Source organism: Georgenia daeguensis (assembly GCF_039537705.1).
Taxonomy (GTDB): Bacteria; Actinomycetota; Actinomycetes; order Actinomycetales; family Actinomycetaceae; genus Georgenia; species Georgenia daeguensis.
Genome location: NZ_BAABBA010000005.1, coordinates 172,185 through 227,109, shown reverse-complemented (window position 1 = coordinate 227,109; position 54,925 = coordinate 172,185). Strand labels below are relative to the sequence as shown.

At 74.6% G+C, this 54,925-nt stretch carries 56 protein-coding genes and 2 tRNA genes; 30 read left to right on the top strand and 28 right to left on the bottom strand.

Going from position 1 to position 54,925, the window contains the following annotated elements; genetic code table 11:
- Window positions 1-85: 85 nt before the first annotated feature.
- From ABD774_RS07185 to ABD774_RS07170, 4 genes are all read left to right on the top strand, one after another.
- Window positions 86-158, top strand: a tRNA-Thr gene (locus ABD774_RS07185).
- Between the two features lie 475 nt (window positions 159-633).
- Window positions 634-795, top strand: a complete 162-nt coding sequence (locus ABD774_RS07180; protein ID WP_345039276.1) for a hypothetical protein — start codon at window positions 634-636, stop codon at window positions 793-795.
- 143 nt (window positions 796-938) lie between these two features.
- Window positions 939-1,280 carry a histone-like nucleoid-structuring protein Lsr2 gene (locus ABD774_RS07175; protein ID WP_345039273.1) on the top strand — a complete coding sequence of 114 codons (342 nt, stop codon included), beginning with the start codon at window positions 939-941 and terminating at the stop codon, window positions 1,278-1,280.
- A gap of 111 nt (window positions 1,281-1,391) precedes the next feature.
- Entirely contained in the window at window positions 1,392-2,129 is a 738-nt protein-coding gene (locus ABD774_RS07170) for a phosphoglyceromutase (RefSeq protein ID WP_345039271.1), read from the top strand.
- A 93-nt stretch (window positions 2,130-2,222) separates the two neighbouring features.
- Here the strand turns inward: ABD774_RS07170 and phoU are convergent, their stop codons facing one another.
- Window positions 2,223-2,936, bottom strand: coding sequence for a phosphate signaling complex protein PhoU (phoU, locus tag ABD774_RS07165; RefSeq protein WP_345039269.1), 714 nt, complete (start codon window positions 2,934-2,936; stop codon window positions 2,223-2,225).
- A 163-nt stretch (window positions 2,937-3,099) separates the two neighbouring features.
- Here phoU and ABD774_RS07160 point away from each other — a divergent pair, with 163 nt between their 5' ends.
- Window positions 3,100-4,329 carry a sensor histidine kinase gene (locus ABD774_RS07160; RefSeq protein WP_345039267.1) on the top strand — a complete coding sequence of 410 codons (1,230 nt, stop codon included), beginning with the start codon at window positions 3,100-3,102 and terminating at the stop codon, window positions 4,327-4,329.
- Window positions 4,329-5,021 carry a response regulator gene (locus ABD774_RS07155; protein WP_345039265.1) on the top strand — a complete coding sequence of 231 codons (693 nt, stop codon included), beginning with the start codon at window positions 4,329-4,331 and terminating at the stop codon, window positions 5,019-5,021. Before ABD774_RS07160 ends, ABD774_RS07155 begins: the two co-directional genes overlap by 1 nt.
- An 85-nt stretch (window positions 5,022-5,106) precedes the next feature.
- Here the strand turns inward: ABD774_RS07155 and ABD774_RS07150 are convergent, their stop codons facing one another.
- Window positions 5,107-5,580: a hypothetical protein gene (locus ABD774_RS07150; RefSeq protein WP_345039263.1), complete on the bottom strand. Its 474-nt coding sequence runs from the start codon at window positions 5,578-5,580 to the stop codon at window positions 5,107-5,109.
- 209 nt (window positions 5,581-5,789) lie between these two features.
- Between ABD774_RS07150 and ABD774_RS07145 the strand changes: the two genes are divergently transcribed.
- From ABD774_RS07145 to ispF, 3 genes are read left to right on the top strand one after another with little or no spacing between them, the layout of a single operon-like run.
- On the top strand, window positions 5,790-6,272 hold the full coding sequence (locus ABD774_RS07145) for a CarD family transcriptional regulator (RefSeq protein ID WP_248259157.1): 483 nt from the start codon (window positions 5,790-5,792) through the stop codon (window positions 6,270-6,272).
- Between the two features lie 45 nt (window positions 6,273-6,317).
- Window positions 6,318-7,043, top strand: coding sequence for a 2-C-methyl-D-erythritol 4-phosphate cytidylyltransferase (ispD, locus tag ABD774_RS07140; protein ID WP_345039258.1), 726 nt, complete (start codon window positions 6,318-6,320; stop codon window positions 7,041-7,043).
- A gap of 10 nt (window positions 7,044-7,053) precedes the next feature.
- A complete protein-coding gene (ispF, locus tag ABD774_RS07135) occupies window positions 7,054-7,551 on the top strand; it encodes a 2-C-methyl-D-erythritol 2,4-cyclodiphosphate synthase (protein ID WP_345039256.1) in 498 nt (165 codons plus the stop codon).
- Window positions 7,552-7,583: 32 nt separating this feature from the next.
- Here the strand turns inward: ispF and ABD774_RS07130 are convergent, their stop codons facing one another.
- A complete protein-coding gene (locus tag ABD774_RS07130) occupies window positions 7,584-8,930 on the bottom strand; it encodes an MFS transporter (RefSeq protein WP_345039254.1) in 1,347 nt (448 codons plus the stop codon).
- Window positions 8,931-9,025: 95 nt separating this feature from the next.
- Here ABD774_RS07130 and cysS point away from each other — a divergent pair, with 95 nt between their 5' ends.
- The 3 genes from cysS to ABD774_RS07115 are packed head-to-tail and all read left to right on the top strand — an operon-like array spanning window position 9,026 to window position 12,616.
- Complete coding sequence (cysS, locus tag ABD774_RS07125; protein ID WP_345039251.1) at window positions 9,026-10,465, top strand: cysteine--tRNA ligase; 1,440 nt, start codon at window positions 9,026-9,028, stop codon at window positions 10,463-10,465.
- On the top strand, window positions 10,465-11,505 hold the full coding sequence (gene rlmB / locus ABD774_RS07120; protein ID WP_345039249.1) for a 23S rRNA (guanosine(2251)-2'-O)-methyltransferase RlmB: 1,041 nt from the start codon (window positions 10,465-10,467) through the stop codon (window positions 11,503-11,505). Before cysS ends, rlmB begins: the two co-directional genes overlap by 1 nt.
- A gap of 1 nt (window position 11,506) precedes the next feature.
- Window positions 11,507-12,616: a hypothetical protein gene (locus tag ABD774_RS07115; RefSeq protein WP_345039246.1), complete on the top strand. Its 1,110-nt coding sequence runs from the start codon at window positions 11,507-11,509 to the stop codon at window positions 12,614-12,616.
- Window position 12,617: 1 nt separating this feature from the next.
- On the opposite strand, the gene ABD774_RS07110 is transcribed toward ABD774_RS07115, so the two are convergent.
- The 4 genes from ABD774_RS07110 to ABD774_RS07095 all read right to left on the bottom strand — a co-directional run bounded on the left by ABD774_RS07110 (window position 12,618) and on the right by ABD774_RS07095 (window position 17,759).
- Complete coding sequence (locus tag ABD774_RS07110; RefSeq protein ID WP_345039244.1) at window positions 12,618-13,862, bottom strand: DUF4032 domain-containing protein; 1,245 nt, start codon at window positions 13,860-13,862, stop codon at window positions 12,618-12,620.
- Between the two features lie 230 nt (window positions 13,863-14,092).
- Window positions 14,093-15,217 (bottom strand): ABC transporter ATP-binding protein, encoded by a 1,125-nt coding sequence (locus tag ABD774_RS07105; RefSeq protein WP_345039324.1) that lies wholly within the window; start codon window positions 15,215-15,217, stop codon window positions 14,093-14,095.
- A gap of 143 nt (window positions 15,218-15,360) precedes the next feature.
- A complete protein-coding gene (gene otsB, locus ABD774_RS07100; RefSeq protein WP_345039242.1) occupies window positions 15,361-16,293 on the bottom strand; it encodes a trehalose-phosphatase in 933 nt (310 codons plus the stop codon).
- Window positions 16,290-17,759 (bottom strand): alpha,alpha-trehalose-phosphate synthase (UDP-forming), encoded by a 1,470-nt coding sequence (locus ABD774_RS07095; RefSeq protein WP_345039241.1) that lies wholly within the window; start codon window positions 17,757-17,759, stop codon window positions 16,290-16,292. The genes otsB and ABD774_RS07095 overlap by 4 nt, the downstream gene beginning before the upstream one ends.
- Before the next feature lie 129 nt (window positions 17,760-17,888).
- Here ABD774_RS07095 and ABD774_RS07090 point away from each other — a divergent pair, with 129 nt between their 5' ends.
- The 4 genes from ABD774_RS07090 to ABD774_RS07075 all read left to right on the top strand — a co-directional run bounded on the left by ABD774_RS07090 (window position 17,889) and on the right by ABD774_RS07075 (window position 21,371).
- Window positions 17,889-19,772, top strand: a complete 1,884-nt coding sequence (locus tag ABD774_RS07090; protein ID WP_345039239.1) for a serine/threonine-protein kinase — start codon at window positions 17,889-17,891, stop codon at window positions 19,770-19,772.
- A gap of 75 nt (window positions 19,773-19,847) precedes the next feature.
- Window positions 19,848-20,339: a hypothetical protein gene (locus tag ABD774_RS07085; protein WP_345039237.1), complete on the top strand. Its 492-nt coding sequence runs from the start codon at window positions 19,848-19,850 to the stop codon at window positions 20,337-20,339.
- Window positions 20,340-20,408: 69 nt separating this feature from the next.
- Window positions 20,409-21,203, top strand: coding sequence for a DsbA family protein (locus tag ABD774_RS07080; protein WP_345039235.1), 795 nt, complete (start codon window positions 20,409-20,411; stop codon window positions 21,201-21,203).
- 92 nt (window positions 21,204-21,295) lie between these two features.
- Window positions 21,296-21,371, top strand: a tRNA-Thr gene (locus tag ABD774_RS07075).
- An 18-nt stretch (window positions 21,372-21,389) separates the two neighbouring features.
- Here the strand turns inward: ABD774_RS07075 and ABD774_RS07070 are convergent.
- The 3 genes from ABD774_RS07070 to ABD774_RS07060 all read right to left on the bottom strand — a co-directional run bounded on the left by ABD774_RS07070 (window position 21,390) and on the right by ABD774_RS07060 (window position 23,161).
- On the bottom strand, window positions 21,390-22,070 hold the full coding sequence (locus ABD774_RS07070; RefSeq protein WP_345039233.1) for a Crp/Fnr family transcriptional regulator: 681 nt from the start codon (window positions 22,068-22,070) through the stop codon (window positions 21,390-21,392).
- Between the two features lie 74 nt (window positions 22,071-22,144).
- Window positions 22,145-22,405, bottom strand: coding sequence for a hypothetical protein (locus tag ABD774_RS07065; RefSeq protein ID WP_345039231.1), 261 nt, complete (start codon window positions 22,403-22,405; stop codon window positions 22,145-22,147).
- A gap of 66 nt (window positions 22,406-22,471) precedes the next feature.
- Window positions 22,472-23,161 (bottom strand): uracil-DNA glycosylase, encoded by a 690-nt coding sequence (locus ABD774_RS07060; RefSeq protein WP_345039322.1) that lies wholly within the window; start codon window positions 23,159-23,161, stop codon window positions 22,472-22,474.
- Window positions 23,162-23,318: 157 nt separating this feature from the next.
- Here ABD774_RS07060 and ABD774_RS07055 point away from each other — a divergent pair, with 157 nt between their 5' ends.
- From ABD774_RS07055 to ABD774_RS07045, 3 genes are read left to right on the top strand one after another with little or no spacing between them, the layout of a single operon-like run.
- A complete protein-coding gene (locus ABD774_RS07055; protein WP_345039229.1) occupies window positions 23,319-23,627 on the top strand; it encodes a DUF3263 domain-containing protein in 309 nt (102 codons plus the stop codon).
- 46 nt (window positions 23,628-23,673) lie between these two features.
- Window positions 23,674-24,306 (top strand): LytR C-terminal domain-containing protein, encoded by a 633-nt coding sequence (locus tag ABD774_RS07050; protein ID WP_345039226.1) that lies wholly within the window; start codon window positions 23,674-23,676, stop codon window positions 24,304-24,306.
- Window positions 24,307-24,310: 4 nt separating this feature from the next.
- On the top strand, window positions 24,311-25,795 hold the full coding sequence (locus tag ABD774_RS07045) for a phytoene desaturase family protein (RefSeq protein ID WP_345039224.1): 1,485 nt from the start codon (window positions 24,311-24,313) through the stop codon (window positions 25,793-25,795).
- Window positions 25,796-25,995: 200 nt separating this feature from the next.
- Here the strand turns inward: ABD774_RS07045 and ABD774_RS07040 are convergent, their stop codons facing one another.
- The 3 genes from ABD774_RS07040 to ABD774_RS07030 all read right to left on the bottom strand — a co-directional run bounded on the left by ABD774_RS07040 (window position 25,996) and on the right by ABD774_RS07030 (window position 28,928).
- Complete coding sequence (locus ABD774_RS07040; RefSeq protein ID WP_345039222.1) at window positions 25,996-26,802, bottom strand: SGNH/GDSL hydrolase family protein; 807 nt, start codon at window positions 26,800-26,802, stop codon at window positions 25,996-25,998.
- Window positions 26,803-26,851: 49 nt separating this feature from the next.
- On the bottom strand, window positions 26,852-28,303 hold the full coding sequence (locus tag ABD774_RS07035) for a glycoside hydrolase family 15 protein (protein ID WP_345039220.1): 1,452 nt from the start codon (window positions 28,301-28,303) through the stop codon (window positions 26,852-26,854).
- Between the two features lie 61 nt (window positions 28,304-28,364).
- Window positions 28,365-28,928, bottom strand: a complete 564-nt coding sequence (locus tag ABD774_RS07030) for a COG4315 family predicted lipoprotein (protein ID WP_345039218.1) — start codon at window positions 28,926-28,928, stop codon at window positions 28,365-28,367.
- 133 nt (window positions 28,929-29,061) lie between these two features.
- On the opposite strand from ABD774_RS07030, the gene ABD774_RS07025 reads away from it, so the two are divergent.
- The 3 genes from ABD774_RS07025 (at window position 29,062) to groL (ending at window position 32,238) form a co-directional block, all read left to right on the top strand.
- On the top strand, window positions 29,062-29,637 hold the full coding sequence (locus ABD774_RS07025) for an RNA polymerase sigma factor (protein WP_345039216.1): 576 nt from the start codon (window positions 29,062-29,064) through the stop codon (window positions 29,635-29,637).
- The gene (locus ABD774_RS07020) at window positions 29,630-30,403 is read left to right on the top strand and encodes a hypothetical protein (RefSeq protein ID WP_345039214.1); all 774 of its coding nucleotides are present in this window, start codon (window positions 29,630-29,632) and stop codon (window positions 30,401-30,403) included. The genes ABD774_RS07025 and ABD774_RS07020 overlap by 8 nt, the downstream gene beginning before the upstream one ends.
- Before the next feature lie 206 nt (window positions 30,404-30,609).
- A complete protein-coding gene (gene groL, locus ABD774_RS07015; RefSeq protein WP_345039212.1) occupies window positions 30,610-32,238 on the top strand; it encodes a chaperonin GroEL in 1,629 nt (542 codons plus the stop codon).
- 349 nt (window positions 32,239-32,587) lie between these two features.
- On the opposite strand, the gene ABD774_RS07010 is transcribed toward groL, so the two are convergent.
- On the bottom strand, window positions 32,588-32,788 hold the full coding sequence (locus ABD774_RS07010; protein ID WP_345039210.1) for a hypothetical protein: 201 nt from the start codon (window positions 32,786-32,788) through the stop codon (window positions 32,588-32,590).
- Window positions 32,785-33,309 carry a hypothetical protein gene (locus tag ABD774_RS07005; protein WP_345039208.1) on the bottom strand — a complete coding sequence of 175 codons (525 nt, stop codon included), beginning with the start codon at window positions 33,307-33,309 and terminating at the stop codon, window positions 32,785-32,787. Before ABD774_RS07005 ends, ABD774_RS07010 begins: the two co-directional genes overlap by 4 nt.
- Window positions 33,310-33,466: 157 nt before the next feature.
- On the opposite strand from ABD774_RS07005, the gene ABD774_RS07000 reads away from it, so the two are divergent.
- Together ABD774_RS07000 and ABD774_RS06995 are read left to right on the top strand one after the other, a co-directional pair.
- Window positions 33,467-34,681: a sensor histidine kinase gene (locus ABD774_RS07000; RefSeq protein WP_345039206.1), complete on the top strand. Its 1,215-nt coding sequence runs from the start codon at window positions 33,467-33,469 to the stop codon at window positions 34,679-34,681.
- Complete coding sequence (locus ABD774_RS06995; protein ID WP_345039203.1) at window positions 34,678-35,337, top strand: response regulator; 660 nt, start codon at window positions 34,678-34,680, stop codon at window positions 35,335-35,337. The genes ABD774_RS07000 and ABD774_RS06995 overlap by 4 nt, the downstream gene beginning before the upstream one ends.
- 28 nt (window positions 35,338-35,365) lie before the next feature.
- Here the strand turns inward: ABD774_RS06995 and ABD774_RS06990 are convergent, their stop codons facing one another.
- The 4 genes from ABD774_RS06990 to ABD774_RS06975 all read right to left on the bottom strand — a co-directional run bounded on the left by ABD774_RS06990 (window position 35,366) and on the right by ABD774_RS06975 (window position 38,744).
- Window positions 35,366-35,647 carry a dsRBD fold-containing protein gene (locus ABD774_RS06990; RefSeq protein WP_345039201.1) on the bottom strand — a complete coding sequence of 94 codons (282 nt, stop codon included), beginning with the start codon at window positions 35,645-35,647 and terminating at the stop codon, window positions 35,366-35,368.
- Window positions 35,648-35,734: 87 nt separating this feature from the next.
- Window positions 35,735-36,706, bottom strand: coding sequence for a DUF4031 domain-containing protein (locus ABD774_RS06985; RefSeq protein ID WP_345039198.1), 972 nt, complete (start codon window positions 36,704-36,706; stop codon window positions 35,735-35,737).
- 60 nt (window positions 36,707-36,766) lie between these two features.
- Window positions 36,767-37,057 carry a WXG100 family type VII secretion target gene (locus ABD774_RS06980; RefSeq protein ID WP_345039196.1) on the bottom strand — a complete coding sequence of 97 codons (291 nt, stop codon included), beginning with the start codon at window positions 37,055-37,057 and terminating at the stop codon, window positions 36,767-36,769.
- A 139-nt stretch (window positions 37,058-37,196) separates the two neighbouring features.
- Window positions 37,197-38,744 carry an HD domain-containing protein gene (locus ABD774_RS06975; protein ID WP_345039194.1) on the bottom strand — a complete coding sequence of 516 codons (1,548 nt, stop codon included), beginning with the start codon at window positions 38,742-38,744 and terminating at the stop codon, window positions 37,197-37,199.
- Between the two features lie 225 nt (window positions 38,745-38,969).
- Between ABD774_RS06975 and ABD774_RS06970 the strand changes: the two genes are divergently transcribed.
- From ABD774_RS06970 to ABD774_RS06955, 4 genes are read left to right on the top strand one after another with little or no spacing between them, the layout of a single operon-like run.
- The gene (locus ABD774_RS06970; RefSeq protein ID WP_345039193.1) at window positions 38,970-41,234 is read left to right on the top strand and encodes an HAD-IB family hydrolase; all 2,265 of its coding nucleotides are present in this window, start codon (window positions 38,970-38,972) and stop codon (window positions 41,232-41,234) included.
- Window positions 41,231-42,040, top strand: coding sequence for an SDR family NAD(P)-dependent oxidoreductase (locus tag ABD774_RS06965; protein WP_345039190.1), 810 nt, complete (start codon window positions 41,231-41,233; stop codon window positions 42,038-42,040). The genes ABD774_RS06970 and ABD774_RS06965 overlap by 4 nt, the downstream gene beginning before the upstream one ends.
- Window positions 42,037-42,831 carry a lysophospholipid acyltransferase family protein gene (locus ABD774_RS06960; protein WP_345039188.1) on the top strand — a complete coding sequence of 265 codons (795 nt, stop codon included), beginning with the start codon at window positions 42,037-42,039 and terminating at the stop codon, window positions 42,829-42,831. The genes ABD774_RS06965 and ABD774_RS06960 overlap by 4 nt, the downstream gene beginning before the upstream one ends.
- Window positions 42,828-44,516: an FAD-binding oxidoreductase gene (locus ABD774_RS06955; RefSeq protein WP_345039185.1), complete on the top strand. Its 1,689-nt coding sequence runs from the start codon at window positions 42,828-42,830 to the stop codon at window positions 44,514-44,516. Before ABD774_RS06960 ends, ABD774_RS06955 begins: the two co-directional genes overlap by 4 nt.
- Window positions 44,517-44,670: 154 nt before the next feature.
- On the opposite strand, the gene ABD774_RS06950 is transcribed toward ABD774_RS06955, so the two are convergent.
- The 8 genes from ABD774_RS06950 to ABD774_RS06915 form a co-directional block, all read right to left on the bottom strand.
- On the bottom strand, window positions 44,671-45,534 hold the full coding sequence (locus ABD774_RS06950; protein ID WP_345039182.1) for a CPBP family intramembrane glutamic endopeptidase: 864 nt from the start codon (window positions 45,532-45,534) through the stop codon (window positions 44,671-44,673).
- 45 nt (window positions 45,535-45,579) lie between these two features.
- The gene (locus tag ABD774_RS06945) at window positions 45,580-46,275 is read right to left on the bottom strand and encodes a hypothetical protein (protein WP_345039181.1); all 696 of its coding nucleotides are present in this window, start codon (window positions 46,273-46,275) and stop codon (window positions 45,580-45,582) included.
- A 594-nt stretch (window positions 46,276-46,869) separates the two neighbouring features.
- Entirely contained in the window at window positions 46,870-48,534 is a 1,665-nt protein-coding gene (locus ABD774_RS06940) for a sensor histidine kinase (RefSeq protein ID WP_345039179.1), read from the bottom strand.
- Complete coding sequence (locus ABD774_RS06935) at window positions 48,534-49,298, bottom strand: response regulator transcription factor (RefSeq protein WP_486327278.1); 765 nt, start codon at window positions 49,296-49,298, stop codon at window positions 48,534-48,536. Before ABD774_RS06935 ends, ABD774_RS06940 begins: the two co-directional genes overlap by 1 nt.
- A 73-nt stretch (window positions 49,299-49,371) precedes the next feature.
- Complete coding sequence (locus ABD774_RS06930) at window positions 49,372-49,524, bottom strand: hypothetical protein (RefSeq protein WP_345039177.1); 153 nt, start codon at window positions 49,522-49,524, stop codon at window positions 49,372-49,374.
- Window positions 49,521-50,372: a PhzF family phenazine biosynthesis protein gene (locus tag ABD774_RS06925; RefSeq protein ID WP_345039175.1), complete on the bottom strand. Its 852-nt coding sequence runs from the start codon at window positions 50,370-50,372 to the stop codon at window positions 49,521-49,523. The genes ABD774_RS06930 and ABD774_RS06925 overlap by 4 nt, the downstream gene beginning before the upstream one ends.
- A gap of 30 nt (window positions 50,373-50,402) precedes the next feature.
- Complete coding sequence (locus ABD774_RS06920; protein ID WP_345039172.1) at window positions 50,403-51,989, bottom strand: amidohydrolase; 1,587 nt, start codon at window positions 51,987-51,989, stop codon at window positions 50,403-50,405.
- Complete coding sequence (locus tag ABD774_RS06915) at window positions 51,989-52,555, bottom strand: NYN domain-containing protein (RefSeq protein ID WP_345039170.1); 567 nt, start codon at window positions 52,553-52,555, stop codon at window positions 51,989-51,991. Before ABD774_RS06915 ends, ABD774_RS06920 begins: the two co-directional genes overlap by 1 nt.
- 56 nt (window positions 52,556-52,611) lie before the next feature.
- Between ABD774_RS06915 and cofD the strand changes: the two genes are divergently transcribed.
- Window positions 52,612-53,535: a 2-phospho-L-lactate transferase gene (cofD, locus tag ABD774_RS06910; protein ID WP_345039169.1), complete on the top strand. Its 924-nt coding sequence runs from the start codon at window positions 52,612-52,614 to the stop codon at window positions 53,533-53,535.
- Window positions 53,535-54,221, top strand: a complete 687-nt coding sequence (gene cofC / locus ABD774_RS06905; protein WP_345039317.1) for a 2-phospho-L-lactate guanylyltransferase — start codon at window positions 53,535-53,537, stop codon at window positions 54,219-54,221. Before cofD ends, cofC begins: the two co-directional genes overlap by 1 nt.
- Window positions 54,222-54,258: 37 nt before the next feature.
- Here cofC and ABD774_RS06900 read toward each other — a convergent pair whose 3' ends face one another.
- Window positions 54,259-54,867 (bottom strand): nitroreductase family protein, encoded by a 609-nt coding sequence (locus ABD774_RS06900; RefSeq protein WP_345039166.1) that lies wholly within the window; start codon window positions 54,865-54,867, stop codon window positions 54,259-54,261.
- Between the last annotated feature and the right edge of the window lie 58 nt (window positions 54,868-54,925).

Genomic DNA, 54,925 nt, shown 5'->3' with positions numbered 1-54,925 from the left:
GCACACCTGGCCGGACCGTTTTGTTCCAGGCGCCACGCTCCCGGTACAGTGGTCCGCGCTGCGTCGGGCGATCCTCGACGCGCACGCCGCCTTAGCTCAGTCGGCAGAGCGATTCACTCGTAATGAATAGGTCGTGGGTTCGATTCCCACAGGCGGCTCCGCTCCGGCGGCCCGGTCATGACGCCCAGTCGGACCGGGCCGTCCGTCATTCCCGGCCGGGCGACGTTGCTCCCCGGGCCCGAGGTGCGGGGATTTACCGTCGCAAAATCTCCGGCCGTGCCGTGCGGGCGGCAATGTCGCCGTGCGGCTATGCCGTGACGGCACTTCCTGCGCCGGGAGTCCGCTCCAATTTCGGCCGCTACGGTGTGAAATTGTTCCCATACTCGGTCCCCGGATTGCGCCCACGGTGAATTCGTGCGGGTGTGCGCTTTCCGGGTCCGGGCGGGTGCGTGCCCCGGACCGCCGGACGATGGGCGGGCTTGTCGGCCGCGGGCGGCTCGTGCCGCGTCGGTGGGCCGGGCGGCGGCGCCGGTGCTTCGGCTCCCCGTGCCAGTGCGGCCTGGCGCGGATCCGGGTGCGATCGCTCCCGCGCGAGATTGCCGGGGTTCGGGGTGCTCGCCGTACACTCGAGAGGTGGACTATCTCGTCGCGCTCATCCCCTCGGTCGGTACCGGGCTGCTGTTCTACCTCGTGATCCGCGCCTTCGTGAACGCCGACCGTAACGAGCGCGAGGCGATCCGCAGGCTCGAGGACGAGTCGCTTCGGAAAGGCCCGGAACAGGCCCCGCGCGCCTGATTACATCTTCTTCCACAGCACGCGCCCGTTGGCGTGACATTCCTCGTCAAAAGAATTACGCTCGCGCATCAGGTGATCGACACGCGTATCACTCTCAGGGGTGTTCTCCTGTTCTCACGATTGACGACGAGAAAGAACCCGCCATGGTGCAGAAGATGCAAGTCCAGCTCATCGACGATATCGACGGCTCTCCCGCGGACGAGACCGTCACATTCGCAATTGACGGCGTGACCTACGAGATCGACCTCTCCGACGCCCACGCCAAGGCTCTGCGCGAGTCCTTCGCCGAGTGGAAGGGGCACGCGCGCCGGGCCGGCGGGCGGCGCGCGCCCGCGCGGCGCTCGACCGGCGGCACCGCCGCCCGTTCCTCCTCCTCGGACGCGGGCCGCATCCGCGACTGGGCCCGCGAGAACGGCTACGAGGTCTCCGAGCGCGGCCGGATCTCCGCGGAGATCCGCGAGGCCTACGAGAAGGCCACCAGCTGACCCGGTCCCTGCCGGACCGGCGGCCGGCCACCCGACGGGGTGGCCGGCCGCCTGCGTCGTGGGGCCGACGTCCCGCGTGTGCCCCGCCGCGATGATGGAACAATGAGGTCCATGACCTACACCCTGGTACTGCTCCGTCACGGCGAGAGCGACTGGAACGCCAAGAACCTCTTCACCGGCTGGGTCGACGTGCCCCTGTCGGAGAAGGGCGTCGAGGAGGCCAAGCGGGGCGGCGAGCTGCTCCGCGAGGCGGGGGTCTCCCCGGACATCCTCCACACCTCGCTCCTGCGCCGCGCCATCTCCACCGCGAACTACGCCCTCGACGTCGCCGACCTGCACTGGATCCCGGTCAAGCGCAGCTGGCGCCTCAACGAGCGCCACTACGGGGCGCTGCAGGGCAAGAACAAGAAGGAGATCCGCGACGAGTACGGCGAGGAGCAGTTCATGCTCTGGCGCCGCTCCTACGACGTGCCGCCGCCGGAGATCGAGCTGGGCTCGAAGTACTCCCAGGACTCCGAGCCGCGCTACGCCGGCGAGCCGATCCCGCGCGCCGAGTGCCTCAAGGACGTCCTCGAGCGTGCCCTGCCGTACTGGAACGCCGAGATCGTCCCGGACCTCAGGGCGGGCAGGACCGTGCTCGTCGCCGCCCACGGCAACTCCCTGCGCGCGATCATCAAGCACCTCGACGGCATCGATGACGAGACCATCTCGGGCCTGAACGTGCCCACCGGCATCCCGCTGCTCTACGAGCTCGACGAGAACCTGCGCCCGACCGTCAGCGGCGGCAAGTACCTCGACCCGAAGGCGGCCGAGGCCGCCATCGCCGCGGTCGCCAACCAGGGCAAGTAGCCGCGTCAGCACCCCCGACGAGGAAGGGTCCCGCACCGACGGTGCGGGACCCTTCCCGGTCCACGGGCCCCGCCTCCCGGCGGGACCGGCGGCTCAGTCCTGGCGCGCGGCCTGGTCGGTGACCTGCTCGTCCTTCAGGCCGAGCACCCCGGTGTTGACGACGGCGTTCTGCAGATCGCCGGTCACCAGGAACGACACGCGGCGCGCCACGGAGACGCCGTGGTCGCCGAAGCGCTCGAGGTAGCGGCCCAGCAGGACCGCGTCGACCAGCTGCTGGCGGGTGAGCTGCTCGTCATCGTCCAGGACCACCTGGAACGACTCGCGGTGGAGGCGGTCCAGGACGTCGTCGTCCGCCTCGATCCGCTCTGCCAGGTTCAGGTCCCGGCTCTCCAGCAGCTCGACCACCTGGCGTGCCACCTTGACGGCCTGCTCGCCCATCTGGTGCAGGATCTCGCGCGTGCGCCCGGTCGCCGCGACCTCCGGGTAGCGGCCGCGCGCGACGTAGGCGACGTGGCGGGCCAGGTCACCCATCCGCTCGATCGTGGCGGACAGGCGCATGGCGGAGACGACGACCCGCAGGTCCGTGGCCACCGGCTGCTGCCGCGCGAGCAGCGAGACGCCCTGCTCGTCCAGGCTCCGCTCGATCTCGTCGATCTGCCGGTCGGCGTCGATGACCTCCTCGGCCAGGGTGAGGTCCGCCGTCTCGAGCGCCTTGGTGGCCTTCTCGATCGCGGAGCTCATGTGCTTGGCCATGGTCAGCAGATCGCCGCCGAGCTGCTCCATCTCTTGCTTGAAGATCTCACGCATCGCAGGCTCCCTCGGTCGCTCTTCCCCCGCTGCGAGCGGGATATCTGTTCCCCTACCGTAGCCAAGCGGCCCGCAGTGTACGACCGATGGCCGCGCGATGAACGCGGGATGACGCCCCGGGGCCGTCTCGGTGAACTGGCGAACCGCGCCCTACCCTCGGGGCATGGAGTTCATGCAGATCCTCAGCGTCGTGCTGCTGGCTCTGCTCGTGGTCGCTGCCGGGATCATCGCGTTCCTCGTGAGTGAGCGTGAGCGGAGCGGCTACCGCGACACCGGTCGGGGGGACGGGCTGGACGACGTCATCTCGGTCCTCTCCGTGCTCCCGCAGGCGGTCCTCGTCCTCGAGCCCGACGGCGACGTCCAGCGGGCCAGCGCCGCCGCCTACGCCTTCGGCCTGGTCCGCAACGACGTCGTCGCCCACCCCGAGGTTCGCGACATGGTCGACGGCGTACGGCGGGACGGGCGCATCCGGGACGAGGAGCTCACCCTGTCCCGCGGCCCGGTGGAGGGTGCGGGCACGCTGCGGATGCAGGTGCGCGTCGCGCCGCTGCGCCACGGCCGGGTGCTCGTGCTCGCCGAGGACCGTACGGCCGCGCGCCGGCTCGAGGAGATGCGCCGGGACTTCACCGCCAACGTCTCGCACGAGCTCAAGACGCCCGTCGGCGCGCTCGGCCTCCTCGCCGAGACGGTCGCCGACGCCGCCGACGAGCCGGACACGGTGCGTCACTTCGCCGGGCAGATGCAGAAGGAGTCGGCGCGCCTGGCCTCCCTCGTCCAGGAGCTCATCGACCTCTCGCGCCTGCAGGAGCCGGACGCCCTCGTGGATCCCGAGCTGGTCGACCTCGACGCGGTGGTGGCCGAGGCGGTCGACCGGGTGCGCGTGGAGGCGATGTCCCGCAAGGTCACCCTGGTGCTCGGCGGCGAGAAGGGCGTGAAGGTCTACGGCGACGCGGCGCTGCTCACCACGGCCGTGCGCAACCTCCTCGACAACGCCGTCCGCTACTCCGCACCGACCGGCCGGGTCTCCGTGGGCGTCCAGCGCCGGGACGCGCTGGTGCGCATCGCCGTCGTCGACCAGGGCGCGGGCATCGGCCCCGAGCAGCGCGAGCGGGTCTTCGAGCGCTTCTACCGGGGCGACGAGGCCCGCTCGCGCGAGACGGGCGGCTCCGGCCTCGGGCTGAGCATCGTCAAGCACATCGCCAACGACCACGGCGGGCGCGTCGAGCTGTGGTCGACCGAGGGCAAGGGCTCGACGTTCACCCTCGTCCTGCCCGAGGCCTACGGCCCCGCCACCCCCGACGAGGCGGGCGCTCAGGCCGCCGCCGACGCAGCAGACGAAGCCGGGGGGCTCCCCGCCCCCCGGAGGACCGACGCCATGGAGGACACCCACTGATGACGACCATCCTGCTGGTGGAGGACGAGGCCTCCTACCGCGAGCCGCTCACCTTCAAGCTGGAGCGCGACGGTTACGAGGTCGTCGCGGTGGCCGACGGGCACGACGCCGTGGCCGCGTTCGACCGCGGCGGCGTGGACATCGTCCTTCTCGACCTGATGCTGCCGGGGCTCTCCGGCACCGAGGTGTGCCGGCAGCTGCGCCAGCGCAGCAACGTCCCCGTCATCATGCTCACCGCCAAGGACAGCGAGATCGACAAGGTGGTCGGGCTCGAGATCGGCGCCGACGACTACGTCACCAAGCCCTACTCGTACCGCGAGCTCGTCGCGCGCGTCCACGCCGTGCTGCGCCGCGGCGCGGGGCAGGACGACCTCTCCGAGCCGTCGGTGCTCGCCGTCGGACGGGTCCGCATGGACGTGGACCGCCACGAGCTCAGCGTCGACGACGAGCCGGTCGCCATGCCGCTGCGCGAGTTCGAGCTGCTCGAGCTCTTCCTGCGCAACCCGGACCGCGTGCTCACCCGGGGCCAGCTGATCGACCGCATCTGGGGCGCCAACTACGTCGGCGACACCAAGACGCTCGACGTCCACGTCAAGCGCGTGCGGGCCAAGATCGAGCAGGACCCGGCACGCCCCACCATGCTGCAGACCGTCCGCGGACTCGGCTACAAGCTCGTCACCCCGGAGGCCTGAGCGTCGACGACGGAGCCCCCGGGACGCTGGTGCGTCCCGGGGGCTCGTCGCCGGACCTGCGCGCCGCCGCGCGCGGCCGGGAGGGTCAGGCCTGGTCGAGGTACTCGTCGTAGGGCGGGATGGTGCCGTCGAGGACGGGAACCTCGACCTGGGCGTCGCCGGCCGACGGCATGGAGACGGTCGCCGGGATGGTGGCGCCCGGCTCGGCGTCGACGCTCTGGGTGGTGATGCCCGCGTCGGTGAAGTTCACGTGCTCGCCGGCGTCCACGCGCACGGGCACGGTGGCACCGCCCTCGCCGATGGTGAAGGAGACCTCGACGTCCTCCCCGGACCTGTTCACCACGGCGCCGAGCAGGTGGCCCGGCTGGCCCTCGCCCTCGGTGAGGATCATGAGGTTCTCGACGACGACCTCGTCGCTCACGGCGACCCGGATCCCGTCGCTGGGCGCGTACGGCTCGGCGGTGGTGATGGGGTTGGCGACGGCGCAGCCGGACAGGGTCAGCGTCCCGCCCAGTGCGGCGAGGGCGGCCAGTCGGGTGCGACGGGTGGTGCGGACCACGGGTTCTCCTTCGTCTAGATCGGGACAGCGCGCGGTCCCTCCCAGGGGGAGGTTACCCGAGGGATCCACGAGGCGGACGCAGCCGCCGGCGGGGGCGCCCCGGCCACCGGGTGTGCCCCCGTTTTGTCGCGTCCCTCACGAGCCGCAGAATCTCGCCACTTTTCCGTGTTAGACTAGGGACCCTTAGCGACTGAAGGAGCCTTACGACAATGACCTTCGCTGTCGGCGAGACCGTCGTCTACCCCCATCACGGGGCGGCACTCATCGAGGACATCTCCACCCGCGTCATCCGCGGCGAGGAGAAGCTGTACCTCCACCTCCGGGTCGCCCAGGGCGACCTGACCATCCAGGTCCCGGCCGAGAACGTGGACCTGGTCGGGGTGCGTGACGTCGTCGGTACCGAGGGCCTCGAGAAGGTCTTCGACGTGCTTCGTGCGCCCTACACCGAGGAGCCGACCAACTGGTCGCGCCGGTACAAGGCGAACGTCGAGAAGATCGCCTCCGGCGACATCATCAAGGTGGCCGAGGTGGTGCGCGACCTGTCCCGCCGCGACACCGACCGCGGGCTCTCCGCGGGCGAGAAGCGCATGCTCGCCAAGGCTCGTCAGATCCTCGTCTCCGAGCTCGCCCTGGCGGAGAAGACCGAGGAGGACAAGGCCGAGGCGATCCTGGACGACGTTCTCGCGTCCTGATCGCGCGGTGACCGGGGCGGACGTCCGCGTGGGCGTTCTTCGCGCATGAGCTCGGCCGCCGTCCTGACCGCGGCCGGCTCCGGCACCCGGCTCGGACGCGCGCTGCCCAAGGCGCTCGTCGAGCTCGGCGGGCAGCCTCTCGTCCTGCGGGCGGCCGTCGGGCTCGCCCGCGCCGGCTGCATCGGCGCCGTCGTCGTCACCGTCCCCGCGGCGGAGCGCGACGCCTTCGCCGCGCTCTTCCCGGGCGGCACCGTGCCCGGCACGGACGTTCCCGCGCGCGTCGTCGCCGGCGGGCCCACCCGCCAGGCGTCGGTCGCGGCGGGCCTGGCCGCGCTCGGTGACGACGTCGACGTGGTCCTCGTGCACGACGCCGCCCGCTGCCTGACCCCGCCCGCCCTCGTCCGCGCCGTCGAGGCCGCCGTGCGGGCCGGCCACCGCGCCGTCGTCCCCGCCGTGCCGGTCACCGATACCGTCAAGCGGGTCGGCGACGCCGGCCCCGACGGTGCCGCGCCGGTGGTGGCCACCGTCCCGCGCCTGGACCTCCGCGCGGTCCAGACGCCCCAGGGGTTCGACCGGGCGCTGCTCGACGCCGCGCACGCCGCCGGCGCGCACCGCGCCGGTGACGAGGCCGCGGCGGTCTCCGACGACGCCGGGCTCGTGGAGGCGCTGGGGGAGCGGGTGTGGGTCGTCCCGGGCGACGAGCGCGCCCTGAAGATCACCACGCCGCGCGACCTGGCGCTCGCGGAGCTCCTGCTCGCCGAGGACCACTAACCTGGCGCGCATGCAGCTGCCACGCACCGGGATCGGCACGGACGTGCACGCCTTCGCGCCCGCGGGCTCCGGCCGCCCGATGCGGCTGGCCTGCCTGGACTGGCCCGGCGAGACCGGCCTCGAGGGCCACTCCGACGCCGACGTCGCCGCCCACGCCGCCTGCGACGCCCTCTTCTCCGCCGCCGGGCTCGGGGACCTGGGCGGCCAGTTCGGCACCGCCGACCCAGAGTGGTCCGGCGCCTCCGGGGAGCGGATGCTGGCCGAGACCGCACGCCGGCTGGCCGAGGCGGGCTGGGAGATCGGCAACGTCGCGGTCCAGGTGATCGGGGTCCGCCCGCGGATCGGCCGCCGCCGGGCCGAGGCGGAGGAGGCGATGTCCGAGGCGCTCGGGGCGCCGGTCTCGCTCTCCGCCACCACCACCGACGGGCTCGGGTTCACCGGCCGCGGCGAGGGCGTGGCCGCCGTCGCCACCGCGCTCGTGGTGCGCAGGCCGCTCGAGGCGGCCTGAGGGCAGGACCGCGCACTGCCGGACCGTGCCGGTCAGCGCACCCGCGAGGTCACACCGGGGACCCGCAACCGCCAGAAGAGCGCCAGCCCGAGCGCAAGGGTCAGCACGATGCCCAGCATGCCCGTCCGGGCGCCGGCGACCGCGGTGAACACCGCGATGAGCGCGGGGGAGATGAAGCTGACGGCCCGGCCGGCCGTGGCGTAGAGGCCGAAGGTCTCGTTGGCCTCCTGCGGCGGCACCATCCGCGTGAGGAGCGTGCGCGACGCGGACTGGACCGCCCCGACGAGGGAGGCGATCCCCATGCCGAACACCCAGAACACGGAAGTGGCGTCGAACGCGACGATGACGAGCCCGAACACGATCATCGCCGTGAGCGAGCCGACGATCACGGGGCGTGGACCCACCCGGTCGTCGACCTTGCCGAAGACCCACGTGCCGAGGGCCGCGACGACGTTCGCGGCGATGCCGAAGGTGACCACCTGAACGGTGTCCATCCCGTAGGAGGTGGCGGCGATGACACCCGCGAAGGAGAACACTGCGCTCAGGCCGTCCCGGTAGACCGCCGCGGCGACCAGGAAGTGGAGCAGCGACCGCTCCTGGCGCCACATCCGCACCACCCGCGCGACGATGTCCCGGTAGGCCTGGACCGGTCGGAACGGTGCGCGCACCATGATGGCCTCGGGCGCCTCGCGGGGGCCCCAGATCATGACCGGGACGGAGAAGACGAGGAACCAGGCGGCGCACATCAGCGCCACAGCGCGGGCGTTCTGCGCGTCCTCGGTGGGCAGCCCCAGCACCCCACCTTCGAGGATGAACCCGAACAGTGCCACGACCAGGGCGATGACGCCGCCCACGTAGCCGAGCGCCCACGCCGTGCCGGAGATGCGCCCCACGGTGCTGGGGGTGGATATCTGCAGCAGCATGCCGTTGTAGAAGACCCCGGCGATCTCGGCGATCACGGAAGCCAGCGCGATCAGGCTGACGCCGAGCAGGAGGTAGCTGTTCTCCGGGCGCACGAACCACATCGCCGCCATGGTCGCGACGACCGCGAGCGTCGAGACGGTCAGCAGCAGACGGCGGTTGCGCACCCGGTCCGCCCACGCCCCCATCAGCGGGGCGAGCAACGCCACCAGGATCCCCGCCACGGTCTGGGCGTTGGAGTAGACCTGCTGCCCGTTCTCCGGGTCCGCCGCCACCGTGCCCGTGACGTACACGGAGAACACGAACGACAGGATCACGGTGTTGAAGGCGTTGGACCCCAGGTCCCACAGGCTCCACGCCGCGACCGTGCGGCGCGGCGCCGGGCGAGCCACGACGGGCGCCGGCCCGGGGAGCTGGGCGGTGTCGGCATGGAACTCGGGCAGCGGTCCGTTGCTCACACCGCGCACCGTAGCGGCCCGGGGTGTCCGCCGAGTGGTCAACCCGCGGCGACCGCCCGAAAGGCCGGGGCGGCCCGCCCCGGTAGCCTGGGCAGGTGAGCCTGAGACTGTACGACTCCGCGACGCGGTCGGTGCGCCCCTTCGAGCCCCTGGAACCGGGCAAGGTCGGCATCTACCTGTGCGGCGCCACCGTGCAGGGAGCCCCGCACGTGGGCCACATGCGCGCCTCCATCGCCTTCGACGTCCTGGTCCGCTGGCTCCGCCGCACCGGGCTGGACGTGACGCTCGTCCGCAACGTCACCGACATCGACGACAAGATCCTGGCGAAGTCGGCGGAGGCCGGCTGCCCGTGGTGGGCGTGGGCGTACCGGTTCGAGCAGGAGTTCACCGCCGCCTACGACGCCCTCGGCGTCGCACGCCCCACGTACGAGCCCCGCGCCACCGGGCACGTCACCGAGATGGTCGAGCTCATGGAGCTGCTCGCCGAGCGCGGGCACGCCTACCGCGGCACGGACGGCAACGTCTACTTCGACGTGCGCTCCCTGCCCGAGTACGGCTCCCTGACCCGCCAGGCGCTCGAGAACATGACCGTCTCCGACGACGCCGACGCCGAGCCGGACAAGCGCGACCCGCGCGACTTCGCGCTGTGGAAGGCCCCCAAGCCGGGCGAGCCGGCGACCGCGTCATGGCCCACGCCGTTCGGGCGCGGCCGGCCGGGCTGGCACCTCGAGTGCTCCGCCATGGCGCGCCGCTACCTCGGTGAGACGTTCGACATCCACGGCGGCGGCATCGACCTGCGCTTCCCCCACCACGAGAACGAGCAGGCGCAGTCCCACGCCGCCGGGCTCGGCTTCGCCCGGCACTGGGTCCACAACGCCTGGGTGACCACCGGCGGCGAGAAGATGAGCAAGTCGCTCGGCAACTCCCTGGTGGTCTCCGAGGTGCTCGGCCGCACGGACGCCGCCGTGCTGCGCTACGCGCTCGGCACCGTCCACTACCGCTCCACGGTGGAGTTCTCCGACGTCACCCTCGCCGAGGCCGCCGGCTCGTGGGAGCGCTTCACCGGCTTCGTCAACCGCTCGGTCGAGCGCGTCGGCGAGGTGCCGGCCGAGGAGGTCGCCGCGCAGGGCCCGGGGCAGCTGCCGCCCGCGTTCGTCGAGGCGATGGACGACGACCTGAACATCTCCGCCGCGCTCGCCGTGGTGCACGAGCACCTGCGCGCGGGCAACACCGCCCTGGCGGAGCGGGACGACGTCACCACCCGCAGCGCGCAGCTGCAGGTCCGGGCCATGCTGGACGTCCTCGGGCTCGACCCGCTCGCGGCGCCGTGGCGCGCCTCGGGCGGCGGCGAGGGCACGGCCGAGCACGCCGCGCTGGACACGCTCGTCACCGCCGTCCTGCGCGAGCGGGACGCGGCGCGGGCCGCCAAGGACTGGGCGCGGGCCGACGCGCTGCGCGACCGCCTCGCCGAGGCGGGCGTGGTGGTCGAGGACTCCGCCGGCGGTGCACGCTGGCACGTGAAGGGAACGGACTGATGGCAGGGAACTCTCAGCGGCGAGGTGCCGTGCGCAAGCCGGGGTCCAAGAAGGGGCAGACCGTCGGGTCGGGCGGCCAGCGCCGTCGCGCCCTCGAGGGGCGCGGCCCGACGCCGAAGGCCGAGGACCGCCCCTACCACCCGGCGGCGAAGAAGAAGGCCGCCGAGGAGCGCAAGGAGGCCCGCCGGGGCGGCACGCGCGTGGCGGGCCGGGACGCCGGCCGCGAGGCGCGCGACGCCGCCCGCAGCGCCTCGATGACCGCCAAGGTGCGCGAGGCCCTCCGCGTCGGCGGGGACCACGAGATCATCGCCGGCCGCAACCCGGTCACCGAGGCTGTGCGCTCCGGGATCCCGCTGGCGAAGGTCTTCCTCGCCGGCGGCATGATGTCGGACGAGCGCGTCGCCGAGGTTGTGCGCACCGCCACCGCGCTGGGCGCCCCGCTGGTCGAGGTCTCCCGCTCCGACCTCGACCACCTCACCGACGACGCCGTGCACCAGGGCGTGGCCATCGAGGTGCCGGCCTACAGCTACCGGGACGTCCCCGACCTGCTCGCGCGGGCCGAGCGCGCCAACCACCCCGCGCTGCTCGTCGCGCTGGACGGCGTCACCGACCCGCACAACCTCGGGGCCGTCCTGCGCAGCTCCGGGGCGTTCGGCGCCGACGGCGTGATCGTGCCCGAGCGCCGCTCCGCCGGCGTGACCGCGGCGGCGTGGAAGGTCTCGGCCGGGGCGGCCGCCCGGGTGCCGGTCGCCCGGGTGACGAACCTCGTCCGGGCGCTGAAGGACCTGAAGGAGGCCGGCTGCTTCGTCGTCGGGCTCGACGGCGGGGGCCCGGTCTCCGTGGGCGACCTCGAGCTGGCCTCCGAGCCGCTGGTGCTCGTCACCGGGTCGGAGGGCAAGGGCCTGAGCCGCCTCGTGCGCGAGACGTGCGACGTCGTCGCCTCCATCCCGATCGCCGCCTCCGTGGAGTCGCTCAACGCCGCGGTGGCCACCGGGATCGCCCTGTACGAGGTGGCGCGGCGCCGCGAGAGCAGGAGCTGACATGGCCGGACCGTGGAACCGTACCGAGGGCGTGCTGGTCGCGGCCTCGCTCGACCCGGAGGCCGTGGCCGGCCACCTCGCCCGCGCCGGGATCCTCGCGCGGCTGGAGTGGTACCCCGGCACGGAGCACCTGCTCTCGCTCTCGGTCCTGACCGACCCCGCCGGGGCCGTGGGCACCGCCGGCAGCTCCGAGGTGGCGCCGGGACCCGAGCTCGCCGCGCTCGCCGACGACCTCGGCGCCGCGTTCGACGCCGACGTGCTCATGGACGGCGTCCACTCCGGCCACGAGGCCGACTGGACGGTGGGGGACGACCTCGGCACCGCGGGCGCGCGCCCGGCCACACCCGGCGGCGGCGTGCCCGGCGTCGTGGAGTCTGAGGACACCGCGCACGACGCGCGCACGGTGGTGCTCACCCCGATGCCCGTCCACCAGGTGCCCCTCCACGCCACCCTGCTGGGCCGGCCCGTCACGGTGGCCGAGCAGGTGGTCGGCGGGGAGAGCCGGCGCCTGGTGATGACCACCGGCCCCGGACGTGAGCTCGGCGTGCTGGGCTGGGAGACCGACGCCTACCCGGTGCTGCGGCTGCAGGTCGACGACGAGGACCGCACCGCGCTGCTGCTGCCCGGGCCGGAGTCCGACGCCGACGACCTCGACGAGGGCGTCGCCGTCGTCAGCTGGGCGATGCGCAGCCGGTACGTGCTTCCCGACGACGTCGCGGCCGGCGTCCGCACGCTCGTCGAGGACCTGCTCGGCGACGGCGAGGACGCGGCCGCCTTCGCCGCGGCCGTCCCCGGCTCCGACCCGGTCGCCGTCGCCGCCGCGCTGGGGCAGCCCGGCGCCGCCGGCATGGCGGCCTTCGTCGCCGCGTTCGGCCTGCCGTCCGCCGTCGCGGACGTGCTGGAGGGACGCGCCGAGCCGGCGGACCTGCCGGGAGCCCGGACGCACGAGGCCGAGCCGCTCCCGCGGGCGGCGGCCCGCTCCGCCCGCCTGGCGTTCGAGGGGCAGGCCGCGGCGACGCCGCCGGCGACCCGGGTGGCGGTGCGGGCCGGGCTCGTCGCGCTCGGCGTGCTCGCGGTGGTGGCCGTGGTCCGGGCGGCGCGGCGGCGGTAGGTCAGAAGTCGACGGCGGGGATCTCGACGGAGTCGCGGTCGAGGAACGCCCGCTCGTCCGGCCGGTGGCGCAGCACCTGCTCGACGTAGGACCGCACGGCCTCGGCCATGGGCACGTCGCGGGACTGCTGCTGGGAGATGAACCAGCGGTGCTCGAGCACCTCGTGGAAGATCTCGGCCGGCTCCAGCTTGCGGCGCATCTCGCGCGGCACCGCCGTCACCGTGGGCGTGAAGACCTCGTCGAGCCAGTCGTGGGCCACGATCGTGAGGTCGTCGTTCTGCCGGTCGGTCTCGGCCCGGTAGCTCTCCAGGTCGTTGAGCATGCGGCGCGCCTGGTTCTCCTGCACGTCCAGGCCCGTCAGCCGCATGATCTGCCGGTGGTAGTGCCCGGCGTCGACCACCTTCGGCTGGATCGAGACGGTCGTGCCGTCCACGTCCGTGGTCATGGTCAGCTCGCCGACGTCGAAGCCGAGGTCGTTGAGGCGGTTGATCCGCTCGGTCACGCGCCAGCGCTCGGCCGAGCCGAAGGACTCCTCACGGGTGAGCTCCGCCCACAGCGACTCGTAGCGCTCGACGATCTGGTTGCCCACCTCGATGACGTCGACGTCCTCGTCCAGCACCTCGCCGGCCTGCAGGTCCATCAGCTCGCCGATGATGTTGGTCCGCGCGAGGTCCAGGTCGTAGCCGCGCTGGCCCGGCGTCAGCGCGGGGTGGAGCTCGCCGGTCTCGGCGTCGACCAGGTAGGCGGCGAACGCGCCGGCGTCACGGCGGAAGAGGGTGTTCGACAGCGAGACGTCGCCCCAGTAGAAGCCGAGCAGGTGCAGGCGCACGAGCAGCACGCTCAGGGCGTCGATGAGCCGGCTGGCGGTCTCGGGGCGCATGTACTGGCTGAACAGGGCCCGGTAGGGGAGGGAGTACTGCAGGTGCTCGGTGACCAGCACGGAGTTCAGCTCCTCCCCGTCCGGGGCGCTGCGCCCGGTGATCACGGCGAGGGGCTGCACGGCCGGGGCCTCGAGGCGCCCGAGGGCTCGGAGCTGCTCGTACTCGTGGTAGGCCACGGACTCGCCGATCTCCTTCACGGCGAGGATCCGGCCGGACAGGCGCACGAAGCGCACGACGTGCCGCGAGATGCCGCGGGGGAGCGCGGCGAGGACGTCCTCGGGCCACTCCTCCAGGGGGATCTCCCAGGGGAGGTCGAGCAACGCAGGGTCCACCCGTGCGGCGGTGATCTGCAGCTGCTGTGCCATGGGGCCATTCTTCCCGGTCGATGCGCCGCTGCGAGCGGGCACGGCACCGACCGTCCTGTGAGGTTCGTCCGGTTCGCGGCGGCTCCCCGCAATCTACGCCAGGAGAGCCCGAGGGGGCGGGCCCGGACGGACCCGCCCGCTCGGGGTCGCCGGCCGAGGGGGCGGGCCCGGACGGACCCGCCCCCTCGGGGTCGCCGGCCGAGGGCAGGTGCGCCGTCGGCCGGCTGAGGTCACTGCGGCAGGCGGCGGCCCGTCGCGGAGGAGAACACGTGCTGCTCGCCCTCGCGGATGCGCACGTGGATCTTGTCGCCCTTCATCGGCACGTCGCGCGGGTCGATGCGCACGATGATCTGGTCCGAGTCGTCCCCGGAGCCGAGGTGCTCGTTGAGCTCGCGGTCGCCCGAGAGCTCGCCGTAGACGAACGCGTCGGAACCGAGCTCCTCGACCAGGTTGACGGTCACCGGGATGGTGCCCTCGCCCGCCGGAGCGCGGTCGAGGGACTCCGGCCGGAAGCCCAGGATCACCTTGCCGTTGTCCGCGTCGGTCAGCGCGTCCAGCGTGGCGCGGCTCAGCGGCACGTGGGCGGAGCCGAGCACGGCCTGCCCGTCCTGGACCCGGAAGTCGCCCAGGTTCATGGCCGGGGAGCCGATGAAGCCGGCGACGAACACGTTGGCGGGGGTGTCGTACATCTCCCGCGGGGTACCGACCTGCTGCAGGATGCCGTCCTTGAGGACCGCGATGCGGTCGCCCATGGTCAGGGCCTCGGTCTGGTCGTGGGTGACGTAGACCGTGGTGACGCCCAGGCGCCGCTGGAGGGAGGCGATCTGGGTGCGGGTCTGCACGCGCAGCTTGGCGTCGAGGTTGGACAGCGGCTCGTCCATGAGGAAGACGCGCGGCTGGCGGACGATCGCGCGGCCCATCGCGACGCGCTGCCGCTGACCGCCCGAGAGGGCCTTCGGCTTGCGCTGGAGGTACTCGGTCAGGTCGAGGATCTTCGCGGCCTCCTTGACGCGCTGCTCGATCTCGGCCTTCGGGGTGCCGGCGATCTTCAGCGCGAAGCCCATGTTGTCGGCGACGGACATGTGCGGGTAGAGCGCGTAGTTCTGGAAGACCATGGCGATGTCACGGTCCTTGGGCTGGACGTCGGTGACGTCGCGGTCGCCGATGAAGATGCGGCCGGAGTTGACGTCCTCGAGGCCGGCGAGCATGCGCAGCGAGGTGGACTTGCCGCAGCCGGACGGGCCGACGAGAACGAGGAACTCGCCGTCGGCGACCTCCAGGTCCAGGGAGTCGACGGCCGGGCGCTCGGAGCCCGGGTAGAGGCGGGTGGCTTTGTCGAAGGTGACGGAGGCCATGGTGATGTACATCCCTTCACCGGCAGGTACGTGCCGGACGATCCGTTGTGAAAGGTGCCGAGAGGTGTCCGCTCTGACACAGCGAACCGTCGCGGACCCTTCGGTCCACGACAGCAGCCACCCCCATAGTGGCACAGGGTGTGTTACAGGTGTGAGTCCTGAGCCTCTTGACGCAGCTCGAGCAGCCGCACGAGGACGGCGGAGAACTCCTCCGGGTCGGTCACGCGGTAGGCCGCGCCACTCTCGCCGTCGCCGACCTTGATCGAGACGTCGCCCTCGCCCAGGACGGCGAACGCGTCCTCGTCCGTGGTGTCGTCACCGGCGTAGAGGACGGCGTCGACGCCCAGCGCCCCGCGCAGCTGGTGCAGCGCGTCGCCCTTGGTCACCTCGAGCACCGCCATCTCCACGACCTCCTTGCCGACGACCACGCGCACGCCCTCGCGGGCCGCCGGGCCGTCCAGCACGCGGCGGGTCAGCCGCTCGCCCGGCTCGCGCTCCGCCGGCCGGGTGTGCAGGACGACGGCGGCGGGCTTGGCCTGCACCCACGCCCCCTCCACCTCGGCGGCCAGGGCCTCCGTCTCGCGAAGGAGCTCGGCCCTCAGGCGGGCCTGCTCCTCGGTGAGGCCGACGGGCTCCGCCTCGAGGGTCGTGCCGCCGTCGGGGGAGTCGACGACGCGGCCCCACTGGGCGCCGTGGGAGCCGATGACCCGGCTGCCGGCGGGCAGGCCGGCGAGAGCCACGAGATCGCTCGCCTCCCGCCCCGAGACCAGGACGACGTCGACCCCCGGCAGCTCCGCGAGGCCCGCGACCGCCTCGGCCGAGACGGGGAGCATCCGTGACGTCCTCGGGTCCAGGACGATCGGAGCCAGGACGCCGTCGAAGTCGAGGCCGACCAGGATCCGCCCCCGCCCCGCGAGCTCGCGCAGGGCGAGGTCGAGGGACTCCTCGAGGTGGGCGGTGAACAGCGGCGCCTCGATGCCGGGTCCCGGCACCCCGGCGTCGTGCGCGGCCTCGGGCGTCTCGCCCGGCCGCGGGGCGGCGGGCCGGTCGGCGGGGTGGGCGGGGTGGGCGGTCACCGGACCTCCTGCGGGCTGGGGACGGACATCGGGGTGGCGACGGACATGGGGCTGGGGACCGACATGGCGAGGTAGCCGAGGAAGTCGTCCGCCCAGCGCTGGACGTCGTGCTCGAGCACCCGGCGGCGCAGGCTCCGCATCCGCCGTCGGCCCTCCTTCGCGTCCATGCCGATGGCCCGCATGATCGTGGCCTTGGTGCCGTCGATGTCGTGCGGGTTGATCTGCAGCGCCTGGGTGAGCTCGTCCGCGGCACCGGTGAACTCCGAGAGCACCAGCGCGCCGCCGAGGTCCGAGCGGGCGGCCACGTACTCCTTGGCCACGAGGTTCATGCCGTCGCGCAGCGAGGTCACGAGCATGACGTCCGCCGCGCGGTACAGCGCCGCCATCTCCTCCATCGGGTAGGAGTGGTGCAGGTAGTGCACGGCCGCGCGGCCGAGCGTGCCGAAGTCGCCGTTGATGCGGCCGACGGTCACCTCGACCTCGTCGCGCAGCTGCCGGTACTGCTCGACCCGTTCCCGGGAGGGGCTGGCCACCTGGATCATCGACGCCTCGGGCACGCGCAGCTGGCCGTCCTCCAAGAGCTCGCCGAAGGCCTTGAGCCGGTGGCGGATGCCCTTGGTGTAGTCGAGGCGGTCCACGCCCAGGAGCAGCACCTCCGGGCTGCCCAGCTCCTTGCGAATCTCCTTGGCACGGGCGAGCACCTCGGGGGTGCGGGCGAGGCTGTCGAAGGACGCGGCGTCGATGGAGATCGGGAACGCCTGGGCGCGCACCGCGCGGTCCGGGCGGGACCAGCGGCCCGGGATCGTCACCTGGGGGCCCTGGACCTTCAGGTCGGTCAGCCGGCGCACCGCACGCAGGAAGTTCGCGGCGTCGCCCGGGCGCTGGAAGCCCACGAGGTCCGCGCCGAGCAGCCCCTCGACCACCTGGCGGCGCCAGGGGAGCTGGCCGAAGATCTCCACCGGTGGGAACGGGATGTGGTTGAAGAAGCCGATCTTCACGTCCGGGCGCAGCAGCCGCAGCACCGCCGGGACCAGCTGGAGCTGGTAGTCGTGGACCCACACCGTCCCGCCCGGGGCGGCGGCCTCCGCGGCGGCCGCGGCGAAGCGGCGGTTGACCGAGACGTAGGCGTTCCACCAGGTGCGGTGGAACTCCGGCGCCACGATGACGTCGTGGTACAGCGGCCACAGCGTGCCGTTGGAGAAGCCCTCGTAGTAGCTGGCGATCTCCTCCTCGCTCAGCGCGACCGGCCACAGCCGCATGCCCTCGCCGTCGAAAGGCTCGTGGGAGAAGTCGGCCTGCCCGGACCAGCCGACCCAGGCGCCGTCGTTCTTCTGCATGATCGGCGCGAGCGCCGTGACGAGTCCGCCGGGGGAACGCTGCCAGCTCAGCGAGCCGTCCTGGGCGACGCTGATGTCGACAGGAAGGCGGTTGGCGACGACGACGAACTCATGTTCTCCGGCAGGCACGGTGGTTCAGCTCCTTCAGGGGTGTCTGCCTGCCACCGTACTTGCGAGACGACGCTCCTGCCCGGTGTGGTGGCCGCCGCCACTGCTCCGCCCGCCCGCGGCGGCCCGGCCGGTAGGTAGCGTGGAGCCATGACGGACCAGGGCCCCGACGGGCGCGAGGTGGGTGGCTACCGCCTGCTGCGCCGCATCGGGGCCGGCGGCATGGGGTCGGTCCACGAGGCGGTCGACGCCGACGGACGTCACGTGGCGCTCAAGCTGCTCCACCCGCACATCGGCACGGACCCCCAGGCGCGGCGCCGGCTGGCGCGGGAGGTCTCCCTCCTCCACCGCGTGCGCGACGCCGGCGTGGCCCGCGTGCTGGACGCCGAGGTGGAGGACGCCGAGGCATTCGTGGTCACCGAGCTGATCGACGGGCCCACCCTCGAGGAGGACGTCGCCGCCGACGGTCCGTTCGCCCCGGAGGAGCTGTCCAACCTCGCCCACGGCCTCGCGGAGGCGCTGCGCGCGATCCACGCCGTCGGGGTGGTGCACCGCGACCTCAAGCCCGGCAACGTCATGATGTCCGAGCACGGCCCGGTGGTCATCGACTTCGGCATCGCCCAGGTGGTCGACGACGCCCGGCTCACCCAGACCGGCATGGTCACCGGCACCCCGGGGTACCTCGACCCCGAGGTGATCGCGGGCGCCGAACCCGGGCCGGCGTGCGACTGGTGGGGCTGGGCGGCCGTGCTGGTGTTCGCCGCGACGGCGCGACCGCCGTTCGGCCGGGGTCCCACCGGCGTCGTGCTCGCGCGGGTCGCCACGGGGCAGGTGGACACGGACGGCCTGCCCGAGGTCACCGCCCGGGCGCTGCGCGCCGCGCTGGACCCCGACCCGGACCTCCGCCTCGACCCCGACGGCGTGCTCGCCGTCCTCGACGGCACCTGGGGCGACGACCAGCTCACCCAGGTCATCGGCGCGGCGGCGGCGGCGGCCGGGGCCGGCGCGCTCGGCGCGACGACGGCGATCGAGCCCGGTGCCGGGACGACCACCCTCGCCGGCGTGCCCGGGGGCGTCGCCGCCAGCCCGTTCGCCGACGGCACGCGGACGCTGCCCGCCGAGCCGTCGACGCGGACGCTGCCGGCCGAGCCGTCGACGCGGACGCTGCCGGCCGAGCCGTCGACGCGGACGCTGCCGGCCGAGCCGCCCCGGGCCTTCCCGCCGGCGGCGGCCAGCGGCGGCCCCGGCGGTCCGCCGCCCCCGACGTACCCCGTCGGGCGGGCCAGCACGTGGGCGCCGGTCGAGGAGCCGCTCACCCGCGCGCTGCCGCCGGTCGGGGAGCCGCTCACCCGCGCGCTGCCGCCGGTCGCCGGCCCCCGCGACGGCGGCCACGGCGAGCTCGACCCGTACGGCTACGGCGGCCCCTACAGCCAGGAACCCTCACGGCCGCCGGCCTGGGCCGTCCCCCCGCGCCGCCGCACGCTCACCGTGGCGGCCGTCGGCCTGGGGGTCAGCGCCGCGGCGGCCTCGTTCCCCGGGATCTTCGCGCTCGTGACGGCGTCGCTGCTCGTGCTGACCGCGACCACCGGGTGGGCCGGACGCTCCCGGCGGTCCGCGCGGCTGCGGCGCGGGGCCAGGCCCGGCGACGACGCCCGCATGCTGGCCGGGCTCCCGTGGCACCTGCTGCGCGGCGTCCTCGCGGTGCTGCCCGGCGCGGTGCTCGGGGCGCTCCTCGGCGGCGGGACCTGGTGGGTGGTCGACCGGATGTCCCTGCCGCTCGAGCCGGCGGTCCGGCCGCCGCTCGCCCTCCTGGCCGGGGCCCTGGTCGCCCTTCTCGTCGCCTGGCTGACCCCGACCAGCCGCCCGGCCCGCGACGGCGCCCGGGCGATGATCGACGTCCTCACCCCGACCCGGGGGTTCCGGGCCCTGCTCGTCGTGCTCGTCCTCGCCGTCGCCGCAGTCGTCGCCGTACAGGTCGCGCTCGGCGCCGCGCCCGCGCCGGACTGGTCGCCGCTGCCCGCGCCGCCGCTCTGAGCGACCCCGACATTTCGCCCAGAGCTCAGCCGTAACGGCCGGGCCGGGCCGGGACCGGACGGTTACGCTTGGGCGGTGATCGTTCGGCGCGCCTGGTGGCGGACGGGCCTGGCCCTGTCCGCCATCCTCGTGGCGCCGGTCGTGGTCGCCGTGCTGACCGGCACAGCCGTCTTCAGCGCGTGCGTGCCCGCCTCGGGGACGTGGTCCGAGGTCGCGCTGCGCCTCGCCCTGCTCCGTCCCGACGCCGCCTGCCCCGAGGGCACCCTGGCGCCCGGCGGCGAGCCGGGCCAGGCCCTGACCGTCGTCGTCGCCGTGGCGCTGCCCGCCCTGCTCGCGCACCTCGCGCTGGCCTCCGGGGCTGCGGGCCTCGTCGGCTCCGCGCGCCGCGTCATGGCGGCCGAGGTGCGGCGGTTCGTCGCCGTCGTCGTCCCCGGTGTCGCGCCGGTCCCCGGCGACGACCGCGCCGCGCCGTTCCTGCCGGCGCCGCTCCCGCTGCCGGTGCGGACCGTCGTCGCCCGGCGTCCGCTGCGTCGGGGACCCCCGCGGACCCAGGCGGCCGGCGCCTAGCGCCGGGTCCCGCCGCTGGGCGTCCGCGCGGACGCCGCCCCCGATCCGCGACCCCGACAGGAAGATCCGATGTCCTCCAGCCCGTCCTCCCAACCGACGAAGGCCCAGCGGCGCGACGCCGCACGCGAGCAGGCGCGCCAGCTCCGCGAGGCCCAGGCCAGGCGCGAGAAGCGCAACCGCAACCTCATCATCGCCGGCGTCGTCGCCCTCATCGTGGTCGTCGCCGTCGTGCTCTACGCGATCATCAGCCAGGGCAGCAAGTCCGTCATCGCCGCCGTCGCGGACGTCCCCGCGAACACCTCGGTCGAGGACGGCGGCATCTCGCTCGGCTCCGACCTCGTGGCGGGCACCACGAACGACGGCGCCCCGGTGCTCGACGTCTACCTCGACTTCACGTGCCCGCACTGCGCGACGTTCGAGGAGGTCAACGCCGAGGACATCGACGCGCTCGTCTCCGCGGGGGAGGCCACCGTGGTGTACCACCCGGTCGCGATCCTGGACCGCAGCGGGGACTTCACCGGGTTCTCCGGCCGCGCCGTGCAGGCCGCCGGGGTCGTCGCCGACCAGGCCCCCGAGGCGTACAACGCCTTCCAGGCCGCGTTGTTCGACCTCTTCGCCGAGAGCACGGACGCCGAGCCGACCGACGAGCAGATCGCCCAGGCCGCCTCGGAGGCCGCTGCGCCGCAGGAGGTCGCCGACACGCTGGCCTCGGGCCAGCGGCCCTTCGCCGAGTGGGTCGAGGCCACGACGCAGCAGTTCAGCCGCGACGGCTACACGGGCACCCCGACCGTCCTGATCGACGGCGAGGAGTTCACCGGCTGGACCGAGGCGGGTGCGCTGGTGGAGGCGATCCAGGGCTCCTGACCACCCCGGGCCGGCCGTCCGCAGCGGCCGGCCCGCCGCAGGCCGGGTTGGGGACCGCCACGCCGGTCGTGGCAGACTCTTCCCCGGTCCACGCCGCCTTAGCTCAGCTGGTAGAGCACCCGCCTTGTAAGCGGACGGTCGTCGGTTCGATTCCGACAGGCGGCTCCACGCGTCCGCCCCGGTGCCTCAGGCGCCGGCGGCGATCTCCGCCAGGCGCTCGCGGTCCAGGACGGCCGTCCAGCGGCGGCCGGACTCGATCACGCCGTCCTGGCGCAGCCGGCTCATCACCCGGGAGACCGACTCCGGGGTGGACCCCGTCATGCCGGCCAGATCGGCGCGGCTGAGCGGGACCTGCAGCAGGGTGCCGCCGCCGGCCCGGTCCTGGCCCACCTTGTCCGCCAGGCGCAGCAGCGTCGTCGCCACCCGTTGCGCGACGGAGCCGGTGGAGATGCGCCCGACGTCGGAGCGCGCGCGGGCGAGCCGGCCGGCGATGTCGTCCAGGACGCGCAGGGCCACCTGCGGGTGCTCCGTGAGCACGCCGCGGAAGGCGCCCGGGTCGATCCGGAGCGCGCACGTCGTGGTCATCGCCTCGGCGCTCTCCGGGTACTCCGCCTGGCCGAGGGTGCTGAGCGCGCCGAAGAGGTCGCCGGGCGTGAGCACGTCCGTGAGGACGTCCTGCCCGGTGGGCGTCGGCTGGGTGATCCGGACCCGGCCGGCCGCGACGACGTAGAGGTGCTCGGCCGGTGCGCCGGCCTCGTAGAGCCGGTCACCCTCGCCCCAGGACAGCGAGACCATGCGCCGGTCGACGTCGGCCAGCTCGTCCTCGTCCAGGCCGGCGAAGTACGGCACCTGGCTCAGGACCTTCATCCGGAGCGGACGCGGGCAGGGATGGGGCTGCGCACAGGTGCTGCGCAGGGGGACGTGGCGGCGGGCCACGCCGGTCATACGATGAAGCCGTCGTCCTGACCGGAGTCGCCGTGGACGAAGTCCTCCTCCTTCTCCGGCCCCGCGCCCACCAGCTCGGCGTCCGGGCCGGAGCGGTCCTCGTCGGTGCGCGGCGCGTCGGCGGGCCGTCCACCTCCGAGGACGTCGCGGGAGCGGTAACGGTCGACGTCCTGGTCGGGGCGCACCAGGCCGCGGTGCACCAGGGCCTCGGTGACCAGGTCAGGTCGCCGGACGGGCTCGCGGGGGGTCATGGTCACCAGCTCCTGGGTCCGTGGTGGGACGGTGTCGGGGCGCCCGGGTAGGGGCCCCTCCTGCGTCGAATGCTACGTGAGCGACCAGTCCACCGGGTCGGCACCGAGCTCCGCGAGCAGGGCGTTGGCCCGCGAGAAGGGACGTGAGCCGAAGAATCCGCGGGAGGCCGAGAGCGGGCTCGGGTGCGCGGAGGTGATCACCGGGGTGGACCCGAGCATCGGGCGCAGCGTGCCGGCGTCACGCCCCCAGAGGATGGCGACCAGGGGCGTCCCGCGGGCCACCAGCGTGCGGATGGCGTGCTCGGTGACCTCCTCCCACCCCTTGCCGCGGTGGGACGCCGGGGCACCGGGACGCACCGTGAGCACCCGGTTGAGCAGCATGACGCCGTGGCGCGACCACGGCGTGAGGTCCCCGGTGGAGGGCACCGGCAGGCCCAGGTCGTCGTGGAGCTCGCGGTAGATGTTCTGGAGGGACCGGGGGACCGGGCGCACGTCGGGCTGCACGGAGAACGACAGCCCCATCGGGTGCCCGGGGGTGGGGTAGGGGTCCTGACCGACGATGAGCACCCGCACCTGGGCGAGGGGGTAGGTGAAGGCCCGCAGCACGTCCGTCCCCGCCGGGAGGTAGCCGTGCCCGGCGGCGATCTCGGAGCGCAGGAAGGCGCCCATCGCGCGGATCTGGGGCTCGACCGGGGCGAGCGCCTCGGCCCAGCCGGGGTCGACCAGCTCGGCCAGGGGTGCGGTCGTGTCCGGTGCGGTCACGTCGGGCGGGGGAGCCAGGTGAGGTTCAGGTGCCACCGAGCGAGCGTAACGACCCCGGCGTGGCGCCACGCCGGGAGAATGACACGGGTGTCGTTCGCGCCTAGCATGGGTCCGGCCCGTCGTACCGGAGGGCACGCCGAGAGACCTGGAGGAGCACATGGCCGCCGCAGCGCACGCGAAGGTCGACGCCGCCGCCGGGCCGGCGGGCGCCGCCCAGGGCCTCACCGAGACCGAGACCGCCATCCTGGCGTTCGAGCGGCAGTGGTGGAAGTACGCCGGCGCCAAGGAGACGGCGATCCGTGAGCTGTTCGACATGAGCGCCACGCGCTACTACCAGGTGCTCAACCAGCTTCTCGACTCCGAGGCCGCCCTCGCCGCGGACCCCATGCTGGTCAAGCGGCTGCGCCGCCTGCGTTCCTCCCGCCAGCGCGAGCGCTCCTCGCGCCGACTCGGCTCGTCCCTGTAGGGAACGCCTCACGCGTCGGTCCGGCCGGAACGGATAGCCTCTGCCCGTGAGCACGCCACACGAGGACTACCCCGAGGACGAGTTCGACGTCGCCGGCCGGGACCGCACCCCCCAGGGGGTGCACCGCGGTCCGCGGCCCCTCCTGCGCACGCTGCTGCCGATACTGGCCGTCGTCGTCCTCGCCCCGCTGCTGGCCTGGGGCGCGATCAGCCTCCTGGGCGGCTCGGGCGAGCCGGAGCCCTCCGCCGCCGCGCCGACCGTGCAGGAGACCGCCGCGCCGACCGCGGGGGCCACCGAGGCGCCCACGGGCGAGACCTCCGCCGAGGGGACCACCGAGGGGGCGGAGCCCGCCACGGAGGAGCCCACCGAGGAGGAGACGACGGAGGAGCCGACCGGGCAGGTCGAGTACGGCACCGCCATCGCCGTGCTCAACGGTGCCGGCGTCAACGGGCTGGCGGGCGAGGTCGTCGGCACCCTGGCCTCCGAGGGCTTCACCGGCGGCGTCGCGGACGACTACACGTCCGGCGCCCCGGCGACCACGACGCTCTACTACAACAACCCCGAGCTGCAGGCCACCGCCGAGGAGGTCGCCCGCGTGCTCGGCATCGGCAACCTGGTGGAGAGCTCGAGCGCCACGCAGGCCATCGCCATCGTCCTCCGCTCGGACTTCCAGGGCTGATGACATGACCCGCGAGGTGCGGGACGCCGTCGTCGTCGGCTCGGGCCCCAACGGCCTGGCCGCCGCCGTCACCCTCGCGCGGGCGGGCCTGGACGTCCTGCTCCTCGAGGCCCAGCCCACCCTCGGCGGCGGGGCGCGCACCCTCGACCTCGGGCTCGCGCCCGGCCTGGTGCACGACGTCTGCTCCGCGATCCACCCCCTGGCCATCGCCAGCCCGTTCCTGCGCGAGTTCGACCTGCGGGCCCGTGGCGTGCGGATCGTCGTCCCGGAGCTCTCCTTCGCCCAGCCGCTCGAGGGCCGCGAGGCCGGGCTGGCCTTCCACGACCTCGACCGCACGGTCGACGGGCTCGGGGCGGACGGGCCGGCCTGGCGCCGGCTCATGGAGCCCCTTGTCGACGGCGCCCGGGCCGTGACCGCGCTCGGTGTCGGGGACCACCGCAGCATCCCGCCCGAGGTGCTCACCCCGCAAGGTCTCCGCGGAGCCGTGGCGTTCGGCACCGCCCTGCTCGAGCAGGGCACCGGGCTGTGGGGCCTGCGCTTCTCCGGCGACGTCGCACCCGCCCTGCTCACCGGCGTCGCCGCCCACACGATCAGCGCGCTGCCGTCGCTCGCCGGAGCCGGCACCGCGCTCCTGCTCGGCTCGATGGCTCACGCGGACGGCTGGGTCCTGCCGGTCGGCGGCAGCCAGGCCATCACCGACGCCCTGCTCGCCGACCTGCTCGCCCATGGCGGCGAGGTCCGCACCGGCACACCCGTCACGAGCTGGCGGGAGCTGCCCCGGGCCCGGGCCTACCTGTTCGACACCACGCCCCGGACGGTGGTCCAGGTGTGGGGCGAGCGGATGGCGCCGTCGGTCCGCGAGGCCCTCGCCCGGTTCCGCTACGGGAACGCGGCCGCGAAGGTCGACTTCGTGCTGTCCGGCCCCGTGCCGTGGACGGACCCGCGCGTGGGCGGGGCCAGCACGGTCCACGTGGCGGGCACCCGGCCGGAGATGGTGGCCGCGGAGGCCGCCGTGAAGGCCGGCCGGCACGCCGAGCGCCCGGTGGTGCTCGTCTCGGACCCCACCGTCGGCGACCCCGGCCGCGAGGTCGGCGGGCTGCGGCCGCTGTGGACCTACGCGCACGTCCCGGCAGGCTCGGACCGGGACGTCACCGAGGACGTCACCGCACAGATCGAGCGGTTCGCGCCCGGCTTCCGGGACGTCGTCGTCACCTCGCGGTGCGTCCCGGCCGCCGAGATGGCGGCGCACAACGCCAACTACGTCGGCGGGGACATCGCCGCCGGGGCCATCTCGATGTACCGGATGGTCGCCCGGCCCCGCACCGCCTGGCACGCCTACGACGCCGGCGTGCCCGGGGTGTACCTGTGCTCCTCCTCCACCCCGCCGGGGCCGGGGGTGCACGGCATGGCCGGCTGGCACGCTGCCCGCCGGGCGCTGCGCGCGCGCTTCGGGATCCGGCGCCCGCCGGCCCTCGGGCCGACGGCGTAGCCGGCGCCGGGCGCCTTGACGACGCGCCCCAGCCGCGACGCCGACGCGGCGCGCCCGGGCCGCGACCGGACCTGCGCGCTGAGGACCGCCTTCTGGGCTCAGGACGGCAGTTCGGACCGCGGTCCTGAGCGCAGATGGCTGTCCTCACGGGAGGGGAGGGCAGGTGAGGCCGGTGGCGTACAGGTGGCGCCGGCGGGCGGTCAGCCGCCGGGCAGCCGCACGACCTCGAGCTGCGGGCGCTTGGGCCGGCGCGCGTCCCCCGAGGACCGGCGCCGCAGCCGCCGGCCCACCCACGGCCCCGCGTACGTGCGCGCCCAGGTGAGGTCCTCGCGCAGGCGTTCCGCCCGCGCCACGGGCGGCAGCGGCTCCAGCGGGTCGTCCCAGCCCGGGGTCTCCGCACCCAGGCCCAGCGCCACCAGGGCGCCCTGCGCGACACGCTCGTGGCCCTCGGTGCTCAGGTGGATGCGGTCCTGCGCCCACATCCGCCAGTCGCGCAGCGAGCGCATGCCCCACACGTCGAGCACGTGGGCGCCGTGCCGACGGGCGATCGTCCACACGTGCGCGTTGAACACCGCCACCCGTGGCCGCGTGGCCCGGATGACGGGGGAGTCGCGGGCGTCCATCCCCGTCGCGAGCAGCACGTCGGCGCCGGTCCCGCGCACCCGCACCACCGCCGCCTCGAGCCGCGCGGCGAGGGCGTCCGGGTCGGCGCCGGGGCGCAGCAGGTCGTTGCCGCCGCCGACCAGGGACACCAGGTCGGGCCCGAGCTCGAGGGCGGCCGGGAGCTGCTCGGTGACGATCTCGCCGAGCAGCCGCCCGCGCACGGCGAGGTTGGCGTACTCCAGGGGGCCGGCGCGGCGCTCGGCCAGGCGTTGCGCCAGCAGGTCCGCCCACCCGCGCGGGACGTCCGGTGCGGCCGGGTCGAGGTCCCACAGGCCCTCGGTCATCGAGTCGCCGAGGGCGACGTAGCGCGCCCACCGTGCGGCGGGTCCGGTTCCGGTGCTCACCGCACGGGATTCTGCTCCGTCGGCCCGGCATCCCCAACTGGACGAGGCGCTACAGCGCGCCGGACTCCTCCAGCGCCGCGACCGCGAGGATCACGTTCGCGCCCGACCACGTCAGCGGCGCGACCGCAGCGGGGGCGCCGTTGGCCAGGACCTTCTCCGGGATCGCCCCCGAGGCGGTGCGGTGCTCGGCCACCCAGTCCAGCCAGGCCGTGGCCCGGCGCGGGTGCCCGTTCTCGGCGGCGGCGAGCGCGTAGAGCGTGGTCTCCGGCGTCCACGTGATGCCGTCGCGCTTCCAGCCCGCCCCCGGCGCGACGCCGCCCGCGGGCCGCGCCATCTCCTCGGTGGAGAGCAGCCACGCCTCCACCGCCCCGGGCGGTGCCTCGGTCGTGAAGGGCGGCAGGAGCATCGCCGTCGCCGCGTCCCGGCCGTCCGCGCCGAGCAGGGCGGTCACAGGCCCGCCGTCGGCGTAGCGCTCGTACCCGCCCGGCTCGAAGGCGGTGACGACGGCGGAGCGGACCAGCGCGGCCCGCTCGCCGACCTCGGCGGCCCGGGCGCCCAGGCCCTGGTCGGCGTAGAGGGCGGCGGCGCGCTCCAGGCCGGCGAGCATCGGCGCGACCGTGCCCAGCGTCAGGTCGGTCTCGCGGACCTCCCAGTAGTCCGCCGACGCCGGCGGCAGGTGCGGCTCCTCGGCCGTGAGCTCGAGGAGATGGTCGACGGTGGTGTCCACGAGCGGGCGGAGCCGCGCGAACGTGGCCGCCCGCTCGCCGTCGTCCTCGATCTGGTCCAGGACGGTGGCGGCGGACCACAGCACCCAGCCGTTGCCGTCGAGCTGGATGCCGCGCGAGTCGGGGACGCCGGAGCCGTCGGGGACGTAGCGGGCCTGGAAGCCGCCGTGCTCGCTCTGCACCTCCGCCACGAAGCCGAGCACCGCCACCGCGTCCTCGACGTGGCCGGTGCGGGCGAGCGCCGCGGCCACGAAGGAGGCGTCGCGCGGCCAGACGTAGCGCCAGCGGTCCGACCATCCGGCCACGACGGCGCCGGGGGCTGCCTCGATCCCGCTCCCGCCGTCGTCGAAGGTGGCGCCGGTGAGGGTGTGGATGTCCAGCAGCGCGTCGGTGACGAGCTCCTCGTAGCGGGTGCCCGCGCCGGGGACGGTGCCCTCGGCGAGCCAGGCGCGCTGCCCGGCGGCGAGCGCCTCGGCCCCGGGGTCGCCGGCGTGCTCGGCGAGCACGCGGGAGCCGGGGAGGTACGCGGCGGGCTCGTGGGCGGGCACGTCGGCGACCGTGCCGTCGGGCTGGAGGTGGACGCCGTCGAGGTAGAGGGCGACGAACTCCTCCGTGGACTCGTTGGCCTTCAGGTGCACCGACCACACCGCGGCGCCGGCCCAGAGGGTCGCGGCGATCGACCAGGCGAGGACGCGGCGGCCGCGCCGCCGGGCGGGGGGTGCGCCGCCGCCCGCGCTGCGGGCGGCGGCGCGCTCGGGCAGGACGGCGGTGGTCACCGCAGCAGGGTACGGCAGCCGTTCACCCGGGGTTCACGACGGCGGCGCGGCCCCGATCCCCCTACGGCGCGGTCGTGATCGGCTCGCCGTCGGCGCCGAGGACGAACCACACCTCGTTGACGTTCTGGCCGGTGGTGTCGCCGGGCGCGGCGTCGTTCTGCCAGTAGTACAGCGGCCAGTCGTTGTAGGTGGCCTGGACCGTGCCGTCGCTGCGCTCGATGGAGCCCAGCAGCGCCTCGTCGAGGCCCTCGCCGGCGGTCGGCTCGCCCTCGAGCGGCGGCCAGGCCACGAGACAGTCGCCCTCGCAGGCGGACGTGCCGGGGGAGTCCTTGGTGAACATGTACAGCGTCATCCCCTCGCCGTCGACGACGATCTCGCCCAGGTCGGTGTCCGCGAGTCCCAGCGTGGTCGCCGCGTCCGCGCTACCGTCGGTCGCGTCGGCGGTCCCGGTGGAGGGGGCCCCGTACATGTCCCCGCCGGGGGCGGAGGTTCCGGTCGTCCCGTCACCCGTCGCGGTGTCGCCGCCACCCGCGGTCCCGCCGCCACCGTCGTCCGAGCAGGCGGCCAGCACCCCGCCCAGCAGGACGACCGCCGTCACGGCCCGCAGGCCGGCTCGTGCACTCATGATTCCTCCGGAGGTCTCGATGCCGTGGTTCCGGCGGCCGGACGGTCCGCCGGAAGAGGTACGTCCGGCGCGGGCGCCGGGATGGCGCGGGCGCCCGGCAATCCCGGCGGACCCGCCGGACGTAGCACCTGGTGTGCAGCTCTTCCCGCGGACCGACCGTGCGGCCGACGCGGCGCTGGTGGACGGCCTAGCGCTGGACGACCCGGAGGCCGCGACGGCGTTCGTGCGCCGGTTCCAGGGGGCCGTCTTCGGGCTGGCGGTCTCGATCACGCGGGACCGGGCGCTGGCCGAGGACGTGAGCCAGGAGGTGTTCGTGCGGGCGTGGCGGGCGGCGGCGAGCTACGACGTGCGGCGCGCGTCCGTCCTGACCTGGCTGCTGACGATCACCCGCAACGCCGCGATCGACGCCGTCCGCGCCCGGCGCTCCGCCCCCACCGACGCCGCCGTGCTCGAGCAGCTCGTCGACGCCACCGTGCGCCCGCCGGACCCGCAGGAGCAGGCGCTGCGCGGCGTCGACGGCGAACGGGCGGCGCGCCGGCTCCTGGAGCTGCCGCCGGAGCAGGCGCGGGCGGTGGTGCTCGCCGTCGTCGGGGGACTGACCGCCAAGGAGGTCGGCGAGCACGAGGGCATTCCCCTGGGCACGGCCAAGACGAGGATCCGCACGGGGCTGATGCGCGTGCGGCAGGCGATGGAGGACGAGCGTGAGTGAGCAGCACCCGGGCCGTACCGCCGGGCACCCGGGGCAGGACGCGCTCGTGGACCTCGCGCTCGGCGAGGTCGTCGAGCCGGGCCGCAGCGCGCTCGCCCGCCACCTCGTGGGTTGCGAGCAGTGCCGGGAGGAGTACGCGTCGGTCGCCGCCGGGCTCGAGCAGGTGCTCGCCGCCGCGCCGACCGTGGCGCCGCCGCCGGGGTTCGAGGCGCGGGCGCTCGCCGCGATGGGGCCGGGCCGGCGGGGCGGCGACGGCGCGAGCTCCGACGTCGTCCACGGCGCGGGGAGCCGGGGCCGGCGGGACGACGCCCCCACGTCCGCGCCACCCACGCCGGGCGCGCGCCGCCCCCGGGCGCACCGGCGCCGGACCGTGCTGGTGGCCGCGGCGGCCGCCGTCGTCGAGCTCGCCGTCGGCGCCGGGGGCGCCCTGCTCGCCACGCAGGAGGGAGCGGTACCGGACCCGGAGCCGACCGTCGCCGAGCCCCGGGGCGCCGCGGAGCTGGTGAAGGCGGACGGCACCGTGGTCGGGCGCGTCACGGCGAGCCGGTTCGCGGGGGACGCCGTGCTGGTGGTCGACGTCGCCGCCGCGCCCACGGGCGTGCGGTACGAGTGCCGCGGGGTGCTGCCCGACGGCACCGAGGTGGAGCTGGGCACGTGGACCATCGGGCCGGAGCGGTCGGCGATCTGGGTGGTGCGCGACCCGGGCGCGACGGGTGTGCGGCTGGTCACCGACTCCGGCCGTGTCTGGGCCGACGCGCAGCTGTGACGCGAGGGCGGTTCTCCCAGGGCGGACAGCGCCTTGCACTCGACGGGTGAGAGTGCCAATATCGAGTTAGCACTCTCGTCGTGAGAGTGACAACGCAACCGGCTGGCCGGTGAGGCCTGGGTCGTGGCGGGACGTGACCGCCGTCGGCCCTGGTCGTCCGTCGCGGGCACCCGTCAGCCAGACCACCACCTAGTGGAGGAACCAGCATGGCCAAGACCATCGCCTTCAACGAGGAGGCCCGTCGCGGCATGGAGCGGGGACTCAACATCCTCGCCGACACCGTCAAGGTCACCCTCGGCCCCAAGGGCCGCAACGTCGTCCTGGAGAAGAAGTGGGGCGCCCCCACGATCACCAACGACGGCGTGTCCATCGCCAAGGAGATCGAGCTCGAGGAGCCGTACGAGAAGATCGGCGCCGAGCTCGTCAAGGAGGTCGCCAAGAAGACGGACGACGTCGCGGGTGACGGCACCACCACCGCCACCGTGCTGGCCCAGGCGCTCGTGCGCGAGGGTCTGCGCAACGTCGCCGCCGGCGCCAACCCGATCGCCCTGAAGAAGGGCATCGACAAGGCCGTCGAGGCTGTCATCGCGAAGCTCTTCGAGCAGGCCCGCGAGATCGAGACCAAGGAGCAGATCGCCGCCACCGCCGCGATCTCCGCCGGCGACCCGGCCATCGGCGAGCTCATCGCCGAGGCCCTGGACAAGGTCGGCAAGGAGGGCGTGGTCACGGTCGAGGAGTCCAACACCTTCGGCCTCGAGCTCGAGCTGACCGAGGGTATGCGCTTCGACAAGGGCTACCTCTCGCCGTACTTCGTCACCGACGCAGAGCGCCAGGAGGTCGTCCTCGAGGACGCCTACGTGCTGCTCGTGGAGTCCAAGATCTCCAACGTCAAGGACCTGCTGCCGCTGCTGGAGAAGGTCATCCAGTCCGGCAAGCCGCTGGCGATCATCGCCGAGGACGTCGAGGGCGAGGCCCTGGCCACGCTCGTCGTCAACAAGATCCGCGGCACCTTCAAGTCGGCCGCCGTCAAGGCTCCCGGCTTCGGCGACCGCCGCAAGGCAATGCTGCAGGACATGGCCATCCTCACCGGTGGTCAGGTCATCTCCGAGACCGTCGGCCTCAAGCTCGAGAACGCCGACCTCGACCTGCTCGGCCGCGCCCGCAAGGTCGTCATGACCAAGGACGAGACCACCATCGTCGAGGGCGCCGGCGAGGCGTCCGCGATCGAGGGTCGCGTCGCGCAGATCCGCGCCGAGATCGAGAACTCCGACAGCGACTACGACCGCGAGAAGCTGCAGGAGCGCCTGGCCAAGCTGGCCGGTGGCGTCGCCGTCATCAAGGCCGGTGCCGCGACCGAGGTCGAGCTCAAGGAGCGCAAGCACCGCATCGAGGACGCCGTGCGCAACGCCAAGGCCGCCGTCGAGGAGGGCATCGTCGCCGGTGGTGGCGTCGCTCTCATCCAGGCCGCCAAGGACGCGTTCGAGGGTCTGGACGTGGAGGGCGACGAGGCGACCGGTGCGAACATCGTGCGTGTCGCGGTGGACGCCCCGCTCAAGCAGATCGCCATCAACGCCGGCCTCGAGGGCGGCGTCGTGGCGGAGAAGGTTCGCCACCTCCCCGCGGGCCACGGTCTCAACGCGGCGACCGGCGTCTACGAGGACCTCCTCGCCGCCGGCGTGAACGACCCGGTCAAGGTGACCCGCTCTGCCCTGCAGAACGCGGCCTCCATCGCCGGCCTGTTCCTCACCACCGAGGCCGTCGTGGCCGACAAGCCGGAGAAGGCCCCCGCGGGCGCCGGCGGCGGTGAGCCGGACATGGGCGGCATGGGCTTCTGATCCCGCCCCGCTGACCGGCGCACGACGCCGGACCCAGCACCGACGGAGGGCGGCACCCCAGCAGGGGTGCCGCCCTTCGCCGTGCGTGCAGGTTGGCGCCGGTGGCTTCCCGCGCGTCGAGCGACAGCGTCTGGCCGGGTGCTCGCACGCCGGTTCAGTGACCACCGTGCCCGGCACCACCAGCTCCGTGCGCGTCCCCGGGCACGCCCGCCGCCTGCCCCGGCCCGACGACCACGAACTGCCCCATCAGGCCCTCGTCCTCGTGCAGGAGACTCGCGGTCCTCGAACCCGAACGCGTCGATGCGCGCGGTCGACCCGTTCAGCAGCCGGAGGCGGACCAGCTCCGTGGTCACCTCCTGGTAGGCGCCCACCGTGCCGTTCGCCGTGACCGTGCCGCCCAGCAGCCCACCTCGTTACCGTCGGACTCGAGGTCGAGCTCGCCGTCGGCCGTGAGGCGCCTGTCCTGGACGATGACGGGGAAGTCGTCGACGCCGTAGGTGTCGGGAAGCCCTGCGGCCTGCCGGCAGGTGCTCGCGCGCGCCACCCTCATGACCGCTCCCCGCGCAGGCTCCGGACCGCGAGGGCGAGCAGGCCCGCGACCGCGCCCCACGCCGCGTTGGTCACCAGGATCGGGACGATCGCGAACGGGACCGCCACGGGACCCTGCAGCGCCCCCGTCAGCGTCGTGGAGGCGACGGCGCTGAGCGGGATGACGGCCAGCCCGTAGGCCACGCCGGCGAGCGTGAGCGTCAGCACCGGCCGCGGGACCCGGCCCAGACCGACGATCGCCACCCACACCACCGTCACGAGGACGGTGAGGGCAAGCGCGCCCGCGGGGGCGCCGAGCGGCTCGTCCGCACCGGTGATCCGGGCGAGCGGGCGAACGAGGGCGATCGCCCCCAGACCCAGCACGAGGGGCCAGCTCACGGGCGGGGCGCCCGGGCGGCGGCCGGGGGCCGCCGACGGGGCGCCGCGGGCCGGGCGGCTCCCGGTGATGCCGCGGTCGGGGGCCGGCCGCGCCGAGGCGGCGCTCCAGACCTTCGGGTCGAGGTTCAGGTCGTCGTTGCTCATGACCTCGACGCTAGGAACCGGTGCCGTGGTGCCACATCGGCCCGGGGGCGTCGTCCGCTGCCGCCCGGAGGCGAGGTGCGGCGTCGCCCGGGGGCGACCCACCCTGACGACCGCGGACGGACGACCCCGGGACTGCTGCCTCCCTAGCCTTGGAACCATGCAGCGATCCCGCGGCGCGCACCCTGAGGCCGACCCCAGGCTCGTCGACGCCGTCCTCGCGGCCGGCATGGCGCTGGCGGTCGCCGTCGTCGTGGCCGCCGACCTCGAGGGCACCGGTCGCGCCGGCCCTCCGGCCTACCTCTTCGCAGCGGGGTTCGGCGCCCTCATGCTGCTGCGGCGGCGCCTGCCCGTGACCGTGCTGGCGCTGACGGTGCTGGGGATCTTCGTGTACTACATCTTCGGCTTCCCGCCGATCGGGATCGCGCTGCCGGCCGTGGCCGCGCTGTACTCCGCCGCGGAGCTGGGCCGGACGTGGTGGGCGGTCGGTGCGGGCGCCGTCCTCGTCGTCGTCTCCGCGTACTTCCGGATCGTCGAGGGGCAGCCCACCTCGTACCTGTACAGCTACGAGCTGATCACCAACCTCGCCCTCATCGCCGCCGCCGTCGCGCTGGGTACGGGCGTGCGCCTGAGCCGCCTCTCCCGCGCGCACCAGGAGCGGCTGCGCGAGCTGGAGGCCGCCGCGGCGGCCGCAGCCGCGGAGCGGCGGATGCAGGAGGAGCGGGTGCGCATCGCCCGCGACCTGCACGACACCGTCGGGCACACCATGTCCGTCATCGCCGTGCACGCGGGCGTGGCCGCCGAGGCGGTCGGCCGCGACGACGACGCCGCCCGCCGCGCGCTCGGACTGGTCCGGGAGGCGACCTCCGCCACGCTCCGGGAGCTGCGCGCGACCGTGAAGCTCCTGCGCGAGCCGGGCGCGGAGGTGCATGCCCGCGGGGCGGGCGGCCTCGGTGGCCTCGACACCCTGCTGGGGCCGGCGCGCGAGGCGGGGCTCGACGTCACGGTCGGCGTGGACCTGCCGGCCGGCGCCCTCGACGGCGCGATCGACGCCGTCGCGTACCGGATCGTCCAGGAGTCGCTCACCAACGTGCTGCGCCACTCCGGGGCCGCCCGCGCCTGGGTGTCCGCGCGCCTGGAGGGCGAGCGGCTGCTCCTGCGCATCGCCGACGACGGGCGCGGGGCCCGGGACCCGGCCGGCGCCGCGCACCCGGGCGGCCTCGCGCACCCGGCCGGCGCGAGCGCGCGGGGCGGGGCGGGCATCGCTGGCATGCGAGAACGCGCCGCCTCGCTCGGCGGCCGGCTGGACGCCCGGCCGGGGGCGGACGGCGGGTTCGTCGTCGAGGCCGAGCTACCCGCCAGACTGGGCCCATGATCAGTATCGTGCTCGTGGACGACCAGGAGCTGGTCCGCAGCGGTCTGCGCGCGCTGGCCGAGAACGACGGCGACATCCGGGTGGTCGGGGAGGCGGCGACCGGCCGGGCTGGCCTCTCCCGCGTGCGCGAGCTGCGCCCCGACGTCGTGCTCATGGACATCCGCATGCCCGAGATGGACGGCCTCGAGGCCACCCGCGCCGTCGTCGCCGACCCGGACCTGCGCGACGTCCGGGTCCTCGTCCTGACCACCTTCGACGAGGACGAGCACGTCTTCGAGGCCATCCGCGCCGGGGCCGCCGGCTACCTGCTCAAGGACATCTCGCCGGACGAGCTGCGGCGCGCGGTGCGCGTCGTGGCGGCGGGGGAGTCGCTGCTCTCGCCCCAGGTCACGACGACCGTGATGCGCTCCGTCGCCGCCGGCGCCCCCGCGTCGGTCGACCCGTCGCGGCTCGCCGGGCTCACGGACCGGGAGCGGGACGTCCTCGAGCAGGTGGGCCGGGGGCTGACCAACGCCGAGATCGCGCGCGAGCTCTACCTGAGCCCCGCGACGGCCCGCACCTACGTCAGCCGCCTGCTGGGCAAGCTCGGCGCCCGCGACCGTGCGCAGCTGGTCATCCTCGCCTACGAGACCGGGCTGGTCCGGCCGGGCCGGTGACGACCCGGACGGTGGCGGCCGTGCCCCCTCATCGCCGCAGGTGGACCTTGTGGTGCTCGATCGCCGCCAGGTCGTCCGAGGTGGCGTTGAGCAGCCGGTCCGCGAGGTCGCGCAGGGCCCGGGCTGCGGCGAGCTCCTCGCCGATCTCCGGCACGTCCTGGTCCTCGGGGTTGCGCCGGGCCCGCCCGTAGCCGTGCAGGGGCGTCGGTGCCGAGGTTGTCAGGGTCGCGTGCGCGGTGGTGACGGCGTCGTCGGAGCGGACCTCCGCGGCGTCGAAGATCTCGATCCGGACGTTCCACGTCTTGGTCATGGGGACTCCTCGGGTGAGGCCCGGCGCGGCGACGATGCCGGGCTGGTACTGCCATCCTCCGACGGCGGCCGACGCGAGTCCAGGGCCCTACGGGTGGATCTCGGGTGCGTCGGCGCGCCGGCCGGTCAGCCGGGACAGCTCCGCGGCGACGTTCTCGCGGGCTCGGGCCTCCCACAGGGTTCTGCCGGTGGCGGTCGCGAAGATCCAGGGGCGATCGAGCAGGGTGCGCAGCACCGCGGCACGCCCCCGGCGGAAGTCCTCCTCGGGCACGCGGGCGTACTCGGCGCGCACCGCTGCCGCGTAGCGGCCGTACCGGCGCGGCGAGGCGGCCAGGATCGCCAGGTCCCCGTCGCACAGGATGGCGCCGGCCGGGTCATCAGGGTCCGGGGCGTGCCCGGCCGTGAGCAGCACCAGGCGCGCCACCTCCGCGACGGTGCCCTGGGGAAGCCCGAGGCCCGTCAGCCGCTCGCGCGCCAGCGCCCCGGAGCGTTCCTCGTCCGAGCCGGGGACGAGGTCGTAGACCGCGTCGTGGAACCAGGCCGCGAGCTCGACCGTGGCCGGCACCTCCGCGCCGTGGTCGCCCAGGACGTCGAGGTGGCGCAGGACGTCGTCGAGGTGCTCGAGGTCGTGGTACGCCCGGTGCGGCTCGTCCCACCGCCGGAGCAGCTCCGCGCCGAGCTCGGGCCACCCCGTCGACCGCGCCCCGGCCGGCGCCCGGTCCCCGGACCCCACGCTCCTCGCGAGGTGCGACCAGCGCCGCTCGAGCTCGGCCAGGCGCCGCCGGTGCTTCTCCTCCCTCCGGTCGGCGCCCCGCACCCGCAGCCCGGACGCGTGCAGCCGGGCCACCAGCTCACGCCCGGTGACGGGCCGGGCACCGGCGGCGACGAGCTGCTCCACCCGCTCGGCGGGCACGTCGTAGTGGTCCAGGTCGAACGAGCGGGACGGCAGCCCGTTGGCGCGGGCGAAGGCGTGCAGCTCCTCCAGGGACCGGTCGGAGACCAGGTGGGCCCAGACGGTCCCGTGCGCGGGCCAGCGGGGCTGGTCGACGAGGATGGTCACCGGCCGATGCTACGGCCGGGTGGCGGTGGGCGGCTCGCCCGCGTGCGCCGTCCCGGCCGGTCAGCGTGCGAACAGCCCCTGGGCGGAGGCCTCGGCGTCGGCGTAGGTGCGGGAGGCGGCGTCGAGCGCGATCGTGATCTGCTCGAGCGACGCCTCCACCTGTGCCTGGGTGGCTCGCCACTGGTCCGCGCAGGAGCCGAACGCCACCGACGCCGTCCCGGTCCAGGACGCCTGGAGCTGGATCAGGTGGTTCATCATCGACATCACCTCCGCCCGGATCGTCGAGGTGGTCGTGCGGGTCTGCGCGGCGGCCAGCGCCACCTCGGCACTGTCGACCTGGAAGCGTGCCATGGTCTGCTCCTCCCGTCCGCGCCCCGGTGGCGCGGGAACGGGTGCGACGCTACGGAGCCCCGCCGGCCGCAGAAGCGTGCGCCGGGGGCGGGTGTGGAGACGGCGTCACCGCGGGCCGGCTGTGGACGCCGCGCTGCGTCTACCGGTCCCTCTTGCGGTCCTTCTTCCGGCGAGGACGCTCGAAGAGGTCGGGCTCCCGCTCGATACCGTGCTGCGGAGCCCCGCCGGCCGGGCGGACCTCCCCGGAGACCGGCTCCGCCTCGATGAACTGCGGCACCTCCTCGACGGCATGACGCTGCTCGACCGGGACGTGACGGCCCGCGGAGTCCGGAGTGCCAGGGGTGGGCGACGTGGCCGGAGAGGGCGGGGTGAGCGTGGACGCGCGGCTGGTGCGCCGCTCGCGCAGGGGCGCGAAGGTCTGCTCGCGCTCGGCCCGGACCGCGTCGAGGCGCTCCCGCTGGCTGCGGTCGCGGTCGGCCCGCTCACGGCGCTCCCGCACCGCCTGCTCGATGATCTCCCGCGAGGACCGCGCGACGGCCTCGCGGGCGGCCCGGGGCACGTCACCGCCCGGGCGCGGGCGGCCCAGGAGCTCGTCGGGGAGGGACTCCAGGGACGACGGGCGAGAGGCCGGGCGTGGGGGGCCGGCCGGGGCGTCCGCGGGCGTCGGCGCCGTGCTGGCGTCGGCGCGGGCGGCGTCGGGCCCGGCGCGGTGCCGGCCGTTCGCGGCGTCGTCGGGGGAGGGCGTCGAGGCGGCAGCGCGCGCGGGACCCGGCGCGGGCCCGGGCGCGGAGCCCGCGACCGGCTGCTCCGGCCGGTCCGTGGGGCCCGCCAGGCCGGGGCCGGAGGGCAGGGCGGAGGCGGCGGGCACCTCTGTCGCCGCGCGCACCGGCGCGGGGACGAACACGTGGGAACCGGTGTCCTCGGTGTGGTGGGGGCTGTCCTCGACGACGCCCTGCGCCGCCTCGGCGGCGAGCACCGACTCCTCGGGGCCGGCCTCGCCCATCCTGGCCAGCTCGGCGTCGAGCAGGGCGAGCTCGGCGGAGAGGTTCTCCCGGGCCGCGTCCTCCCACTGCGCGCCCATGGGGGAGACGAACAGGTGCCGGCGCCCCAGGAGCTTGGTGACGATCGCGCGGCGGCCCTCGACGTAGTGCCGCTTGGGCAGGTGCTCGTACTCGGCGCGGACCGCCTTGCGGTAGGCCTGGTAGTGCTGGGGGTCGGACGCGAGCACCGCCAGATCGGCGTCGGACAGGGCCAGGCAGTCGATGTCCCGGCTCTTGATCTCGTGCCGCTTGAGGTTGAGGACCAGCTCGGCGATCCGGTCGAGGGTCGGGGCGGGGACGCCCAGCGCTCCCAGCTCCTCCCGGGCCAGCTCGGCGGAGGCCGCCTCGTCCTCGCCGCCGGAGCGCGAGTACGCCTTGCTCGGGGCAGAGTTGAACACCGCGCCGTGGTACCAGGCGGCGAGCCGCACGGTGTCCGGGTGGTGGGTCTCCTCCGCGAGCTCGTCGACGCGGGCGAGCACGTCCACGAGGTGCTTGAGGTTGTGGAAGTGCCGGTCGGGCTCCTGCCAGCGCTCGATGAGACGGCGGCACGTGGCCTCGATCTCCTCGCGGCCGGCGGTGGCGCCGACGGCGAGAACGCTGCGGACGAACGCGGCGGGCAACCATTGTGGTGCGTCCATGACGCCCATGGCTCAGATCCTTGCATGCGGGTCGTGCGGTCGCCCGATGTTAGACCCACCGGGACCGCCGCGGGGACTGTCCCGCCCAAGAGGTGGCAAGGTTCACGGCGCGGGCGTGACGGCGGGGTGCCGCGGCTCTCGGCACGGGCGTGAGTGCGCGTGGCGCGGCTCACGCCAGGGCCGCCCCGGACCGTGGGGCCCGGGGCTGGTCCGGGCCCCGGTAGAGTTCGCGGAATGTCACAACCGTTGGACCAGGCGCACGTCCTGCTCACGGGCGCCACCGGCTTCGTCGGCCAGGCCGTCCTGGAGAAGCTGCTCTCCTCCTACCCGACCACCCGCATCAGCGTCCTCGTACGCCCGCGCGGGGAGCTCTCCGCCGAGCAGCGCGTGGCGAAGCTGCTGCGCAAGCAGGTCTTCAAGGCCTGGCGCCGGTCCGTGGGCGAGGAGGCGGCGGCCGCCGCGTTCGCCGAGCGGGTGCACGTGATCTCCGGCGACCTCGGCGAGCTCCCGCCGCTGCCCGGCGACGTCGACGTCGTCATCCACTCCGCCTCGACCGTCTCCTTCGACCTGCCCGTCGACGAGGCGTTCACCGCCAACGTGGGCGGCCCCGTCTCGCTGTACGAGGCCCTCACGGCCACCGGCGCCGACCCGCACGTCGTCCACGTCTCCACCAGCTACGTCGCCGGCCTGCGCAAGGGCGTGGCCGAGGAGCGGGCTCTGGACCACGAGATCGACCGCGAGGTCGAGCTGGCCTCCGCCGTCGCCGCCCGCGAGGCCGCCGAGAAGGAGTCCCGCACCCCCGAGGTCCTCGGCCGGCTGCTGGACGAGGCGAAGCAGGAGCACCGGCGGGCCGGCGCGCGCGCCGTCGCCGACGCCGCCGAGGCGGCCCGCGTGGAGTGGGTGCGTCAGCAGCTCGTCGAGCACGGCCGCACCCGTGCCCTCTCGCTCGGCTGGCCCGACGTGTACACCTTCACCAAGGCGATGGGGGAGCGCGTCGCCGAGGAGATGTGGGCCGGCGCCGGGCACCGCCTGTCGGTGGTGCGCCCGACGATCATCGAGTCCTCCCTGAAGCACCCCTACCCGGGCTGGATCGACGGCTTCAAGGTCGCGGACCCCCTGATCGCCGCCTACGGGCGCGGCCTGCTGCCGGAGTTCCCGGCGCTCGCGGACACGGTGCTCGACATCATCCCGGTCGACTTCGTCGTCAACGCGATCCTCGCCGCGGCGGCCGCCCCGCCCGCGCCGGGCGGCGCGAGCTACTACCAGGTCAGCTCCGGCATCACGAACCCGCTGCGGCTGGGCACCCTCGTGCACCTGGTGCGCGAGTACTTCTCCGCCAACCCGCTCAAGGACGCCGAGGGCGCCCACGTCGCGGTGCCCGCGTGGTCCTTCCCGCACCGCGGCGCCGTGGAGCGCGCTCTGAGCCGGCGCGAGCGCGCCGTCGACCTCGCCGACCGGGCGGTCGGGCACCTGCCCGCGAACCGGCGCACGCGCCAGTGGATCTCCACCCTGTACAAGGCCCGCCGCGATCTCGGCACCCTGCGGAAGTTCACCTCGCTGTACCAGCCGTACACCCAGACCGAGGTCATCTTCGACGACGCGCGCACCCGTGCCCTGCACGCCGCCCTGCCCGCCGAGCGGCAGGCCGAGCACGGGTTCGACGTCACCGAGATCGACTGGCGTCACTACCTCCTGGACGTCCACATCCCCGGGGTGCCCGGGCTGATGCGCGACCGCACGCCCAAGGAGGCCCCCGACGGCCCCGGCGAGCTGCCGCGCCGCTCGGACGTGCTCGCCGTCTTCGATCTGCAGCGCACGGTCGCGGCCGCCACGCTCGTCGAGCAGTACCTCTGGGTCGAGCTCGCGGCCAAGCCGGCGTCGAGCTGGCCCGCCTCCCTGGCCAACCTCGTGGCCCTCGGTCCCCGCTACCTCCAGGCCGAGCGCCGGGACCGCGGCGACTTCATCCGCACCTTCATGCGGCGCTACGAGGGGGCGAGCGAGGAGGAGCTGCGCGGCGTCATCGCCCGCAAGGTCACCCCCTCGCTGCGCCGGGGCCTCCTGCTCGAGGCCGTCGAGCGGATCCGGGCGCACCGCGACGCCGGGCACCGCACGGTGCTCGTCACGGGCGAGATCGACATCTTCGTCGAGCCGCTCGCGCCGCTGTTCGACGAGATCGTCGCCGGGCGGATGGAGACCGACGGCGACGGTCGGTGGACCGGTCACCTCGCCACCTCCCCGCTCGTGGGCGAGGCCCGCGCCGCGTGGCTGCGCCGGTACGCGCGGGAGCGCGGCATGGACCTGGCCGGGTCCTATGCTTACGGGGACAGCTACGCCGACCGGCCGTGGCTCGAGGTCGTCGGGCATCCCAACGCCGTCAATCCCGACGCCGGCCTCTACCGCTACGCCCGTGGCCGGCGCTGGCCCACCCACCAGTGGACCACCACGGCCGAGGGGCGGCTGACGCCGGTCCTGCGGAGCATCAAGGGAGAACGGAAGTGAGGCAGAGCGCGAGCACGGCCCAGGGCCCGTCGCCGCTGCACGGCCGCGCGCTGGTCACCGGCGGGACCTCCGGGATCGGGCTGAGCTTCGCGCGGGCGCTGGCGTCGCGGGGCTGCGACCTGGTCCTCGTGGCCCGCGACGAGGCCCGGCTCGCCAAGACCGCCGAGCAGCTGCGCTGGCGCTACGGCGTCGACGTCGAGACGATCGTCGCCGACCTGGCCGAGCGCGACGCCGTCGAGGCGGTCGCCGGCCGTCTCGCCGACCCCGTCTCCCCGGTCGAGATCCTCGTCAACAACGCCGGCAAGGGCGTCCACGTGCCCCTGCTGGCCGAGGACACCAGCGAGCACGAGCACGCCCTCGACCTCATGGTGCGTGCCCCGCTCGTGCTCGGCGCCGCGGCCGGCCGGGCGATGCGGGCCCGCGGGCACGGCGTGATCGTCAACGTGGCCTCCGTCGCGGGCCTGATCCCCATGGGCGGGTACTCCGCGATCAAGTCCTGGGTGCGCACGTACTCGGAGTCGCTCTCCCTCGAGCTCGACGGCACGGGCGTGCGCGTGACAGCGCTGCTGCCGGGCTGGGTGCGCACGGAGTTCCACGAGCGGGCGGGCATCCGGGCGAGCTCGATCCCGGACGCGCTGTGGCTCGAGGCCGACCGTGTCGTCGAGGACTGCCTCGCCGACGTCGAGAAGGGGCGGGTACGGTCCGTACCGTCCAAGCGGTTCGCGACGCTGGCGTTCCTTGCCGAGCACGCGCCGCGTCCACTCGTCCGCCGCGCGACGGCGGTCATCAAGGGGAGCCGCAGATGACCGGCGCACCGAGCCTGAAGCGCTACCACGCCGGCTGGCACCGGGCCGCCCGCCAGGTCGCCCAGCGGATGCTGCTGCGGCCCGTGGTGCGGTCCGTGACCAAGACGACGGTGGAGGGCCTGGACAACCTCGAGGGCCTGTCCCGCCCGTTCGTGGTCGTGGCCAACCACACCAGCCACCTCGACACCGCCGTCCTGGTGACCGGGCTGCCGCGCCGGATCACCGAGCACCTCGCCGTCGGCGCCGCCGCCGACTACTTCTACTCGCGCTGGTGGACGAAGGCCGCGACGTCGCTGTTCTTCAACACCTACCCGATCCACCGCACCTCCGGCGGCAAGCGGTCCCGAAAGGGCCTGTCCCAGCGCCTGGTCGCGGAGGACGTGCCGGTGCTGATCTTCCCCGAGGGCACCCGCTCCCGGGACGGCCAGATGCGACCCTTCAAGCCGGGCGCCGCGGCGCTGTGCGTCGCGAGGAACGTCCCCTGCGTGCCGGTGGCGCTGCTCGGAACGCACGAGGCGATGCCGGTGGGCCGCTCGTGGCCCGCCCCGGGCCGCCCGCGGGTGCGCATGCTCGTCGGCCGTCCGATGCGCCCGCGCCCGGGGGAGAAGCCGCGCGACTTCAACGACCGCGTCGCCGCCCGCGTGCGCACCATGCTCGAGATGCAGACGCCGTACGTGCTGGCCGACACCCCCGTCGCCGGCGCCTTCGACGGCGGCGCCCAGGGCCCGGCCGACCGCGCAGCCCCCGGCCGGGTCACCGGCACGGACAACAAGCAGGAGGAGGCTTCGTGAAGGGTGTCGCACACCAGAAGTGGTGGGGCTGGGGAGTGGAGGGCGTGGCCTTCAACTACCGGGACAAGCCCAGGATGGCACCGTTCGTGATGGACAAGGTCGGCATCGACCTCTCGGCCCCCGGCACGCCGCCGCCGGCATTCGAGGAGCTCGACGTCCCCGCCAGCCGGCTCGGCGAGGAGCTCGCCGCGACCCTCGGCTCCGCCGTCGGGGCGGAGCACGTGGTCACCGAGGACCTCGACCGGGTGGTGCACACCTACGGCAAGGGCCTGGCGGACCTGGTCCGCGTCCGCGCGGGGGACCTGCCGCGCGTGCCCGACGTCGTCGTCTACCCGGCCGACGAGGACGAGGTGCGCAAGGTCGTCGACGCGGTGGTCGCCGCCGACGGCGTCCTGATCCCCTTCGGGGGCGGGTCCAACATCTCCGGCTCGCTCACCCCGCCGCCGGCGGAGGAGCGCACGGTCGTCTCGCTCGACCTCGGCCGCCTCAACCGCGTGCTCGAGGTGGACGAGGCCGCCGGGCTGGCCCGCATCCAGGCCGGCGTGCTGGGCCCCGACATGGAGGAGCAGCTCAACGCCCGCGGGTGGACGATGGGCCACCAGCCGGACAGCTTCCGGCACTCCACGCTGGGCGGCTGGATCGCGACGCGCTCCTCCGGCATGCAGTCCGACAAGTACGGCGACATCGCGGACATCACCCGCGGTCTGCGCCTGGTGCAGCCGGGCAAGGTCGTGGTGCTGCGGCCGCTGCCGTCCACGTCGTCGGGACCCTCCGTGCGCGAGATGATCCTCGGCTCCGAGGGGCGCCTGGGCGTCATCACCGAGGCGTGGGTGCACGTGCACCGGGTGCCCGAGAACCGCGACATCATCGCCTACCTCTACCCCTCGTGGAGCGCGGCGCTGGCGGCGATGCAGGAGATCTCGACCTCCGACGCCCACCCCACCGTCACCCGCGTCTCCGACGCCAACGAGACCGCGTTCTCCTTCTCCACGCAGAAGGCGAAGAAGGGCGTCTCCGGCAAGGTCCAGACCGTGCTCTTCGACGTCCTGGCAAGGCGCGGCTGGGACCTCGACGCGGTGTGCCTGTCCTACGTCGGCTACGAGGGCGGCAGCGCCCGGGTCAAGGCCGAGAAGAGCATCGTCGGCAAGATCGTCAAGAAGCACGGCGGCATCAAGCTCGGCCGCGGGCCGGGCGCGCTGTACGACCAGAAGAAGTTCGACACCCCCTACATCCGCGACTTCCTCCTCGACATCGGGGCGATGGGGGACGTGTCGGAGACGGCGGCGCCGTGGTCGAAGCTGATGGACGTCTACACCGGGACGATCCGGTCCGCGCGCGAGGCGTTCGACCAGCTCGGCGTGCAGGGCTTCATCATGTGCCACCTCTCGCACAGCTATCACTCGGGCGCGTGCCTGTACTTCACGTTCGCGTTCGCGCCGGGGGTCGAGCCCGTGGACGAGCAGCTCGAGCGGTACTGGGTGGTGAAGCGGGCGATCCAGCAGTCCTTCATCGACACCGGCGCCACGATCTCGCACCACCACGGGGTGGGCACCGACCACGCGCACTGGCTGGAGGAGGACATCTCCTCCGCCGGCACGGACGTGATGGTGGCGCTGCTGCGCGGGGTGGACCCCGGCCGCAACCTCAACCCGGGCACCCTGCTGCCGGCGCACCGGGAGTGGTGAGCGCGCACCCGGAGTGGTGAGCTCGCGCCGGTGGTGAGCTCGCGCCGGTGGGTGGTGAACGCGCACCCGGAGTGGTGAACGCGCCGCGGCGGGTGGTGAACGCCCCCGCGTACCAGCAACGGTGAGGATTCGGTGCTCCAGGAGCACCGAAACCTCACCGTTCTGCCTCATCGTCCGTCGCCGTCGCCGTCGCCGTCGCCGTCGCCGTCGCCGTCGCGGGTGCGAGCCCGAGCCGGCCCCTCGTGAGCAGCACCAGCGCGGCGGCGGCCGCGACGTACACGCCCAGGAGCACGAGGTCGGTGACGTCGACGAGCCCCTCGTGGGCCAGCGCGTCCTCCGGCAGGAGGACCAGGAAGTCCTGCGCCGGGGTGAAGCTGGCGTGCAGGAGGAGGCACAGCAGGATGCTGCCGGTGCGGTTGTACAGCCAGGTGTAGAAGAACGCGAGGGTCATCGGCACGACGATCGCCGCCGGCGTGCCGTAGAGCGGCACGTGCCAGGCGCCCCACGCCAGTCCCAGCAGCAGCGTGGCCGCCACCGGCGAGTGAGCCCGCTCCAGTCGCGGGAGGGCGAAGCCGCGCCACCCGACCTCCTCCAGGCCGCCGCCGAGCGTGGCGACGAGGAGGAACGTGCCCGCGAACGCCGGTGCGCGCTCCAGGAGCAAGGACGGGTCGGGCGCGCGGCCCAGCAGGAGCAGCACGAGGTTGACGACCGCGAAGAGCACCGCCGGCAGCACGAGCGCGAAGGCCCAGTAGCGTCCAGGCACCCGCCAGCGGGCGAGGCCCCGCAGGAGGCCGCGCGCGCTGCCACCCGTCAGCCGGGTCACGAGCACGGCGGCGACGGGCGGCCCGAGACCGCCCGCGAGGATCGCCGCGAACCCGCCTCCCAGCTGCGCGAGCGCCCAGAGGGGGAAGGAGAGCGCATACGTCAGCAGGACGAAGGCACCCACCGGGTGGGCGCGGCCCCACGCCCGCAGCCGTCCAGGAACCGGAGTCCTGAGGTGTTCCAGCGCGGTGGCCATTCCAGCCACCTCCTCGTCGTGGTAGCTGTGCCCCTCCAGTGGACCTCAGGCGGGCGCCGCGTCCAAGGGAACTTCGTCCCGGCGACGTTCGCTGCGCTCCTTCAGACCCAGCATCATCCGCCGCTCCATCAGGAAGTGCAGCGGGTCGCCGACCACGTAGTCGACGACGCCCAGCGCCGCGCGCGCGAGGCCGAACCGGCGGGGGACCATGGGCCGGAGGTACCCGCCGTCCCGCTCGCGCACCAGCAGCCGGGTCCGGTCCCCCGGCAGCCGGCGCAGGACGAACGCCCACGTGCCGATGACGAGGGCACGGTCGGGCTCGAGAACCGTGACCGGGTTGCCGAACCTCATCCGGCCGATCGACCCGGTGTCGATCTGGTCGCCCACGTGCACGTCCTGGAGCTCGGGGTGGATGCGGGTGGCCGAGCGGGTGCGCTCGACGTAGTGCACCGTGCCGGGGAAGACGAACCGCTCGATCCAGTCGTGGCTGTAGAAGCCTGCGCGCCGGTCACCGATCTGGATCAGCCAAGGCCACACGCGCTCCGGCGGGGCCTCGATCGTGACCGCCTTCGTGCAGTGCGTCATCACGGCGTCGACGACGTCGTCGCCCGGCAGCGGTTCGCGGCGCTCCTCCGGCGTGCTGCCCCAGGTGCTCATCCACGGCCGGAGCGCGACGTCGTAGGCCACGACGAGCGGCAGCGCTGCCGCCGCCGTGCGGACCTTCGCCGAGAACGCGGGCATTCGTGCCTCCAGCGTCAGAGGGATGCCCCTCAGGTAACCACCGGTGGCCCGTGAGATCCAGCGGGCCGCGGGGGCAGCCGTGACCTCCGCGAGCGCCTGGCCTTGCCGGCGCCGGCCGGGGACCTTCGTCCCTGGCCCGGCGAGGGCCACCAGTCGGACAATTGCCGCATCACCGGCACCCCGGCCGCCGTCCGGGGTAGACGGTGCCGACCCGTTGTCCCGGAGATCGGGCTCCACCCCGGAGCCTGCCCGGCCGAAGGGAGGGTCATCATGCGCGCCACAGCCTTCACCCACAGATCACGGGCACCCACGCAGGACGGAGCCGTCAGGAGGGTGACCGCACCTGCGGGTCGGTTCCTCCTCCACCTGGCCGAGATGTGCGTGGTCATGTGCGTCAGCGCACTTGCGCTCTCGCTGCTGTTCTTCCAGGGCGCTGCGCTCCTGGGCTACACCCAGCTCCCCGAGCGTGCCCCTGTGCTCTCCGTCGCGGTGATCGCCGTCAACCTCACCGTCCCGATGGCGGCCTGGATGCGGTTCCGCGGCATGGACTGGCGCCCCACGCTCGAGATGGCCGGCGCCACCCTGGTGGTCGGGCTACTGCTGATCGTCGGCTACCTGACGGGCGCCGTGCCGCAGTCCAGCCTGATCGAGATCCAGACCGGGCTCGCCTGCCCCGTCATGCTGGGCGTCATGCTGCTGCGGTTCCGTCTGTACTCCTCCCACGGCACCCACCACGGGGGGCACACCGTCGCTAGCCCGCACCTGACCGGGGTGTGACGGCACCGACGGCTCGCCAGCCGGCAGGGCCACCTGGACGGTGGTCCCGCCGCCTGGCGTCGGCACCACCCGCACGGCCCCGCCGTGGGCCCCGACGATGCTGGCGACGATCGCCAGCCCGAGCCCGGACCCGCCGGAGCTGCGCGTGCGCGAGGGGTCGACGCGGTAGAACCGTTCGAAGACCCGCGCCGCGTCCTCCTGCGCGATGCCCGGCCCGTGGTCCCGCACCTCGAGCTGCGCCCAGCCCGGCTCGACCACCCCCACCGCGAGCTCGACGGGCGTGCCGGCCGGGGTGTGCTGCAGCACGTTGCCCACGAGGTTGGCGACGACCTGGCTGATGCGGTCCCGGTCGGCACGGACCACCACCGGGACCGGCCGGGCTCCGCCGTCGGCGAGCGGGACGACGGCGACGCGGCGGTCGGGCGCCTGGGCGTGGAGGTCGGCGGCGGAGTCGCGGGCGACGGCGGTCAGGTCGACGTCCGTGAGGACCAGGGGGCGGCCCTCGTCGAGCCGTGCGAGCTGGAGCAGGTCCTCGACGAGGTTGCCCATGCGGGTGGCCTCGGACTCGATGCGGCCGAGGGCCTGCGGGAGCTTCTCGGGCGGGACCCCGCCCATCCGGTACAGCTCGCCGTAGCCGCGGATGGTCGACAGCGGCGTGCGCAGCTCGTGCGAGGCGTCGGAGATGAAGCGGCGCATGCGTCGCTCCGACGCGGTCCGCGCGGCGAAGGACTCCTCGATCTGGGCGAGCATGACGTTGAGGGAGCGGGCCACGGAGCCGACCTCCGTCGTCTCCGGCAGGGCCGGGATGCGGCGCGAGAGGTCGCCGTCGGCGATGGCCCCGGCGGTCGCCTCGATCTCGCGCAGCGGGGCGAGGGAGCGGCGGACCGCGACCCAGGCGGCGAGGCCGCCGCCGACGACGATCAGCAGGCCCGAGAGCATGATCAGCCTGCTGGTGCCGCCCAGGGTCTGGTCCACCCCGACCATGGGCAGCGCGACGGTGACCGCGCCGAGGACCTGACCCTCGCCGGGCGCACGCAGCGGCATGGTGGTGGCCCGCCACCGCACGTGCCCGTGCTCACCGCCGTCGCCGGGCACGGTCACCGGCTCGGCGTCGGCGGCCGAGAGCCTGCTCAGGTCGACGTCGCCGAGACGCGGCCGGCCGACCTCCTCGGCGGTGCGCGGGCTCATGAGCTCCTCGACACCGACCCCGCTGACCTGCACGCGCACGTAGTAGTCCGAGGGCAGCACGTTGGTGTCGGAGAGCGGGCGGCTCCCCGTGAGCTGGTCGACCGTGCGCTGCGCCAGGTCGTGGGCGGAGGCCTCGAGCTGGCGGTCCACCTGGCCGATGAGGTTCGCGCGCAGGACCGTCACGGTGACCAGGGCCGCCGCCGTGAGACCCACGAGCAGGAGGGTCGTGATGATGGCGACGAGGCGGGCGCTGAGCGGGACGGCGCGCCACCGGTCGTGCAGGCGACCGACCATCAGGCCGGCATCCGGCGCAGCACGTAGCCGACGCCGCGTTTGGTGTGGATCAGCGGCGCGAGCGCGGCCGCCTCGGGGCCGGTGAGGCCGAGGTTGTCGGCGGTGTCGATCTTGCGGCGCAGGTAGGAGATGTAGGACTCGACGATCGCCGGGTCGCCGGCGAAGTCGTAGTCCCACACGTGGTCCAGGATCTGGGACTTCGACACCACGCGCTCGGCGTTGATCATGAGGTAGCGCAGGAGCTTGAACTCGGTGGGGGAGAGGTCCACGAGCCGGCCCGCGCGGCGCACCTCGTGCGCGTCCTCGTCCAGCTCCAGGTCGGCGTAGGAGAGGCGGGCACCGTCGTTCTCCGCGGGCGGGCTGGTGCGCCGGAGGACGGCCCGGATGCGGGCGACGACCTCCTCCAGGCTGAACGGCTTGGTGACGTAGTCGTCGCCGCCGACGGTGAGCCCCTGGACCTTGTCGGACATGTCGTCGCGGGCGGTGAGGAAGAGCACGGGGATGCTGTCGCCGTGCGCGCGCAGCCGGCGCAGGACGGTGAAGCCGTCCATGTCGGGCAGCATCACGTCGAGCACCACGAGGTCCGGCGGCTGCTCGGCGGCGGCCCGCAGGGCGGCGTTGCCGTCCCCGGCCGTGACGACGTCGAAGCCGGCGAACCGCAGGGACGCCGAGAGGAGCTCGCGGATGCTGGGCTCGTCGTCGACGACCAGCAGGCGAGCCTCGGCCGCGGGCCGAGCGGCGGCCGCCGGGGACATGGCGTTCATGGGCCCAGTGTGGCGCGCCGGCCTGGGGATTGCCTGGGAGCAGGCTGGGGGCTCGGCGAGGAACCGCTGCGGGTCAGAAGAACGCCATCCCGGTGTAGAGCAGCAGCGTGACCACCATCGCCGCGACGACCAGGCCGGCGACGACCCGGTGCCACGCCGGCCGGCGGCTCCGCGGCGGGAGGTCCTCGCCGGCGTCGCGCAGCTCCCGGGGCAGGTCGCCGCTCACAGCCGCACCGTGCCCTCGACGCCGGTGACGGCGTCGCCCGCCACCCAGATCTCGCCGTCGTCGTCGGTGACGTGCACGCGGCCGCTGCGGCCCTGCACGGTGCCCTGGGCGGCGACGTACGCCGCCGGTGCGACCCCGGTGTCCCGGAGCCAGCGGGCGAGCCCGGCGTTGAGACTGCCGGTGACGGGGTCCTCGGTGCCCGTGCCCATGACGGCGCGGACCTCGAAGGTGGGCCGGTCGTCCCGGCCCGGGGCGCCGTCGTCGGCCGGGTGCGGCCCGACGACGCCGACGAACAGGTCGCCGAGCGCCGCGTAGTCCGGGCGGATCCCGAGGACGACGTCGGCCGAGGCCACCCGCAGCGCGAGCCACTCCGGCCCGTTGACGAGCCAGGAGGCGTCGAGCACGTCCTCGGCGCTCAGCCCGAGGCCGCGGGTCGCCCGCTCGAGCTCCTCGCCCGACGGCGGCTCGTACCGGGTGAGCTCGGGCCCGGCGAACGCCCACCGGCCGCCGGTCTCGCGCAGCGGCACGAGACCCTGCGCGCACTCCTGCACCAGGCGGCCCGGCGTGCGCGGGGTCCCACCGGCCTGGAGCCAGGCGTGCGCGGAGCCGATGGTGGGGTGGCCGGCGAAGGGCAGCTCACCGTCGGTGGTGAAGATCCGCACCCGGTAGTCCGCCTGGTCGGTGGTGGGCGGGAGCAGGAACGTGGTCTCGGAGAGGTTGGTCCAGGTGGCGAACCGCTGCATCTCGGCATCGGAGAGGCCCTCGCCGTCGACCACCACGGCCACGGGGTTGCCGGCGAAGGGGACCAGGGAGAAGACATCGACCTGGGCGAAGCGACGCTCGTTCACGCACCAACGCTAACGGGTGCGCGGGCCGGGTCAGAGCGCGAGGTGGGTCGCGCGCCCGGCCACGAGGGTCGCCGCGACGTGCATCGACCGCAGGTGCGCGGCCGTGGCGGCGGTGTGGCCCGGGCCGTCTGAAGGCGGGGCGAGCGGGTCGGCGTCGAGCAGGACGACGTCCCCGGGCGCCCCGGCGCGCAGCGAGCCCCGGCCGTTCGTCGACGCCGCCAGCGCCTCCGCCGCCGTGAGGTGCTGCTCGGGGTGCCAGGGGGCGCGCTCGTCGGCGCTGCGGTGGACGGCCGCGGCCATCGCCAGCCACGGGTCCAGCGGCGCGACCGGCGCGTCGGAGCCGAAGGCCAGGCGCGCGCCGGCGTCGAGCAGGGACCGCAGCGGGAAGCTCTGCCCTGCGCGGCCCGGCCAGAGGCGCTCGGTCACGTCGCGGTCGTCCAGCAGGTGCGCCGGCTGCACGCTGGCCACGACCCCGAGCCGGGCGAACCGAGCCGGCTGGTCCGGGGCGAGGAGCTGGGCGTGCTCGATCGAGCCGCGGGCCCCGGCGGCCTCGACGGCGTCGAGGGCGATGGCGACGGCGGCGTCGCCGATCGCGTGCACGGCCACCTCGATCCCGCCGGCCGTGGCGCGGCGCACCAGGTCCGTCAGCTCCTCCGGCGTCACGTTCTGGACCCCGTGCGGGTGGCTGGGGTCCTGCGGGTGCTCGTAGGGCAGAGACGTGTGGGCGGTGGCGGTGTTCAGCGAGCCGTCGGAGATGACCTTCAGCGGCCCCATCGTCAGCAGGCCGCGGCCGCCGGGCAGCGGGTCGCCCGTGCGCAGGCCGCCCGCGAGGATCTCGTCGAGGCCGTCGGCGTAGGTGGCGGTGCGCACGCGCAGCAGGTCGAGACCGGCGGCCACGCGCGGCGGCCACTCGGCCGCGTTGCGCGCCCACTCCAGGTCCGTCACGCCGACGACGCCGCGCGCGGCGGCGTCCGAGAGCGCCCGGCGCAGGCCCTGGGCCGGGTCGCCGCCCGGCAGGTCGGCCAGCCGCGCCAGCGCCGTGAAGAAGACGTTCTCGCGGACCAGCCCGTCGTCGTCGGCCGGGAGCGGCAGGCCGAGGAGCTCGCGGCCCCGGGTGGAGACCCAGCCGCTGTGCACGTCGCCGGAGAGCATCACCACAGGCCGGCCGGCCGCGACGGCGTCGAGCGCCGTCAGCGTGGGCCGGTCCGCCCAGGTGGCGTGCCGGAAGCCGTAGGCCACCACCGGGACGTCGCGCCCGGGCGGCACCGTCGGCAGGTACGCCGCGAGCAGGTCCAGCGCCGCGGCGGCGCTGCGCGCGGCGGAGACGTCGAGCCGGGTGAAGGTCTGCGCCCACTGCGACAGGTGGACGTGGTGGTCCCACAGCCCCGGGATCGCCCAGCGGCCTGCGGCGTCGAGCTCCTGCTCGCCCGGCTCGCGCGGCAGCGAGGGTCCGACGGCGGAGATGACGCCGTCCGTGATGCGCAGGTCGACCGGTCCGGGCGGCGGGGGAGCGGCCGCGCCGGCACCGCCGTCGGGCAGGACTGGGCGCACCCGGCGCAGCAGGACGGAGCCCGCGAGCGGGTCCCCGCCGTCGGCGGGGGTCGTGCCGTGCGGCATCAGAGATAACGGGTCGGGTCGAACGCGGTGAGCGGGATGATCCGCACGCGCGGCAGCACCGAGGTGAACGCGCCGAGGTCGTCCTCGAGGTCGTAGATCTTCAGGCCGCGCTCGGTCAGTCCGGCCAGCTCAGAGTTGAGGAACTCGCGGAAGCAGAGCACGCCCACGCGGCGCCCGGCGTCCAGGAGGCGCTCGACCTGGGGGATGTAGTCGCCGTCGTGCGAGGCCAGCAGCACGTCCCCGGAGCCCTGCTCGAGGATGGCGTCCATCGTTCGCTGGATACCGATGTCCACGACCTTCTCGTGGACCGTCCCCGCCAGCGGGATGGGGTGGAAGTTCATGGCCAGCAGCGCCTGGACGAAGCCCATCGGCATCTGGCCCGAGGTGGCGTTGAGGAAGAACAGGCCGCGGGCGGCCTCGTCCCACACCTCCTCCGTGAAGTGCATCACGCGGTCCCAGCGCGGCCGCTCGGACGGCTCCGGCCGGCGGTTCAGCACGCTCATGCCGAGGGTGGCGTCGATGTTCTCGCCGTCGACGAGCAGATAGGTGGTGAGGGAGTCGGGCATGCGCTCACCTTAGTGGCGCGGACCGGCCGCACAGCGCGGCGGCATAGGCTTGGCCGGTGCGAGACGTCCGGAACGTGACCCTGCTCGCCGGCGGGGTGGGTGGCGCGAAGCTCGCGCAGGGCCTGGACCGCGCCGCCGCGGGCCTCACCGTGGTGGTCAACACCGGGGACGACGCCGTCGTCTACGGCCTGTCGATCAGCCCCGACCTCGACACGGTCATGTACACCCTCGCCGGGATCGCCGACCCGCAGCAGGGCTGGGGCATCGCCGGGGACACCTACGCCACCCTCGAGGCGATGGCGCGGCTCGGCCAGGACACCTGGTTCCGCCTCGGCGACCGCGACATCGCCACCCATGTGCTGCGCACCGCCCGCCTGCGCGCCGGCGTGCCCCTCTCGTTGGCGACGGCGGAGCTGGCCTCGGCCCTGGGCGTGCGGGCCCGGCTGCTCCCCATGACCGACGACGCCGTCGCCACCCGCGTCGACACGCCCGCCGGCCGCCTCGAGTTCCAGGAGTACTTCGTGGCGCGGCGCCACGCGGACGAGGTGCTCGGCGTGGTCCTGGACGGCGTCGAGCGGGCCATCCCGGCGCCCGGGGTCCTCGAGGCGCTCGACGCCGACGTCGTCGTGATCGGGCCGTCCAACCCGTTCGTGAGCATCGGGCCGGTGCTCGCGGTGCCGGGGGTGCGTGAGGCGCTCGCGGTGTCCGGTGCCCGCCGCGTGGCGGTCAGCCCGATCGTGGGCGGTCGCGCCCTCAAGGGCCCGGCCGCGGCGATGCTCGCCGCCATGGGGCACGAGGTCTCCGCGCTCGGGGTGGCCCGGCTCTACGCGGGCCTGGTCGACGTGTACGTGATCGACGAGAGCGACCGCGGGCTCGCGGCCGCGATCGAGGAGCTCGGCATGACCGTGATGGTGACCGGCACGGTCATGGGCGGGCCCGAGGACCGCGAGCGGCTCGCCCGCGAGATCCTCGCCACGTGATGACGCCGGCGCAGGGCGGGGCCCGGGCCGCGGCGCCCGCCCGGGGGCAGGGGCACGGACCCGTGATCGCCGTCGTCCCCCTGCGCGGCGGCGCGGCCGGCAAGACGAGGCTCTCCGCGGAGCTGGACCCGCAGGAGCGGTCCCGGCTGGTGGCCGTCCTGGCCCGCCACGTGCTCGGCGCGCTGCTCGCCGGGCGCGTCTCGCGGGTGCTCGTGGTGACCGCGGACCCGGGCTTCGCCGCGGAGGTGGTCGGGCCCGACGGACGCGTCGAGGTGGTCGCGCAGCCCGTCGACCGGCCTGGGCTCAACGAGGCGGTGGCCGTGGGCCAGGAGCGGGCGCTGGCCGCCGGCGCCGCGCGGGTGCTGGTCGTGCACGCGGACCTGCCCCTTCTCGCGGCTGACGACGTCCGGGCGCTGCTGGCGCCGGCGGCGCCGGTCGTGATCGCCCCGGACCGGCTCGGCACCGGCACGAACGCCCTCGTGCTCGCCGGCACCGTCAGTGGTTTCCGGTTCCGGTTCGGCCCGGGCAGCCGCGAGGCGCACGAGCGCGAGGCTCGGCGGCTCGGGGTGGTGCCGGGGGTGGTGCTCCGGCCCGGCACGGCGACGGACCTGGACACCGTGGCCGACTGGGCGGAGCTGCCCGACGCGGTGCGGGCGGGCCTGCGCACCGCCGTCGGCGGCGGCTGAACGCGGTCTCCGCGCCACGGCCGCCCGACCAGGCCGGTCAGGACGTCCAGCGACCCCGGTGGACGACGTCCTCCAGCGGGCGGCGCGGCCGCCGGACCGCCGACCCGCCGGGCCGCTCGTCCGGCGCCGGGTGGCCCACGGTGAGGGCGCCGACCGGGGCGTGGTCCTCCGGGACCCCGAACGCCGCGCGAAGGGGCGCGACCCGGCCGGGCGGGACGCCGAAGAAGCAGGCGCCGAGCCCCTCGTCGACGGCGGTCTGGAGGATGAGCAGCGCGGCCATCCCCGCGTCGACGTGCCAGTACGGCACGCCCCACCCGGCGTCGTCGGCGCGCGCCTTGTCCGCCTCGCCGTAGCGACGGCGGTACGCGGCCTCGGAGGAGAACGGCACGATCACCACCGGTGCCGTGCGCATGCCGCGCAGCCAGCGGTCCGGCCGGGCCGCGCGGGCCGGCGGGGTGGCCGCCTCCCAGAACCGGGCGACGTCCTCGGGCCGGTCGAGCACCAGGAACCCCCAGCCCTGCGAGAAGCCGGCGCTCGGTGCGCGGACCGCGTTGCGAACCAGCCGGTCCACCGACCGGGGCGCGACCGGCTCGGGGGAGTAACGGCGCACCATCCGCCGTCGACGCACCACGTCCTGGAAATCCATGGGGCGATCATCGCGCACCGCCGGACGGGGACAGCGCCGGTGGACCGGAGCCACGTGA

Coding starts and splice junctions, on each gene's coding strand:
- ABD774_RS07175 (WP_345039273.1), top strand. CDS start 939: ATGGTGCAGAAGATGCAAGTCCAGCTCATCGACGATATCGACGGCTCT.
- ABD774_RS07170 (WP_345039271.1), top strand. CDS start 1,392: ATGACCTACACCCTGGTACTGCTCCGTCACGGCGAGAGCGACTGGAAC.
- phoU (WP_345039269.1), bottom strand. CDS start 2,936: ATGCGTGAGATCTTCAAGCAAGAGATGGAGCAGCTCGGCGGCGATCTG.
- ABD774_RS07160 (WP_345039267.1), top strand. CDS start 3,100: ATGGAGTTCATGCAGATCCTCAGCGTCGTGCTGCTGGCTCTGCTCGTG.
- ABD774_RS07155 (WP_345039265.1), top strand. CDS start 4,329: ATGACGACCATCCTGCTGGTGGAGGACGAGGCCTCCTACCGCGAGCCG.
- ABD774_RS07145 (WP_248259157.1), top strand. CDS start 5,790: ATGACCTTCGCTGTCGGCGAGACCGTCGTCTACCCCCATCACGGGGCG.
- ispD (WP_345039258.1), top strand. CDS start 6,318: ATGAGCTCGGCCGCCGTCCTGACCGCGGCCGGCTCCGGCACCCGGCTC.
- ispF (WP_345039256.1), top strand. CDS start 7,054: ATGCAGCTGCCACGCACCGGGATCGGCACGGACGTGCACGCCTTCGCG.
- rlmB (WP_345039249.1), top strand. CDS start 10,465: ATGGCAGGGAACTCTCAGCGGCGAGGTGCCGTGCGCAAGCCGGGGTCC.
- ABD774_RS07115 (WP_345039246.1), top strand. CDS start 11,507: ATGGCCGGACCGTGGAACCGTACCGAGGGCGTGCTGGTCGCGGCCTCG.
- ABD774_RS07110 (WP_345039244.1), bottom strand. CDS start 13,862: ATGGCACAGCAGCTGCAGATCACCGCCGCACGGGTGGACCCTGCGTTG.
- ABD774_RS07105 (WP_345039324.1), bottom strand. CDS start 15,217: ATGGCCTCCGTCACCTTCGACAAAGCCACCCGCCTCTACCCGGGCTCC.
- ABD774_RS07090 (WP_345039239.1), top strand. CDS start 17,889: ATGACGGACCAGGGCCCCGACGGGCGCGAGGTGGGTGGCTACCGCCTG.
- ABD774_RS07080 (WP_345039235.1), top strand. CDS start 20,409: ATGTCCTCCAGCCCGTCCTCCCAACCGACGAAGGCCCAGCGGCGCGAC.
- ABD774_RS07070 (WP_345039233.1), bottom strand. CDS start 22,070: ATGAAGGTCCTGAGCCAGGTGCCGTACTTCGCCGGCCTGGACGAGGAC.
- ABD774_RS07055 (WP_345039229.1), top strand. CDS start 23,319: ATGGCCGCCGCAGCGCACGCGAAGGTCGACGCCGCCGCCGGGCCGGCG.
- ABD774_RS07045 (WP_345039224.1), top strand. CDS start 24,311: ATGACCCGCGAGGTGCGGGACGCCGTCGTCGTCGGCTCGGGCCCCAAC.
- ABD774_RS07030 (WP_345039218.1), bottom strand. CDS start 28,928: ATGAGTGCACGAGCCGGCCTGCGGGCCGTGACGGCGGTCGTCCTGCTG.
- groL (WP_345039212.1), top strand. CDS start 30,610: ATGGCCAAGACCATCGCCTTCAACGAGGAGGCCCGTCGCGGCATGGAG.
- ABD774_RS07010 (WP_345039210.1), bottom strand. CDS start 32,788: ATGAGGGTGGCGCGCGCGAGCACCTGCCGGCAGGCCGCAGGGCTTCCC.
- ABD774_RS07005 (WP_345039208.1), bottom strand. CDS start 33,309: ATGAGCAACGACGACCTGAACCTCGACCCGAAGGTCTGGAGCGCCGCC.
- ABD774_RS07000 (WP_345039206.1), top strand. CDS start 33,467: ATGCAGCGATCCCGCGGCGCGCACCCTGAGGCCGACCCCAGGCTCGTC.
- ABD774_RS06995 (WP_345039203.1), top strand. CDS start 34,678: ATGATCAGTATCGTGCTCGTGGACGACCAGGAGCTGGTCCGCAGCGGT.
- ABD774_RS06990 (WP_345039201.1), bottom strand. CDS start 35,647: ATGACCAAGACGTGGAACGTCCGGATCGAGATCTTCGACGCCGCGGAG.
- ABD774_RS06980 (WP_345039196.1), bottom strand. CDS start 37,057: ATGGCACGCTTCCAGGTCGACAGTGCCGAGGTGGCGCTGGCCGCCGCG.
- ABD774_RS06975 (WP_345039194.1), bottom strand. CDS start 38,744: ATGGGCGTCATGGACGCACCACAATGGTTGCCCGCCGCGTTCGTCCGC.
- ABD774_RS06970 (WP_345039193.1), top strand. CDS start 38,970: ATGTCACAACCGTTGGACCAGGCGCACGTCCTGCTCACGGGCGCCACC.
- ABD774_RS06960 (WP_345039188.1), top strand. CDS start 42,037: ATGACCGGCGCACCGAGCCTGAAGCGCTACCACGCCGGCTGGCACCGG.
- ABD774_RS06950 (WP_345039182.1), bottom strand. CDS start 45,534: ATGGCCACCGCGCTGGAACACCTCAGGACTCCGGTTCCTGGACGGCTG.
- ABD774_RS06945 (WP_345039181.1), bottom strand. CDS start 46,275: ATGCCCGCGTTCTCGGCGAAGGTCCGCACGGCGGCGGCAGCGCTGCCG.
- ABD774_RS06940 (WP_345039179.1), bottom strand. CDS start 48,534: ATGGTCGGTCGCCTGCACGACCGGTGGCGCGCCGTCCCGCTCAGCGCC.
- ABD774_RS06935 (WP_486327278.1), bottom strand. CDS start 49,298: ATGAACGCCATGTCCCCGGCGGCCGCCGCTCGGCCCGCGGCCGAGGCT.
- ABD774_RS06920 (WP_345039172.1), bottom strand. CDS start 51,989: ATGCCGCACGGCACGACCCCCGCCGACGGCGGGGACCCGCTCGCGGGC.
- ABD774_RS06915 (WP_345039170.1), bottom strand. CDS start 52,555: ATGCCCGACTCCCTCACCACCTATCTGCTCGTCGACGGCGAGAACATC.
- cofC (WP_345039317.1), top strand. CDS start 53,535: ATGACGCCGGCGCAGGGCGGGGCCCGGGCCGCGGCGCCCGCCCGGGGG.
- ABD774_RS06900 (WP_345039166.1), bottom strand. CDS start 54,867: ATGGATTTCCAGGACGTGGTGCGTCGACGGCGGATGGTGCGCCGTTAC.